We start from the raw sequence: 47,798 nt of genomic DNA, 5'->3' as shown, positions 1-47,798 counted from the left end.
GTGCCATCGAGGATCAGATAGCTATGACCTGCAGCTTTCGCGGTCCGCAGCGCTGACTTCAATCCTGGTGCTCGTGCCGCGAGCAGCGTGGTTGTTTCCTCGACGTAGCGCCACGCCGTGGTCGTCGAGATACCGAACCCGGCCCCGAGTTCGGTGAAGGGTTCACCTTTGCGCAGGTAGACCAGCACGAGCATCGCTTGTTGACCCGGATCCAGTGCCCGCCAGCGTGAACCGATTTCGCGGCGGTGCCGGCGGATCACGTCGGCGACGAAGTGTAGGGTCGAAGGTGACAGCGGCAGCGCAGCAGGGTAGAACAGCAAGTGAAGCCTCTGGTGGACGAGTGGATGTGGTAATCAGCTCTCTTACCAGGGGCTTCGCCAGTTCGCATCCGGAGCGGCAGATTAATCATGCTGCGGTGCAACATGGTTCAGCGGCAGGATGAAAAAGGCTCACCGAAGAAATTGCAGAACGAGTGGACCGTTGATCACATAAGCTATGTCCGCAAGCCGGTGCCGTCGATTCACGAAGGCCATTCCAATGGAATCTGGCTGACGGGCGCCGGTCTGGAACAACTGAGCAACTATTTCGAACTGTTCACCGCCTCCCCCGGCTCGAAGTCGGATCTCCGAGTCTTTTCGCAATGGCTCATGCGACGACAGCGGACAAGTGCGCAGGTCAGACAGGGTGAAGGCACGTCCAGCACTTCATGACCGCTGTCGACACGGCACCTGGACATGGCGCTGACAACCTGTCGTCGCATAGGCAATCGACACCCCACTTCGTCCACGCGAGAACTCCATGGCGACAGCCGGATAACGAAGCGGTCGACTCAGGGCGAGCTCACGCACTCGTTCCCGGGCGAGCAGATACGAGTTTTCCGACTCCTCATTTCGGGGGTGAAAAGAGTTGAACGTCGACCACTGCGGACAACGGCTCCAATGTCTGGTAGATGAGCGGTTTTACGGTTGTCCAGGCGAGGCCGCCGTGGCCGCAGCCGAGTGCGGGGATGGCTATGGACCGGATGTCGGTCGCTTCGATCATGGCCGCGAGGGCTGGGAGGCCTGCGGCCACGTCGGCCAGGCGGCTCGGGGAACGCCAGTGCCGTTTCGTCGGGTAGTTGATGATGAACCGTGCGTGGCGCCGGTTGCCCACACGTGCATCTCACCGATCCGGACCTCGCCTGCCTGGGCGGCGCGGGCGTAGTCCTGGAACATCTGCGGGTAGGTTCGCTTGAACTGCAACGCGATTCCCTTGCCCATCACCCCGACCGTGTTCACGGCGTTGACGAGTGCTTCGGCGTCGGCGCCGAGGAGGTCGCCGGTGTGCTCACGGATCACGTGATCACCGTAGGCTCCGAGCGGCTGGAAGACGAGCTCGAGCGGGTACGGCGGTCAGCATTCGCTGTGGGCCGGGAGGCCCTGTAGGCGTTCGTCGAGCCACAGCATGGCTTCGGGGTAGCCGGTGACCGCGCCGATGACGTGTTCGCCGAAGACGCTGCGGTAGACCGCGTTCGCGCCGAGGGAGCACTGTTCGTTGTAGAGATTGCGGGCGCCGGCGGCGGGGATCCAGAATTCCTGTTCGCCGTTGTAGATGTAGAGCGGTGTCGCCGAGCGCATGCCTGACATGCGGGTGATCTCGTAGATCTCGGTGGCCAGGTCCGAGCGCAGTGGGTCGGTGATGTTGGCGCCGATGTCGATGGGCAGGTGCAGGGCGCCGGGCAGGGCGAAGACGCTGATGCACTGGTCCTTCATCGGCGAGGTCGCCACCCAGCGGGCGAGATTGTTCATGGCGGCCAGGATCTGTGGGCGTTCGCGGCCGATGGCGAAGGTCGCGGCCATGAAGACCCCGGAGGCCAGGTTGGCGTTCATGCTGCGCGAGAGGATCTCGAAGTCGGCGGGCACTCCGCCCAGCGCCGCGCCGACGATCACCTCGGCCAGTTCGGGTGCGTAGGACTCGATGAGTTTGGCCGCGCCGTGGGTGGCGATGGCGCCACCGGAGTAGCCGGTCATCGCGACCGGGCTCGCGCCGTAGGCCGCCGGATCGTAGCCGCGCATCGCGCGGATGGAGTCCAGGACGGCGTGACCGGCCATGTACGGCTCGGCGTAGGCCATCCACGGGCCTTCGTGGTCGGGCACCAGCACCGCGTACCCGCGCAGCGCGGCCAGCTGGGTGGTCGGCGGGAAGAAGTCGGTCATGTTGGTATCGAGCGTGAGCCCGTGCGAGAGCGTGTATCCCGGCGTGCAGGCCCGGCCGAGCGCATCGATGGGCAGGTTGTTGACCAGTACCGGGCGGTCTCCCGGCCCGGTCCAGTCGGCGGCGGGCACGATCAGGGTGGCGGTGGTGAACGACGGCCTGCCCTGGGCGTCGGAGGTGCGGAATTTCAGCAGCGCGGCCGAGCGCAACGGGACCAGGGTGAGCAGGCCCGCGGTCGCGGTGATGTCGCGGACCTCGATCAGCTCACCGGGTGCCAGCTCGGCCAGCCCGTCGGGCCACTGATCGAACATCGCGTCGCCGACCGGTGACGGCAGCACCGCCGCGTGCAGGGCGGCCAGTTCGGCCTCGGAATCACCGGCCGCGGCATCGGTCTGGATCGGGGACGGCAGGATCTGGTCGATCCAGCGCTGGATATCGGGCAGGAAACCGGGCGAACCGGGTTGTGGCACCGGGAATTCCGGTGTCGGCGGCGGATCGGCCGCGGCGGTGCCGACGGTGACCGAGCACAGTAATACGAGCGAACCGAGGAGAACACGCACAGATCTCATAGCACACACGCCTTCGGGTGGCGACGGAATCGTCGACAGACGTGACGCGTTGCGGTGCTTCGATTTCCGCCGAATCTCCCCCAAGAACGCCCGCCGTCAGTGCACTCACGGTAGCCCGCGCGGGCGCGCGGCCAAGCCGTCGTGCCCGACTCGTGTGCGCACCGCCGCCCGATCGCAACCTCGGGCGCGCCCGATCAGCAGGTGCTGGGTGCGGGTTCTCCACGCAGGCGCGCGTCCAGCCAGCCCACCGCCCCGGGCAGACCGAGCACGGCCGCGGTGAGATGGTCCGGGGTCGGCGTGGATTGGGTGACCACCGGCGCGCCCGCCACACACCAGCGGCGCATGGTGTCGGTGATGGCGTCGACGGGGATCAGGCCGTCGATGGGCGAATGCCATTCGAAGACCGGCATGGTGGGCGCGCCGTCGTAGAGCGCGAGGCTGTTCTCCTCCACCACCGCGCGGGCCTGCGGGTCGTCGACCAGGGAGGTGGTCGCGGCGAAGTCGAGAATGCCGTGTCCCGCACCGGTACTGAGGATGTCGTTGGTGCAGGCGTTCGCGATGGCGGCGCGGGCGGCCAGGCCACGGGCGTTCATCTGGTCGCTGATCGGGAACCGTTCGGGATACTCGCGTTCCAGCCCGATCCCCGCGGCCAGCGCCAGCCCGAACACCGGGTGCGAGCCGAAACCGAGCCCTTCCAGCATCGAGACCAGGTTCATCGGCACCCCGCCCATGGCCGCACCGGCGATCTCGACCTCGGGCGCGTAGGTGGGTTGCAGGGCCGCCGCCCACGCGGTCGCCATGCCGCCGCCGGAGTAGCCCGCCATCGCGACCCGGCTGTGCTGCACGCGCAACTGCTCCACCTGACGGATGGCCCGGATGCCGTCGAGGGTGACCTGTCCGCCCAGCTTCGCCGCGCCGTAGGCGTAGTTCGGGCCGAGATGGTCGGGCAGGGCCATCGTCCAGCCGCGGCGCAGCGCCACGTTCCAGAACACCGCCTCGCGCACCATGAGATTCGGGTCGTCGGTGTAGAGCACCTTGGACACCGAGCACTGCACGCCGAGCCCGTTGATGATGTGCTGATACGACAGCACCGGCGCGTCGGGCTGCTGGTTGTTCGGCTGCAGCACGGTGGTGGTGGCCGCGATCGGCTCGCCCGCGGAGTTGGTGGAACGGAACTGGATGAGGGTGACCGTGGTGTCGGGGAACATCGCCAGCGGCGGCATCGACCGCACCGCGAGCACGTCACCGGGCCGGTGATCGGCCAGGCCGGCGGGCTGACCGTACATCGGGTCGGGATCGGCGCTCGGGTAGAGCGGGGTGCCGTGGCTCGCGGCAGGGGTCACCGCGAGCAGCGCCGCCACCATCGTCGCGAGCAGTGTCCGGCGCGGCCGACTACGTCGCGCCGCGGCAATCCAGGTCATCCGGCTGTCCCTCCCGTGTCGCTGCCGTCACCGCCGATCCTGACCGGTACCGTGGCCCGTCGGAACCCCATCCCGGCAAGATCGGCGCGGCTCACAATCGCCGCCCGGCGATGCTGTGGCCGGAAGCAAGCCCTGTACCGCGCCCGCTGGGGTCGACGCACGCGACCGGCCGGGCGAACTGTGAGATCTCCAGGCGAAGACCAGAACATGTTCCACTCGATGGCCGGGGTCCTACCGTCGAGTAGGAAGGCGCCCACCAGCGCCGGGGCAGAAGGAGCACGCCATGATTCGCACCGACGAGAACATTGCCGCGACCTCCCAGCCGGTCGACCGGAGCGAAATACCCACGCGGCGGATCACGGTCTACTTCGATGGCCCCACCCCCGCGGACGTGCTGGTGCTGCGTTACGCCGCCACCCAGGCCGAAGCCTGGGAGTTCACCTCCGCGGCGGTCGCGGCCGGGCTGCTGGTCACCGTGGACGGCCAGGTCGGCCCCGGTTTACGCCGCCTGCCCTGCCGCTCACTCTGGCACTGAGCCCGCGCGAGCACCGGCACGGCCCCGGCCGCCGCACTAGGCTGGCCGGGCGGCCCGTACCGGTGCCGCGGGAACAGGAGGCGTTCGTGATCCGGTGGTACCACCCCGCGCTGGCCGTCTGCGTGGCCGCCGCGCTCGCCGGCTGCGGTCCCGCCGACGAGCCCACCGCGTCCGCCTCGACGACGACCACGACCACCACGCCGCCGCGCACCACCCCGCGCGTCCCCGCCACCATCGCACCGCCGACCACCACGGTCGACCCCTATGCCGGGCAGCCGCTCATCGATCACGTGAGCTGGACCGAGAACGTCGACGGCCCCCGCCTGCAGATCTTCCCGACCGTCGCGGGCCGCAAGACCGCGGCGCCGGGGGCCGATCAGCTCGCCTGGGGCGAGGTCCTGGCGGCGGACGCCACCGCGGATTCCCCCGGCATGTTCGACCAGTTCCGCTGCCACTGGGTCTGGGCCAGGATGGTGGCACCGGACAAGCCGAGCTGGAATCTCGAACCCTGGCGACCCGATGTCGGCTACCCGGCCACGGTGTCGGCCAACTGCAATCCCGGCGGCCCGGAACGCTGACCGCCCCGAAAGGAGCACCTCGCATGCGCATCGTCATCGCCGGTGGACACGGCAAGATCGCTCTGTTGCTCGCCCAGCGGCTCACCCGCCGCGGCGACCGGGTCCATGCCCTGATCCGCGACCCCGCCCAGGCCGCCGACGTCGCCGCCACCGGTGGCGTCCCGGTGATCTACGACCTCGAACGCGACACCACCGACGACCTGGCCGCCGCCCTCGACGGCTCCGACGCGGTGGTCTACGCCGCGGGCGCAGGCCCGGGCAGCGGCGTCGAGCGCAAGTACACCGTGGACCTGGGCGGCTCGGTGGCGCTGGCCGACGCCGCCGAGCGCACCGGCGTGCGGCGGTTCGTGCAGATCTCCACCATGGGCGCGGGTCAGCCGCCCGCGCCCGGCACCGACGAGGTGTGGGCGGCCTATCTCGACGCTAAGACCCGCGCCGAGGACGATCTGCGGGCCCGCACCCTGGACTGGACGATCGTGCGGCCCGGCCGGCTGACCGACGCCGAAGGCAACGGTCTGGTCACGCTCGGTCCGCCGCCGATTCCGCGCGCCGACATCCCGCGCGCCGACGTGGCCGCCGCGCTCGCGTCGATCTTGGTCGCGGACAACACCTTTCGGCACACCCTCGAGCTGGTCTCCGGCACGCAGCCGATCGACACGGCGGTCGCCGCGATTTCGATAGCCGAAAATTAACTATCGCAACAGTATTCGCCGGTCGGAGTCATTCCAGATTCCACCGGTGGGCATTCCGGCGACCAAGGAATACCTATGAACCGCCGGTCACGCCATCGCCCGGGAGATCCGCCCGGCCCGCACCGCGGGGCCGCCACGGATTCGCCGCTCAGAAGCCGGGAAATGCAGCGCATCGAGACGGAATCGATCGTGCAGATGTGCTTGCATCTGAAAGTGTCCCCGTCCTAAACTCAGGGCCGCAACACAATTCAGGGGATAGTCAGGGGAGGCCGCGAGCGGCTCACCCGGGGTATTAGTTGCCCTGGGTTTGCCACTGCCTAAACACAGGGGCGCTCAAAATGAACAACACCACAGGCCGTTTCGGTCTCGCCGATCGCGCGGGGACCACCTTCCCGATCACCTCCGGGTGTTCCAGGGAGACCGCGGTCGCCTTCGTCATCGACGCCGTGGAATCCACCGGCGCGGCGACTCGCAACGACTTCGACATCGACCGGATCGTGACCACCGCGCACGAGATGGCCGACGACTGGGACCTGCAGACGCTGGCCCCCGACACCTTCTGGCGCATCGCCGCAGGCTGTATCCGCTACTGACGACAACGCCGACCGGCTCCGTGCCGGTCGGCGTCAGCGCTTCCCTGTTCGTTCAGTCGCGCTCGGCGTACTCCAGCAGGATCTCGCGCGAGCGGTCCGGCCGGGCGGCCTGCACGCTGAGCTGGTCCATGACCGACAGGTACAGCGCCAGGTCCTGCCTGCGCTCGAGGTACAGCGCGCTGGTGAGCTGCTCGAGGTAGACGATGTCGGGCAGCTCGGGTTCGGCGAAGCGCAGGATCGAGAAAGAGCTGCCCGCCGCCGCGTGCCCGCCCGCCGCGTACGGCAGGACCTGCACGGTGACATTGGGCAGCTCGGAGAGCTCGGCCAGGTAGCGCAGCTGCGCGCGGTGCACCTCGCGACCGCCGACCGGGCGGTGCAGCACGGCCTCGTCGATCACCGCCCACACCACGGGCGGGTCGACCCGGCGCAGGATGTCCTGACGCAACTGACGGACCTGGACCCGGCGTTCGGTCTCGGCGTCGTCGAACCCGAGGGTGACCATCGCCCTGGTGTACTCCGGGGTCTGCAGCAGACCCGGCACCAGTTGCGCCTCGTAGGTCCGGATCTGGCTGGCGGCCTGTTCGAGCCCGAGGTAGGTGCTGAACCACGACGGCAGCAGGTCGCTGTAGCGATGCCACCAGCCGGGTTCGCTTGCCTGCCGGGCGAGTTCGAAGAACGATTCCCGCTCGGCGACATCGTGCACCCCATAGAGGGTGAGCAGGTCGCGGATGTCGCGTTCCTTGAATCCGGTGCGGCCCAACTCGAGCCGGCTGATCTTCGCGTGGGAACCACGGATCGCGTCGCCCGCGGCCTCACGGGTGATGCCCTTGCCTTCGCGGAGCTTGCGCAACTGGCCGCCGAGTGCGATACGCAGCACGGTGGGGCCACGGTCGACAACCGGTTGTACGCGACCGATCTCGTCGGGTTCAGCCGTCATGGACGCCGATATTACCGATCACTGCGTCAGATAGTCGAACTCTCCGGCCTTCGCGCCGCGGATGAACGCGTCGATCTCGGGCCGGGTATAGAAGATCACCGAGCCCTTCGGGTCGCGCGAGTTGCGCACGGCCACCGAACCGTCGGTCGCCTCGGCGAGCTCGACGCAGTTGCCGCTGGGGTTGCTGAACGTGCTCTTGCGCCACGCGCCGACGCCCGGGCGTTCGCGCTGATCATGCTGGATTCCGGACACGCCACACTCCTCGTTCTCGAATGATGCCCATCGGTACGAAATTTGCAGATGCACGCTCAAACGTTCTTGCATCTGCATGATTCGACGCGGACACTAACACGCGGCGGCACCCGGCGCACCGGTCGGTACTTACCCGACGTCAGGACCAGCCAGGCCCCGCCCACAGGGTTGTCCAGCCCCCTGAATTCGCAAGCGCCACAAGCCGATCGGCCGCGCGACACGCCGCGAACGGGTGTGCAGATGTTCTTGCATCTGCAAACGAAGCGACCGTAGACTCAGCCCTCGAGATCACCGGAAGGTCGACGGCACACCGGCCGGACCGACCCACCGGCGCCGGATGTGAGGGGCCTCGGATGAGCAGTCCGTTTCGTACACCCCGCCGGATCTCGGCCGCCACCACGGTGGGCCTCGAGATCCCGCGACACCTCGGCGCGGCGGTAGCCCCGCCCACCGCCTGCGGCGACGAGCCGCACAGCCTCACCTATCGCCAGGCGCGCGAGATGCTGCGCCAGCACGATGTGCACGGCCCCCAGTGCAGGCAGTGGCTGGCCGCGGCGGCCTATCTCTCGGCCGGCCTCGACGACGAATAGTCCGTAACTTCTCCGTGCTGGTCAGCGCCGCGTTCGCGGGGCATGCTGGTAGTCGTACGGCCCGTGCGACCCGAGTGAGTGGCCCATGCGGATAGCGGAGATCCTGCGGAACAAGGGAGCGGCGGTGGCGACCGTGCCACCGCAGACCACGGTGCGCGCCCTGCTCGGCGTCCTGGCCGGGCACAATATCGGCGCGGTGGTGGTCTCCCCCGACGGCGCGACGATCAGCGGAATCGTCTCCGAACGCGATGTGGTGCGCCGCCTCGACCGTGACGGCGCGGCCCTGCTCGACCGCCCGGTCGCCGAGATCATGACCGTGCGGGTGCGCACCTGCGGGCCCGACGACCACGTCTCCTCACTGCGCCACATCATGACCGACCACCGGATCCGGCACATGCCGGTGGTGCGCGAGGACCGCCTGGTCGGCATCGTGAGCATCGGCGACGTGGTCAAGAGCGAGATCACCGAACTCGCCGAGGAACGCGGGCACCTGGTCGACTATCTGCAGGGCAGATACTGACCGCCTCGACCGTTGTCGAGGCCGAAATGTGTTGTCCGCGCGTATCGTTGAACGCGTGCACCCCCTCCGGCCCGAGCTCGCCGCCGTTCCGGCGACCCGGCACTCGCCGGTGCCCGCCACGGTCCGGGCGCGCTTCCCCGCGCTGGGCGAGACGGGCGTGGTCTATCTCGACAGTGCCGCCACCACGCAGAAGCCGGAGTCCGTCATCGCCGCGGTCACCGGCTACCACCGCGCGCGAACGGCCAACGCGGGCCGGGGCACCTACGGCTGGGCGACGACGCTGGCCGCCCGGGTCGAGGCGATCCGGGCGCGGGCGGCCGGTTTCCTCGGGGCACGCCATCCCGACGAGATCGTGTTCACCAGCGGGGCCACCGCGGCACTGGGCACGGTCGCGCACAGCTGGGGCCTGACCGGGCTCGCCGACGGCGACGAGATCCTCTACAACCCCGCCGACCACGCCGCCAATGTGCTGCCCTGGCATCACCTGCGCGACACCCTCGCGCATTTCGGCCGCCGGATCGTACTGCGGCCGTATCGCAGCACCCGCTCCGGCGAGGCCGATATCGACGACATCCTCGCCCAGGTGGGTCCGCGCACACGGTTGATCACCACGACGCACCTGCATCACGTGTACGGCGGGCTGACCACACTCGAGGAGCTGCGCGGCCGGATCGATCCGGAGATCCTGCTGTGCTTCGACTGCTCGCAGAGCGGCGGTCACCTGCCGGTCGACCTCACCGCGCTCGGTGCCGATTTCGCCGTGTTCGCCGGGCACAAGATGTTCGGCGCGCCCGGGGTCGGGCTGCTGTACTGCCATCGGCGCGTGCACGAGCGGTTGCGCCCGTTCCTGCCCGGGGGTGGGTCGGGCGTGCGGGTCACCGAGACGGGGCTGCGGGGGTCCGGGATGCCCGCGCTGCTGGAGGGCGGGACGCTGAACCTGCCCGGAATACTCTCGCTCGCACCGGCTTTCGACCTGCTCGACGAGATCGGCCTGCCCGCGATCGCCGCGCACAACCAGGAACTGACGCTGCGTCTGGTCGAGGGCCTGCGCCCGCTGCCCGGGCTGGAGTTCCTGCCCGGACCCGCCCACGCGGACTGTGCCGTCGGCTACGGCATCGTCTCGTTCACCCTCGACGGGATCAGCGCGGCCGATCTCGGATTCGTGCTGGCCGAGGACGGTTTCCTGGTCCGCACGGGTGCGCACTGTGTGCCCGCGGCCGAGGACGGGGCCGGTTCGGTGCGGGTGAGCACCCATCTCTACACGACCCTCGCCGAGATCGACCGTTTCCTCGACTGTGTGGCCGGTATCGCCGGTCACCGGCGCTGAGCCACGACCTGTCCCCGAGCCGAGGAGCACTGATGGGTACGCCTCCCGCGCAGAACTACGATCGCCGCGCCACGGCCCGGATCCTGGCCCGGCTGGCCGAGCCCGGACTGTTCGCCGCCACCGAGGCCGCCGTGCCGGTGCGGATCACGGTGCGCGCCAGTGCCTTACGGCCGAAACCCGGGCGGGCGCTGACCGAATCCCAGCGGCTGTATCTGGAACGGTTCATGCGGCCGTGCCTGCCGGAACAGGTCACCAGCGCCACCCACCGGCTCACCTGGACCGACTCGGCGGGTATCCCGAACACCGGCTACGTCCACGACGCGGGTGCCGGGCCCGAACTCGCCGTCGTCGCCAGGGAGACCGTGCTGGCGCTGTGGCGCGCGGTGGCCGGATCGGGACTGGCCGAGCGGGCCGCCGCGCTCCCGGCGCCGGACCGGGCGGTGCTGCTGGGCACCACGACCGATCACGAGCCGGTCGAGATCGTCCGCGTCGGGATCGAGGCGGCGGGGCGCGCGCTGGTGCAGCACGGGCTCATCGCCGGGGACACCCCCTATCGCGGCATCGTCGAATTCGCCACCGGCCTGCGGGATTCGGGGATCTTCGCCGCGGTCGCGACGAGGTGGTTCTGGGAACTGCAAGCCTCCACGTTCCGGCGCGGGATGATTCCGGTGCGGTTGGAGACCCTGCCCGGCGGCCGGGTGCGCTACACCGCCGAGTCGCTCGCGCTGCTGCGTGCGATGAAGGACGCCACCGTCGCGGACGCCCACGCGGTGATGCGCCGCGCCACGACCGAGGAGGGACTCGATACCGAGGCCGCCGTCGCGAAGTATCACGACGACCTCGATCTGATCTCGCGCCAGTACGCGCTGCTGGCGCCCGGCACCGTCCCCGCGTGCCCGGCGGCGGCCGACACCGGCGGGTCATCGGTGCTCGTGGCGGTCGTGGACCGCTTCGTCGAGACCTTCACCGACCTGGCGGGCACGGTCGAACTCGTCACCGACACCTCCCCGGCCCCACCGGCCACCTCGCACGGCGACGACGGCGTCTTCTTCGTGCCCGACATGAGCTGCAAGCACTGCGTGCGTACCATCACCGCGCTGCTGGAGTCGATGCAGATCCCGGTGCTGGCGATCGATCTGGAGTCCAAGCGGGTGGCGGCGCGCATCCGCAGCCCACGGCACCGGTTCCGGGTCTTCGAGGCACTGCGCGACGGCGGCTACAACCCTGTCGACGAGGCGCCCGCGCCGCTGCCCGGCGCGTCGGTGGGATGACCCCGCCCGCCGTTCCCGCCGCTCTCGCCCCGCTGGTCGCCGCGTTCGTCGACGACCGGGCCGCGGCGCGTGAGGCGCTGCGGCGGTTCGGGTCACCGCTGCACCTGGTGTTCCCGCAGGTGTTCGCCGCCAATCTGGCCGCCCTGCGCGGCGTGCTCGACGCCGCCGGGCTCGGGTACCGGATCTGCTACGCGCACAAGGTGAATCGCTCCGCGGCCTTCGCCCGGACTGCGGCGCAGGCGGGCATCGGCATCGATGTCGCGTCGGTGCCGGAGCTGCGGTCGGCGCGGGCGGCGGGGTTCGCGGCCGAGCGGATCGAGGTCACCGGACCCAAGGGCATCACGCTGCTCACGGCGGCCTGCGCGGCGGGGGTGACGGTCAATGTCGACAATCTCTGGGAGCTCGAGACCCTCGCCGGGCTCGGTCCGGCCGCGGTGCTGGTACGGGTGTCGGGATTCGCGGGCAGCGCGCCGAGCCGGTTCGGGGTCGACCTCGCCGAGATCGACAGCGCCCTGGATCTGCTCGTGCGGCATCGGGACCGGCTGCGCCTGCGCGGGTTCGCCTTCCATCTCGACACCGCCTCGACCGCGGAGCGGGTGCGCGCGGTCGCGGACTGCCTGGAACTGGTCGAGCGCGCCTACGCGCGCGGCCTGGCACCGACGGTGCTCGACATCGGCGGCGGCCTGCGCCAGGTCTTCACCGGCGACCCCACCGGGTACGACGCCTACGACACCGCCCTGCGCGCGGGCCTGCTCGGTCAGGGGCCCGCGCTGCACTGGGGCGGCAACACCTTCGGCTATCACGTGAGCGACGGCACGGTGCACGGGCGCGCCGTGTTCCACAAGTACGCCAATATCGACCCGGCCCCGGCCCTGCTCGCCGAGCTGCTCGCGGCACCGCTGCCGGGGCACGGCGGCCGCGCGTTGAGCCGGGTGCTCGCCGACAATCTGCTCGAACTCTGGCTCGAGCCGGGCAAGGCGCTCGTGGATCGGGCCGGGATCACAGTGGCCCAGGTCGAATTCGTCAAACGGACCGGTGCCGGCGCGACGCTGGTGCATCTGAATCTGAGTCGCGACACCGTCACCGCCGCCGATCAGGAGGTGCTCATCGACCCGATCGTGCTCACCGACGCGACCGGAACCGGTCCCGCCGGGGTGTATTTCGCCGGACACCTGTGCCTGGAACGGGACCTGGTGACCCAGCGACAGGTCCGTGTCGAGCAGCTGCCCGTGCCGGGCGACGCGGTGGTGTTCGCCAATACCGCCGCCTATCTCACGGACCTGTCGGCGGCGAGCGCCGCGATGCATCCGATCCCGGTGAAGGTGGCGGTGACGCGCGCGGACGCCGGGTACGTGCTGTGCCCCGATGCCGGATACCGGCCCGGGGAGCGGTGATGATCTATTCCCACATCACCGAGCTGATCGGTGACACTCCCCTGCTCCGGCTCGATCCGGCGGTGCACGGCCTCGCCGAGGTCGAGCTGTACGCGAAGCTGGAGTCGCACAACCCGTTCGGTTCGGTGAAGGATCGGGTCGCCTGGGCGATGATCCGCGACGACCTCGCCGGGATCACCGCCGAGAACCGGTCGCTCATCGAGGCGTCCAGCGGTAATACCGCCAAGGCGTTGCGGGTGCTCGGCGCCCTGCACGGGGTGCCGCTGCGCGCGGTGACCAATCGCATCCGGGTCACCGAGGTCCGTCAGCTGTTGCAGCTGCTCGGTACCGAGATCGTGGAGCTGCCCGGGCTGTCGGAATGCCCCGATCCACAAGCGGCCGACGATGTCTCGGCGGTGATCGAGCAGACGATCGGTCAGGCGCCGGGGCGCTGGTTCCATCCCTCGCAGTACACCAGCGAGCGCAATGTGGCGGCCCATCACGACGGCACCGGCGCCGAGATCGCCGCCGACCTCGCCGCGGCCGGTATCGCCACCCTGGACTATCTCGTGGGCGGCCTGGGCACCACCGGCTCGACCCGCGGCACCGCGACCGCGTTGCGCGTCCACCATCGCGCGCTGCGCACCGTCGGGGTGGTCTCCGACCGGTTCGACTTCATTCCCGGCATCCGGTCCGAGCGCGAGATGTGGGAGGTCGGGCTGTTCCAGCCGGGGTTCTACGACGAGATCGTCACCGTCGACTCCGCGACCGCGATCGAGGCCACCCTCACCCTGGCCCGCGGCTTCGGGGTCCTCGCCGGACCGACCAGCGGCGCGGCCTACGCGGCGGCCCTGCGCGCGCTCGCGGCCGCGCCCCGCCCCGCGGACAGGCCGCTGGTGGCCGTGCTCATCGTCTGCGACCGGCTCGAACCGTATCTGTCCTATCTCGCCCAGCGCAGGCCCGACCTGTTCGGCAAGCCCGCCGCGCCCGCGGCGCCGGGTCCCGGCGACGCCGCCCCGGCGCTGTCCCCCGCCGAACTGGCCGAGCTCGACCGCACCGGCCGGCCCACCGTCGTCGACACCCGCGGCGCGATGGCCTATCGGGTCGGGCACGTCCCCGGCGCCGTGAACATTCGCGACGACCAGCTCGACGACCTGCTCACCCAGGGCATCCCGTTCCCCCGGTCGCGGCCGGTGGTGTTCGTGTGCCCGGTGGGCGAGACCTCCCAGCGCTTCGCCGCCGTGACACGGCGGGCCGGATTCGACGCGTTCAGCCTCGACGGGGGCATCGTCGCCTGGCGTGACGCGGGGCTGCCGCTGGAACGTGGCTGATCAGAGCAGTATTCGGGCTGTCCGGCGGGCGGTGCCCACCGATCGGCGGCCGGTGGTGGCCAGCAGCGCGGTCAGCGGGCCGCGGTAGCCGTCGGCCAGCAGGGTGACCACGCCGCGGAAGCGGTCGACGAACCGCGCGGCGGTCTCCTCGTCGAAGCGTGCGAGCGGATAGCAGAACGAGCCGTCGATCCCGGCGGGCGCGCCGAGCGGGTCGTAGTGGTCGGTCAAGCCGAACTCGAGATCGTGTTTGGCCCGCACCACGCCCGTGGGGATCTCGGTGATCGACAGCACCTGTGCGGCAGCGGGTTCGGCGGAGGCGACAGCGGGCGTCGCGGCACGCTGCAGGATCAGTGTCGCCTGGAACAGCGGGAGGGCGGCGTCCTGGAGCAGACAGCGCTTGAGTCGCGGGGTGGGGGTGTCGGGGTGGGCGTAGGCCGCCAGCGCGACCCGCCGGACCTGTTCGAGCAGGTCCTCGACATCGGCGGCGCGGTCAAGGCGCACGCGCATCAGCACGTCGTCGGAGAAGTTGCCGACCAGCTCGTCGAGCAACCGGTGTTCGCGCCCGGACACCGCGGTCGCCACCGTCACGTCGGCGCTGCCCGCGAAGGCGCCGACGGTCACCGCGAAGGCCGCCTGCAGCACCATGAACAGGCTGGCCCGACCGTCCTGGGCCAGTTGCAGCAGCCCCGCGTGGGTGCGCGCGTCGAAGGACAGCGGGAGCAGCGCGCCCGCCGCCGGGTCCGCCGGTGGCGAGAGCTGTTCGCGCGCGGGCAACCTCAGCTGCGCGGGCCTGCCCGCCAGCGCATTCGCCCAGTAGCGCAGCTGATGGGTGGCCCGGCTCCACTCGTCGGTGAAGTCGCCGAGCCGGTCGTGCTTCCACAGGGTGTAGTCGGTGTAACTGAGCGGCAGCGGCGCCCAGGCGGGAGCAGCGCCCGCACGGCACGCCAGGTAGGCGGTGACCAGATCGCGGATCAGCGGCCCCATCGACCGGCCGTCGACCGAGATGTGGTGCACGACCAGCACGAGCACCACCTCGTCGGGGCCGAGGACGAGCACCCGTGCCCGCACCGGCAGGTCGCGGGTGAGGTCGAAGGCCCGGCGCGCGAGGTCCGCGATCGTGGCGGCGAGTTCGGCTTCGGAGACGGCGCGTTCGGCCACGTCGATGCCGGTGCCGCGCAATCGCATGGCGCGCGCGACATTCCAGTCCGCCGAGCGGCCCAGGCGGGCGGCGTGCCACATCCGCTCCTGGGCCGGTGCCAGCGGCACGTGCGCCGGGCGCGGTCGCGGCACGGGTGCACCGGGGTCGAACACTCGCCTGCAACCTCCACGCCACCGAACAGATTCGGAACGCTAACGAGTGGAGATCAACGCAAAGTTACCTGATTGTGACCACCGTCTGTCGGCTGACCACTTTCCGGGTAAAACGCCCAAATGCCACGTTAGAGTAGGCGTCGGGAAGCGGAGCTGAGGAGCTGGTTGGTGTCCATCGGGAAATTGGTGTCGTTCGACGGGTCACGGGGATTCGGGTTCATCCGGCCCGACGACGGCGGGCCCGACGTGTTCGTCCATGTCAACGACATCGGCCTCGACGAGGACGAGCTGCGCCAGGGCCGGATCTTCGAATTCGATGTCACCGAGGGTGACCGCGGGCCCAAGGCGATCAATCTGACCGCGGTCGGTCAGGCGCCGTCGGCGGCCAAGGGCCGCAAGGCCGGTGGCCAGCGGCTCGGGTCCGAGGACATGCGCAGGCAGATCACCGAGCTGCTGCTGGAGGCCTCCCCGGCGCTCACCGCCGCCGAGATCATCACCATCCGCGACCGGTTCACCACCTTCGCCGACGAACACGGCTGGCTCGACAGCTGAGCTCCCGGTTCCTGTCGGTCCTCGGCCCTACGATCGGATCCACACCGATGAATCGGGCGTGCTCGCATCGTCGACACGGGTGAACCCCACCCGCGAGGAGGATCGATGGATCTACCGGTGCTGCCGCCAGTGCGCCCCATGCTGGCCAAGTCCACGCCGTCGCTGCCCCGCGAGCCCGGCCTGAGCTACGAGCCCAAATGGGACGGGTTCCGCTGCATCGTGTTCCGCGACGGCGAGGAGATCGAACTCGGCTCACGCAACGACCGCCCGCTCACCCGGTACTTCCCGGAGCTGGCCGAGTTGCTGAAGGCCGCGCTGCCGCCGCGCTGTGTCGTCGACGGGGAGATCGTCGTCGTCACCGACCAGGGCCTGGACTTCGACACCCTGCAGCAGCGCCTGCATCCGGCGGCGTCGCGGGTGCGGAAACTGGCCGCGGAGACACCGGCCAGTTTCGTCGCCTTCGACCTGCTCGCCCTCGACGACCGCGACCTCACCACCGCTCCGTTCACCGAGCGCCGACGCGCCCTGGAATCGCTGCTCGACGCCGCGCCGGGGCGCATCCACCTCACCCCGATCACTCACGACCCCGATGTCGCGCAGGACTGGTTCACCCGGTTCGAGGGCGCCGGTTTCGACGGGGTGATGGCCAAGGCCGACGACCTGCCGTATCTGCAGGACAAGCGGGTGATGCTCAAGGTCAAGCACGAGCGCACCGCCGACTGTGTGGTCGCCGGGTACCGGATGCACAAGGACGGCGAGGGCGTGGGCTCGCTGCTGCTGGGGCTCTTCGACGACGAGGGCAACCTGCACCACGTGGGCGTCGCCTCGAGTTTCACCGCCGCGCGCCGCCGCGAACTGCTCGGTGAACTCGCGCCGCTGCGGGACAACGCGCTGGAGAATCATCCGTGGCGCGACTGGGCCGACGCGGTCGCCCAGGCCGAGGCCGGTGGCAAGATGCCCGGCGGGCTGAGTCGCTGGTCCGGCGGCAAGGATCTGTCGTGGGTGGCGTTGCGCCCGGAGCTGGTCGCCGAGGTGCGCTACGAGCACGTCCAGTCGGGGCGGTTCCGTCACGGGGGCAGGCTGGTCCGCTTCCGCGCCGACCGCACTCCCGAGTCGTGTACCTACGCCCAGCTCGACGAGGTCGCCCCGGCCGAACTCGACGCGATCTTCGGAGCGCACCGGTGAGCGCCGCAGTGGAGCTCGAGGTCGACGGCCGCATGTTGTCGATCAGCCATCCGGACAAGGTGTACTTCAGCAAGCGCGGGGAGACCAAGCTCGACCTGGTCCGCTACTACCAGGCCGTGGCCGGGCCGTTGCTCGCGGTGATCGGGAACCGCCCGCTGCTGCTCGAGCGCTATCCCGACGGCGCCTCGGGCAAGTCGTGGTTCCAGAAGCGGGTGCCCAAATCCGCGCCCGACTGGCTGCGGACGGTGGAGGTGTCCACCCCCAACGGCACCACCAGCGACGCCCTGGTCGCCCACGACCTCGCGCACGTGCTCTGGGCGGTGAACCAGGGCTGCCTGGGCTTCCACGTGTGGCCCAACCACGTGCCCGACCTGCGGATCGCCGACGAACTGCGGATCGACCTCGATCCCTCCCCCGGCATCGGCTTCGACGATCTGCGCGTCGCCGCGGTGCGCACCCGCGAGCTGCTGGCCGAACTCGGCATCGACAGCCGGGTGAAGACCTCCGGCTCACGCGGTCTGCACATCTACGCAGCGCTCGAACCCCGCTGGGACGGCTACGAGGTGCGCGCCGCGGCGGTGGCCTTGGCGCGCGAACTCGAGCGCCGCTATCCCGAGGAGATCACCGCACAGTGGTGGAAGGAGGAACGCGGGTCGCGGGTGTTCGTGGACTTCAACCAGAACGCCCCGCACAAGACGGTGTTCGGCGCGTGGTCGGTGCGGCCGAAGGTCGGCGGGCAGGTCTCTACGCCGATCGACTGGGCCGAACTCGACACCGTGGTCCCCGACGAACTCACCCTCGCGACGGTGCCCGCGCGCCTGGCCGAACGCGGCGACCCGTGGGCCGACCGGGCACCGCAGTCGATCGCCCCACTGCTGGAGATGTCCGAACGCGACCTGGCCGGTGGCCTGATGGACGCGCCGTGGCCGCCGCAGTATCCGAAGATGCCCAACGAACCCCCGCGGGTGCAACCCAGCCGGGCCAAGAAGTCCGACTGAGCTATTCGGTCGTCCAGGGCACCCAGCTGCCGCTGCCCGCCTTGCCCTCGCACACCAGCGCGTGGTCGTCGGCGGTGCGACCGGACTTGTCCACCGACGGATCGCAGCGCGCGCCCGCCTCGTAGTACGCGCCGGAGACCCGGAACGGGCCCGACCAGCTGTGGGTGTCACCCGAGCGCAGGCACAGCAGCGTCGCGCCGTCGGCGGAAACCCCGAGCAGGCCCGCCTGCTCCGCCGCGCACGGCGTGCCCTTCAGGACCACGCTGTTGGCCGCCGGGCTCGGGACCACCGCGGGGACCGCGCCGGTCGCCGCGGGCGTGCCGTGTGCCGAGACCACCGGTGTCGGTGCCGTCGTCGTCGCGGTGGACTGGGCGAGGCTGGGCAGCGAGACCTCGAAGCCCCCGTACACGGCCAGCCCCACCGTCGCCACCGCGGCGACCTCGGCGATGCCGAGCAGCAACGCCAGCACGGCGATCCCGCGTCCGCGCGGATGCCCGAACGACAGCAGCCCGAACACGATCGCGATCGGGAACAGCAGCACCAGCGCGGCTGCCAGCGCCACCATGGCGTACGGGTTCACCCGGGGCTGGTCGGCCGCTCGTCCCCCGTGGCCGTCGTCGGTGCTCGCGTGCGGCCAGCGCTGGCCGTTCCACCGGCGATCGTCCACGTCCTCCTCGGGGTCGTCGTCCCATTGCTCGTACCGTGCCATCAACCCCGGGTCCCTCTGTCGAAATCTGTCCCCGGCCACGCGAACGAGCCCGCTCGCGACGCCGGGTTACGCGAAGAGGATAAGGACTGGTGATCGGTGAGTTGAGCACAACCGGCAAATGTGTCAGCGCACGCACACCACCGGCTCGACAGGCATCGACCCGGGTAACGAACCGGCAAACCCCTTTGCCCAGCCGGCGGGTCCGGGTCCATGCTGGTCATCAGGGGGACCGGCGAGCAGCCCGAGATCGCGAGGAGGACCCCATGTCCGGCAGCACCCCTTCGGCAGACCAGCGGGCCTGGCACGCGCAGGCGGGCGATCTGCTCGCCGACGACTACAACGTGCCGGGCATCATCGCGTGCGCGATCGGCGTCGTGGGCCTGGCGTGCACGCTCGTCGCCGCGGGTTCCGGCAATATCGGCTGGGCCGTGGTCGGCGCGATCGGGACCGCGGTGTTCCTGCTCGGCGGCGCCGGGGCACTGCTGTTCGAGCATCGGCGCGAACAGCACATCGAAGTGGCCTACGGGCGCAGCGGGCACGCTCCCGGTCATCGCGGACCGCAGCGCTACAGCGTCCGCGACATCGAGATGCCGCCGCCGCGCGGGCACGACGGCTAGCCGCGCACCACCGGCATCGTCTCGGTCATCACGGTGAGCAGGGTGTCGGCCAGCAGCCGGTGCACCTGCTCCCTGGTCAGCGTGCCGCGGGTGATCCACTCACGACCGGCGACCTTCACCATGCCCGCGTAGGCCAGGATCAGTGCGCGCAAACGTGCATCGTCTGCCATATCGGCACGGCCGATCATCATCAGCATGCGTTCGGCGGCGGCGTCGTCGGCCTGGTCGAGGATCTGCTGGACCTCCGGGTCGTCACCGACGCCTTCGTGGCTGGTGACCTTCACCCAGGTGGTGCCGTGCTCGGCGATGGTGTCGAGCAGCCAGCCCACGATCGAGTCGACCCGTTCGCGCGGGGTGCCCTGCGGGATCGAGACCTTCTCCGCGCGCGGCAGGGTCACCATGCGGCGCACCACGGCCAGATACAGGTCGCGCTTGTTGCCGAAATAGTGGTTGATCAGGCCGCGCGCGACACCGGCGCGCTGCGCGAGTTCCGCGGTCGACACCGCCGCGTAGGGGCGTTCGCCGAACATGTCGATGGCACAGGCCAGGATCTGCGCGCGGCGCTCGTCGGGTTCGAGCCTGCGCCTGCGTGGCGCGTCTGCGGTGTCGGTATCCAGCGGGGAAATCGGGCTGCTCCGTCGCGTTCGTCGGGGTGCCGCGCGGTTGCGGCAGCGGCAGACCACGATACCCAGCGGGTACGGCACGCGGCCAATGCGACAATAGAGGGCGCCCACGCCCCCGCACGAAGGAATGCCGCAGTCCCCGATGACCGAGAAGACGATCGATCCGGACGAGTTGGCGACCTGTTTACGGGTGCTGGAACAGGCCGGACACCTGGAGAAGGAACACCCTGACTCGATCGCGGTGCAGCGCGCCGTCGGGCACATGTTCAAAAAGCTCAAGCAGCGGCGCCGCATCGAGGCGCGCGAGCAGGTCGCCAGCGCCGATCGCGCCGTGATCGCCGCCACCGCGACCGGCTCACCGCAGCGCATCGACGACGAGACCGCGGGCATCCCGATCAGCTCGGCAACCACCGGCGCGAGCGCGGGCACACTGCTCAAGCCGCGCCCCTGCTACATCTGCAAGCAGCGCTACACCCAGGTCGACGCCTTCTACCACCAGCTGTGCCCCGAATGCGCGGCATCGAGCCACGCCAAGCGCGACGCGCGCACCGACCTCACCGGCAAACGCGCCCTGCTCACCGGCGGCCGCGCCAAGATCGGCATGTACATCGCGTTGCGCCTGCTGCGCGACGGCGCGCACACCACCATCACCACCCGCTTCCCCAACGACGCCATCCGCCGCTTCGCCGCCATGGAGGACAGCGCCGACTGGCTGCACCGGCTGCGGATCGTCGGCATCGATCTGCGTGATCCCGCGCAGGTGGTCGCCCTGGCCGACGATGTGGCCGCCCAGGGTCCCCTGGACATCCTGATCAACAACGCCGCCCAGACCGTGCGCCGCTCGGCGGGCGCCTACAGCGCCCTGGTCGACGCCGAGACCGCGCCGCTGCCCGCGGGCACGCTGCCCGAGATGGTCACCTTCGGCAAGACGATGCAGGCGCATCCGACCGCGCTCACCGCCTCGCTGACGCCGTCGCTGTCGGCCGGTGACGTGGCCGAACTAGCTCTGGTCGCGGGTTCGGCGACGCCGGAGCGCATCGCGCGCGGCGTGGCGATCGACGCGGGTGGGCTGGTCCCCGACCTGGCGCACACCAACAGCTGGGTGCAGACTGTCGGCGAGGTGGAGGCCACCGAACTGCTCGAGGTGCAGCTGTGCAACTCGGTCGCGCCGTTCATCCTGGTCTCGCGGCTGCGGTCGGCGATGGCCGCGGCGGCGGGCAAGCGCAAGTACGTGGTGAACGTCTCGGCGATGGAGGGCCAGTTCGGCCGCGGTTACAAGGGTCCGGGCCACCCGCACACCAATATGGCCAAGGCCGCGCTGAACATGCTCACCCGCACCAGCGCGCTGGAGATGTTCGAGGCCGATTCGATCCTGATGACCGCCGTCGACACCGGCTGGATCACCGACGAGCGCCCGCACTACACCAAGATGCGCCTGGCCGAGGAGGGCTTCCACGCCCCGCTCGATCTCGTCGACGGCGCGGCCCGCGTCTACGACCCGATCGTGCAGGGCGAGAACGGTGTCGACCTGTACGGCTGTTTCCTGAAGGATTACCGGCCCTCGCCCTGGTGAGCCGCGATCCAAGCGATGCCGAACCGGAATGTCGATCATGATTCCGGTCGGTGACGGCACACATATCCTGAACAGGTGCCGTACCGGGTGTTGGCCGATCTGATCGCCGTCACCCACGTCGCGTTCATCGCGTACGTGGTCGCCGGTGGTTTCCTGGCGTGGCGGTGGCCGCGCACGATCGGCGCGCACGCGATCGCCGTGGCCTGGGGGTTCGGCACCATTCTGATCGGCTTCGACTGCCCGCTGACCCACGCCGAGAACTGGGCGCGCAGGCAGGCCGCGGTGTCGGAACTGCCCGCGGCGGGGTTCATCGACCACTACCTGACCGGGGTGATCTATCCCGACAGCGCGCTCGGTCTGGTCCGGCTGCTCGCCGCGACGGCGGTGCTGGCGTCGTGGATCGGGTACGCGCGCCTGCACCACCGGCAGCGCCGGATCAGCTCAGGTGCGGTGTGATCGCCTCGGCCACCGCACCGGGCTGGTCGTCGAGGTAGAAGTGCCCGCCGGGGAAGGTCCGCAGGGTGAAGCCGCCGTCGGTCACCTGGGCCCACTGTTCGGCCTGGGCCACCGTGGTGGTCGGGTCCGCGGTGGAGATCAGGGTGAGGACCGGGCAGCGCAGGGCCGGTGCCGGACGTTGCCGGTAGGTTTCCACCGCCTGATAGTCGGCGCGCAGCGCGGGCAGTACCAGTTCGGCGAGGCCCGGTTCGGCGCGCAGGACGGCCACCGACGCCGGATCGGTGGCGAGGCGTTCCAGATCGTCGATGAGCGCGGCGTCATCGGCCCGGTGCAGGGTGCCGGTTTCTTCGTAGGCGGGCGCGGGTCGCCCGGAGACGATCAGCGCGTGCGGCGGTTGTCCGGCGGCGTCGAGGCGCACGGCCGCCTCGTAGGCCACCGTGGCACCCATGCTGTGGCCGAACAGCACCCGCGCCGGACCCGGCTGGGCGAGCAGGGCCGCGGCGATGTGGTCGGCCAGTTCGTGCAGGTCGGTGACGAGCGGGTCGCCGAGCCGGTCCTGGCGGCCGGGATACTGCACCGCGCTCACCTCGGCGCCGGGCCCGATCCGCGCGCTCAGTGTCCGGTAGTACGGGGCCGATCCGCCGCCCGGCGGGAAACACACCAGTCGCCGGTGCGGCGCGGGCTCCGGTCGCAGCACCCGAACCCATTCCCCGGCAGCGGTATTCACGCCCACCTCACACTCCTCACCCGTCGTCGCGGTCGCTAGGCTGGTCGGGGTGACCGCCGCGCGAGACCTTCTGCACGCCTACGAGGCCGGGCTGGGCGTGCCCGCGTCGGACCTGCCCGACGGGCCCGGTCCCGGAGCCCGGCTCGCCGCCACGCTACCGGTCTGGGCGCTGGCCGCGGGCTCGGTCGGCGCGGTACAGGCGGCGGCGAACCGTTTGCGCGCGACGCGAGGTCAGGCGAGTGTGCCGATCCGGCTCGATCCCGACCGGATCGCCGCGGCGTTCTCGAGCGAGCGGCTGTTCCGCCACCGCGACACCGCACCCCAGGTCTTCGCCCCGCTCTCCGGGTTCTTCCCCACCGCCGACGGCTGGGTCCGCACCCACGCCAACTATCCCCACCACCGCGACCGGCTGGCCGCGATACTCGAGCTACCCGCCGACGCGACCGCCGAGCAGGCTCGCGCGCGGCTGCGCACCTCGGCGGCGGCGGAGGTCGAGGCGGCCGCGGCGGAAGCCGGTGCCATCGCCGTGCGGCTGCGGAGCGAGGAGGAGTGGGCCGAGAGCCCGATGGGCCGGGCGGCCGCGGGTGGCGCGCTCGTCGCGATCGAACGCCGCGACCCGGCAGTCGGGCCGCCACGCGGCTCCTGGACCGAACGCCACACTCCGGAATCCTCGCTGCCGCTGCGCGGACTGCGGGTGCTCGACCTGACGCGGGTTCTCGCGGGCCCGGTCGCCACCCGCACCCTGGCCCTGCTCGGCGCCGATGTCCTGCGCGTCGACCCGCCCCGGCTACCCGAGATCGACTGGCAGTTCCTCGACACCGGCCAGGGCAAGCGGTCGACGCTGCTGGATCTGCGCACCGATCTCGCGGGATTCGAGACCCTGCTCGACGCCGCGGACGTGCTGGTCACCGGATACCGGCCGGGTGCGCTCGCCCGGGCCGGCGTCCGCGCGGCCGGGCGCCCCGGCCTGATCGAGGCTTCGGTGTCGGCCTGGGGTGTCGCCGGGCCGTGGGGTGAGCGGCGCGGGTTCGACAGCATCGTCCAAGCGGCAGCGGGGATCTCGCTCATCGAGGGCGACGCGGATCGTCCCGGCGCGCTGCCCGCACAGGCGCTCGACCACGGCTCCGGCTATCTGCTCGCCGCGGGCATGATCGACGCGCTGGCCGCGCGTTCCGGCGACGGGCTCGGCCGCACCGTCCGCGTCTCGCTCGCGCGCACCGCGTCCTGGCTGCTGGGTGCCGGTGGACGCGAGCCCGTCCACCCCGCACCGGCCGCGCCGCCCGTCTCGGCCACCGTCACCCATGCGATGACCACGACAGCGGCACCCGCACTGGTCGGCTACGACGATTACCGCTGGCCCGCACCGCCATACGGGTCCGCGCAGCCGTACTGGATCGACGCCGCGGACCACCGCCACTGACCAGCCGATGCGGCGATGCCGCCACAGCCCGTACTCACTCAGGCGCTCAGTTCCCCGCGAGCGCCCGCACTGCCGTAGCCAGCTGATCGCCGTCGGGCCCCTCCCCCGGCGTCAGCAGCCAGAGCACGCCCAGCCCCTGGACCAGCGCGAAATACAGCTGACCGAGGGCGGTGGCCTGGTGCTCGTCGAGTTCGGGATGCGCGGCCCGGACCGAGGCGGCGATATCGGCGACCGCGCCGCCGAGCTGATCGCCCAGCTGGGCACGTGCCTCCTCCGAGCGCACGATCCGCACGATGTTCTCCAGACTGGCCAGCATCGCCTCGTGGTTGCCTGCGAAGACCGCGGGCATCCCGTTCCACAGCGTGGTGAATCCGGCCAGCGGTGAGGTCCCGGCGCCCGCGGCGATCAGCGCGTCCATACCGTCGCCCATGGCGGTACCGAGCGCGTCGGCGAGCGCCTCGGTGACGAGCCGGTCCTTCGACCCGAAGTGGTAGCCGATGGCGGCCAGGCTCACGCCCGCCGCCGCGGCGATGTCGCGCGCGGTCGCCTTGGCCACGCCGCGCTCCAGGATCACTTTGCGCGCGCCCGCCAGGAGATCTTCTCGATTACCCATGGTCACCACCCTACCCGAGCGTCTTAGACATTTGTTCTAGACATTCGTGCCAACCATGTGTTAGACATATGTCTAAGACATTCGTTCATCAGATGGGAACACATCATGACCACCACCTCCCTGCACGTCCTGGTCTCCGGCGGCGGGATCGCGGGCAACGCGGTCGCACTCCAGTTGCTGCGCAGCGGTATCCGCACCACGGTGGTCGAGCGGGCCACAGCCCCCCGCCCGGGCGGCCAGGCGGTGGACCTGCGCGGGCCCAGCAAGGACGCGGCCGAGCGGATGGGCCTGCTCGACGCCATCGCGAAGCACCAGCTCGACGAGCGCGGGATGTCCTACATCGGCGATGACGGCGAGCCGTACGCGCGGATGGCGATGGAGGACTTCGACGGCGCGGGCATCGTCGCCGACATCGAGATCACCCGCGGCGATCTCAACCAGGTGCTCCTCGACGCGGTGGCCGCCGCCGACACCGGCCTGCTCGACTACCGCTACGGCGACTGGATCGAGCACATCGACCAGGACGGCACCGGCGCCACGGTCACCTTCGCCGGCGGCGGCACCGAACGCTTCGACCTGGTGATCGGCGCCGACGGCGTGCACTCGGCCACCCGCAGGCTCGCCTTCGGCCCCGAGGAGCAGTTCAGCACCAATCTCGGCGGCTACGGCGCGTTCTTCACCATGCCCAGCCCCGACGGCATCGAACCGGGCTGGTTCCAGATGCGGATGCTGCCCGGCACCATGATCGGCATCCGGCCCGACGGCGACCCGGCCACCAGCAAGGCCATCATGACCTTCCGCACCGAGGTCGATCCGGCCCTGCGCCGCGACACCGGCGCGCAGAAGGCGCTCATCCGCGCGAAGCTGGCCGACGCGGGCTGGCGCGCCCCGGAGATCCTGGCGGCCATGGAGACGGCCACCGACTTCTACTTCGACGAGGTCGCCCGCGTGGACGTGCCGGAACTGTCGGCGGGCCGGGTCACCCTCATCGGTGACGCGGGCTACTGCGGCTCCCCGCTGACCGGCATGGGCACGGCCATGGCCATCGTCGGCGCCTACGTCCTGGCCGCCGAGATCGCCGCCACCCCCGAGGATCTGGCCGGTGCGCAGCAGCGCTACCAGGCCGCGATCACCCCGTTCCTGGACAAGGCCAAGCAGATCCCCGGCGGCAGCATCAAGACGATGCTGCCCAACACCCGGCTCATGGCCGCGCTCGCGAAGGTGAACGTGCGGGTCATGATGTCGCGGCCGATGCGTCCGCTGACCAAGAAGATCTTCTTCGGCCACACCGAGGACTTCGCCCTGCCCACCTACTGATCACCGCGGGCCGGTGGCCGGGTCCGCCCGGCTACCCTCGGTGCGTGCCCCAGAAGATCTTCCTCGACGTCGACACCGGCATCGACGACTCCCTGGCCCTGCTCTACCTGCTGGCCTCGCCCGAGGCGCGCATCGTCGGCATCGCGGCGACGGCGGGCAATGTGCCCACGGCGCAGGTCGCGGCGAACACCCTCGCCATCCTGGATCTGGGACGGGCACCGCAGATCGAGGTGGCTCTCGGCGCGGCCGGACCGCTGGAGATCCCGCTGCGCACCACCGAGGACACGCACGGCCCGCAGGGTCTGGGCTATGCCGAACTGCCCGCGTCCGCGCGCCCGCTCTCGGCACACACGGCGGCGGAACTCTGGGTGGCGACGGTGCGCGAGTCGCCCGGTGAGGTGATCGGCCTGTGCACCGGCCCGCTGACCAATCTCGCGCTGGCCCTGCGCCTGGAACCCGAACTCCCCCGCCTGCTGCGCCGCCTGGTCGTCATGGGCGGCGCGTTCAACCATCCGGGCAATACGACCCCGACCAACGAGTGGAACATCCACGTCGACCCGGAAGCCGCCAAGGAGGTGTTCGACGCCTTCTCGGCGGCACCGGCCGACCGGCGGCCGCTGGTGTGCGCGCTCGACATCACCGAGACCATCGAGATGCGGCCCGAGCACCTGGTGGCGCTGGCGCAGGCCGCGGGCAGCCTGCCGCTCGAGCCGGTGGGGCACACCCATCCGCCCGAATGGCGTTCGGCGGCCACCGATCCGGTGCTGCGCTATCTCACCGACGCGGTCCGCTTCTATTTCGATTTCCACCATCTCTACGACCTGGGCTACCTGGCGCACATGCACGATCCGTTCGCCGCCGCCGTCGCGCTGGACCCCGGGCTGGCTGTCACCCGCCCCGCGACCGTCGACGTCGAGCTCACCGGCACGCTCACCCGGGCCACCACCGTGGCCGACTGGGCGGGCATGTGGGGCCGGGAACCCAATGCCGACATCGTGATCGGCACCGACCCGGCCGTCTTCTTCGACCGTCTCGTCACCCGCGTGGGCGCTCTGGCCCGCCGCCTGAGCCAGGAGCCCGCATGACCGTCGACACCGCCACCTATCTCGCGGGATTCCGCGAGCGTCTGGACCTGCCCGCGATCGTCGACGTGCACACCCATTTCATGCCCGATCAGGTGATGCGCAAGGTGTGGGCCTACTTCGACGCGGCGGGCCCGCTCACCGGCCGGCCGTGGCCGATCACCTACCGCGACGACGAGCAGGTCCGGCTGAAGACCTTGCGCGAGTTCGGTGTTCGCGCCTTCACGTCACTGGTCTACCCGCACAAGCCCGACATGGGTGCCTGGCTCAACGAGTGGACGGCCGAGTTCGCCGCCCGCACCCCCGACTGCCTGCACACGGCCACGTTCTATCCCGAACCGTCGGCGCCGGGCTATGTGCGCGAGGCGCTGGACCGGGGTGCGCGGGTCTTCAAGGTGCACATCCAGGTCGGCGCGTTCTCCCCGCTCGATCCGCTGCTCGACCCGGTGTGGGCGATCCTGGCCGAGTCGCGCACACCGATCGTCATCCATTGCGGGTCCGGGCCCGCCTCCGGCGAATTCACCGGCCCCGCCCCGATCGCCGAGCTGCTGCGCCGCCATCCGTCGCTGCGGCTGATCATCGCGCACATGGGCACCCCCGAGTACACCGAATTCCTCGACCTGGCCGAGCGGTACCCGGATCTGTTCCTCGACACCACCATGGTCTGGACCGACTTCAGCGAGGGCGGTGCCCCGTTCCCGCCCGCCGAACGCGAGCGCCTGGTGCGCTTCGGCGACCGCATCCTGTTCGGCAGCGACTTCCCCAACATCCCCTACCCGTACGCCGAGGCGATCACCGCGCTGGAACGGCTCGACCTCGGACCGGACTGGCTGCGCAAGGTGTGCCACGACAATGCGGCACGGCTGTTCGAGCTGGACTGATCAGGCGGGCATCTCCATGCCCTCGGCCAGCAGCGGCCAGGAGTTCTTGAACGCCTTCTGCCAGTAGCCCCACGAATGGGTGCCCTGGGTGGACAGGTCGAAGGTGGCCGGGATGTCGAGTTCGGCGAGACGGTCCTGCAGGTTCTGCGTGCACCAGTTGGTGGCCGCCTCGATCACCCCGCCCACCACGATCTGATTGGCCAGGCCGACCGGACCCCAGGTGATCAGGTGCGGGTCGCCGAGCTTGTCGTACTCGCCGGGCAGGCCGTTGCCGTTGGAGATGTAGAGCTTGGTGCCGCGCAGGCCCTCGGCATTGACCACGGGATCGTTGGCGGCCCAGGCGGGATCGCCGGGCGGGCCGTACATGTTCGAGGCGTCACCGCCGCCGGTCCCGACGACCACGTTCACGAACTGCCTGCCCACCGGATCGCTGATCTGCGCGCACCCGCTGTAGGCGGCGACCGAGCGGAACAGGCCGGGCTTGGCGATGGCCAGCTGCAACACGGAGGTGACCGTCATCGAATTGGCGGCGATGGCATTGCGGCCGGTGGTGTGGAACATGGCGTCGATCAAAGTGGGCAGTTCGTCGAGGAAGAAGGTGCGCCACTTGTTCACGCCCAGAGTGGGATCGGGTTCGCGCCAGTCGGTGTAGTAGCTCCAGGCGCCGCCGATCGGCATCACGACATTGACGTTCTTGGTCGCCAGGAAGTCCACCACATCGGTGTTGTGTTCCCAGGTGGCGGTGTCCTCGCCGCCGCCGGCGCCGTTGACCAGATACAGCGCGGGCCGCGGCACCGAGGCGTCGGCGGGGCGCTGCACCTTCACCGAGACATCGCGGCCCATGGCAGCGGAGTGGATCCGTACCGTCACCTGCCGCCCGGCGACCGAGACGACCTCGGCGCGGGACCCGTCGATGGCGATGGCCCGATTCGACACGGTGACACCCGGCCCCTCGGCGTGCGCCGCACCGGCCACCGCCGGACCCATCGCGACGACCATCGCCGCCACCACCGACACCGCGCTACGGCACCTCATCGATCGAACCTCCACACGCCACACTGAAAACAGACCGCTCAGTGCGGCCGGTCACAATATCGGGGCGGATCACACTGCCGTTACCTGTTTCACACCGATTCGTCACCATCGAGGCGAGCTCTGTGGTGGATCACAAAGCAGCGGCCCGATTTTCAGCCGTCGGTGAGTTTGGAGGCGTACACCGCCAGGCGGACGCGATTGCCGGTGCCGGTCTTGTCGAGCAGGTTGGCGACGTGGGTCTTGACCGTGCTCACCCCGAGGTGCAGGCGCTCGGCGATCTCCTGGTTGCCGTACCCCTCCCCGACCAGCCGGAGCACGTCGCGTTCGCGGGCGGTCAGATCCGGTGGCGCCGGGGTGGATTCGGCGGTGGGTGCCTCGATCGCGCGGGTGATCAGGCGGCGCAGCAGGGCCGGGGAGAACATCAGGTCACCGTCGACGGTGCGCCGGATGGCGTCGAGCAGGACCGCGGGCTCGGTGTCCTTGACGAAATAGCCCGCGGCACCGGCGGCGAGGGCGGGGAACAGGTGCTCGTCGTCGTCGAAAGTGGTGAGTACCAGGACTTTCGCGCGCGGTGCCGTCGCGAGGATCTGCCGGATGGCCGCGACGCCGTCGAGTCCGGGCATGCGCAGATCCATGACGACGAGATCCGGCGTGAGTTCGGCGTACTGCCGGACCGCGTCGGCTCCGTCGGCCGCCTCGCCGACGACGGACAGGTCGGTGGTGTCCTCGATGAGCATGCGCAACCCGGCGCGCACCAGGCGCTGGTCGTCGGCGAGCAGGATCGTGATCATGCGAGCTCCTCGTCTCGTGCGGTGCCGGGCAGCCAGGCGTGGACCGCCCAGCCCCGCCCGTCGGGCCCGGCCGACACCGTGCCCCGGCCAGGGCGGTGCGTTCGCGCATCCCGACGATCCCGTGCCCGGCGGCGGCCGCGGGTCCGTGGCCGCCGCTGACGATGTCGACCGCGAGTCCGCCCTCCCGCGCGCCGATCGAGAACCGCACCGGCACCGTGGGATCAGCGTGTTTCATGACATTGGTCAGCGACTCCTGGACCAGCCGTAGCAGGGTGAGCCGGGTGATCGCGTCGAGCCCGCCGAGTTCGGCCGCGAGCGTGGCCTCGACGGTGAACCCGGCGGCGCGGGTGCGGGTGAGCGCGGCGGCGATCTCGGTGCCGACGGCGTCGGCGTCGACGAGGGCGACGGTGCCGAAAGCCGGGTCACGCAGGGCCGCGAGCAGGCGGCGGATGTCGGCGAGCGCGGCCGCGGCGGTGGTGCGCACATCGTCGAGGACGGCGACCACCCGCGGGTCGGCGGTGCGGACGACATGTCCGGCCACCGAGATCCGCAGGATGATCGAGGCGATGTGATGGGCGACCACATCGTGCAGTTCCCTGGCGAGCGCGGCGCGTTCGTCGACGCGGGTGCGGGCCTCGGCGTCGGCCGCGCGCATCCGCAGGGTCGCCGCCAGATCACGCTGTCCGCGCAGGTACAGCCCGAGCAGCAGCGGCAGGCCCACATAGGCCGCGGCCTCGACCACCGTGGACGCGCGGCCGATGGAGGTGTCGTGCAGCCCCACCCGGCCCAGCACCACCGCGGCGGTCCAGCCCGCCGTGGCCACCCAGACCGTCGAGCTCCGGTGGGTGCGCGCGATGACGTCGACCAGCGCGACGGCCCCCAGATACGGCACCAGGCCGGACACGCCCCACGCGGGCGTCCGCAGCATCGGCACGGCCAGCGCCGACAGCGTCAGCGAGGTGAGCAGCGGCCATCGCGCCCCGGCGAGGAACACCACACCCGCCGTCAGCGCCAGCGCCCAATAGTGCGCGGGCACTCGGTACTGGCCCGGATACGTGCTGGCCAGCAGCAGGATCGGGATCAGCACCAGCGGCAGCACACGCAGCAGCCGGGCGGCACGGGTCGGGGTCTCGATCACGCCCCCACGGTAGGTGACCTGGTGACCTGATCTCGGCGCTAGCACGCTGTCGGCGCGTCCGCAAGGGCCGCGCGGGCGGAATCGGAGCGGCGAGGCGGGCCGCACGGCGGAGTCGCCGGTGCCGTCACTGGTCGAGGCTGGAGTTCCCACCCCGGATCGTCCACCCCCGAAGGAGTACGCGTGGTCTCGCGACGAGGATTTCTCACCGGCATGGCTCTCGCACCGGTGATCGCCGCGGCGGGCTGCGCGAACCGCACCACGGCACCCGGCACCGGTACGCGCCCGCTGCCCGTCCCGCCACTCGCCGTGCCGGTCACCGGCGCCGACGGGGTGCGCCGGTTCACCCTGCGCGCCCAGCCGGGCCGGACCGAGATGGTGCGCGGGAAGTACACCCCAACCTGGGGTTACAGCGGTGACGTCCTAGGCCCGACAGTGCGTGCCCGACGCGGGGAGCGAGTGGCGGTCACCGTCACGAACGCGCTTCCCGAAGCCACCTCCGTGCACTGGCACGGCATGCACGTTCCGGCCCGGTTCGACGGCGGTCCGCATCAGATGATCGCGCCCGGGGCGACCTGGTCACCGGAGTGGACGGTCCAGCAGCCCGCCGCCACGCTCTGGTATCACCCGCATCCGCACGGCGCCACCGAAAAGCACGTCCAGCGGGGGCTTTCCGGGTTCTTCCTGATCGACGACGAGGACGCCGACGCGCTGGACCTCCCGCACGACTACGGCGTGGACGACATTCCGCTGGTCGTCCAGGACCGCCGGTTCACCGCCGGTGGCGCGCTGGACGAATCCGATCCCACCGATGTCGGCCTGCTAGGCGACACCATCGTCACCAACGGCATCGCCGGTGCCCACTTCACCGTCACCACGCAGCGGGTCCGGCTCCGGGTGCTCAACGGGTCGTCGGGACGGCTCTACCGGCTCGCGCTCGCCGACGGACGGGGGTTCGACCTGATCGGCACCGACGGCGGGTTGCTCCCGGAACCCGTGCGGCTCACCGATATCCAGCTGAGCCCCGGTGAACGGGCGGAGATCGTGGTGACGATGTCGCCCGGTGAGAACGTCACGGTACGGTCCCTGCCGATCACCGAGCGCGCGCATATCGACCGGGCGCGCGAGTTCGGCTTCGACGACACTTTCGACCTCCTAGTACTCCGCGCCGCCGAAACCCTGCGCCCCACACCGGCGCTCCCCACGAACCTGATCCCCCTACTCCCCCTCGTCGCCCCGGACAGCGCGCCGAACCGTTCCTTCGACCTGCAGTGGTTCATGATCAACAACCACCGCATGGACATGAACCGCATCGACATGACCATCCCGCTCGGCGCGACCGAGGTCTGGACCGTCCGCAACAAGGACAACTGGCCGCACAACTTCCACGTCCACGATGTGCGATTCCAGATCGTGGCCGTCGACGGGAACCCGCCACCCCCGGCCCTGTCGGGCTGGAAGGACACCGTCTACACCGAGCCCCACCGCACCTACACCCTGGCCATGCGCTTCACCGACCACGCCGACCCGACGTTCCCGTACATGCACCACTGCCACCTGCTGCACCACGAGGACCAGGGCATGATGGGCCAGTTCCTCGTCCTGGCCCCCGGTCAGCAGCCCGCACCCATGGACATGAGCGCCATGGGCCACGGCTGACCCGCGACCGCGAAGGGTACCGCCGGGTCCGGGCATTCAGGCTCGGGCGGCGGGCGTGAGACGCAGGCGGGTCAGCACGAGGGCGCACAGGGCCAGGGCGGTGAAGGTGCGCTTCCACAGGCGGATGACGGCCTGTTCGAGGATGATGCCGATGCGGTCGGCGCAGCTCGTGGCCTCGGCGATGGCCATGCGGTCGTTGACGAGGGCGGGGTCGCTGATGATCTCGTCCAGGCGCAGGCCCGCGATGGCCTGTTCGCGGGTGAGGGGGCGCTCGGGGAGCCAGGTGAGCCGCCAGCGGCCGTCGTCACCTCGCGTGGCGTACTCGGGGGTGCGATCGCTGCCGATCGTGCGGTCCCGGTGGAAGATCGCCATCGGTGCCTCCTAGAGCGCAGGCTGTCACTTCCACCTTCCACGGTCCACGAATTTCACCGCAGGCAACAGATGGCAAATCCGGAGATCGCGGTCTATCATGCCGCGCCAACTGGCCTGATGTCCGATCACCGGTCCACGAACAGGCGGTGATCGGACGATTCAGCAAACCGGATCAGGAGTCGAAGGCTTCGAGAATCCGCTGCGCGGCGAGGGCGGGCGTGAGGGTGCCCTCGCGGACGGCGGATTCGATCCCGGAGCGCACCGCGGCGACCTCCGGGTTGTCGGCCAGGCGGCGCAGGATCTGGTCGTGGACCATGGTCCAGGTCCAGTCGACCTGTTGCCTGCGGCGCTTCTCGGCGAACTCGCCCGCGTCGGTGAGGACGCGGCGGTGTTCCAGGACGGTGTCCCAGAACTTGTCCAGCCCTTGGCCTTCCAGGCCGCTCATGGTGAGAACCGGTGGGCGCCAGAGGGCGTCGTGCGGGTGGATCAGGCGCAGCGCGCCCTGGAGTTCGCGCGCGGCGCTCTTGGCTTCCATCTCGTGCTTGCCGTCGGCCTTGTTCACCGCGACCAGCTCGGCCAGCTCGAGGACACCCTTCTTGATGCCCTGCAACTGATCTCCGGTACGGGCCAAGGTGAGGAAGCAGAACACGTCGACCATATTGGCGACGGTCACCTCGGACTGGCCGACGCCGACGGTCTCCACCAGGATCACGTCGTACCCGGCGGCCTCGAGCAGCACGATGGTCTCGCGGGTGGCCTTGGCGACACCGCCCAGCGTGCCCGCGGTCGGCGAGGGCCGGATGAAGGCGTCGGCCTCGAGCGACAGCCGCGCCATGCGGGTCTTGTCGCCGAGGATGGACCCGCCGGTCCGGGTGGAGGACGGGTCGACCGCGAGCACGGCCACCCGATGTCCCTTGCCCAGCAGGTACATGCCGAGCGCGTCGATGAAGGTCGATTTGCCGACGCCGGGCACCCCGGTGATGCCGACCCGGTTCGACACGACCGTGCCCGCCTCGGTGCCCAGCGCGAGCAGCAACTGCTGGGCCAGCTCCCGATGGTCGGCGCGGGTCGACTCGACCAGGGTGATGGCCCGGGCCAGCGCCGCGCGCTGCCCGTCCCGGATGCCCTGGGCGAGCTCTCCGACATCGATGGTCCGAACGGCCCTGGTCACGGCGCGTCCTTCGTTGCGCGGGGCGCCGACGCCCGCCGTCGTGCCGAGCCGGGGATGCGCGTCCCCGGTCGCGTGTGCGGCTTCACTCATACCGTGCCCCTCCGCCCCGCTCGGGCGCCGTCGATGCCGGCCGCCGCGCGCTCAGCGCTCATTCCGGGTTTCCGCCGCCGATCTCGTGGCCGAGCGAGGCACCCAGCTTGCGCAGCAGATCGATGGCCGCGTCGGCGATGACGGTGCCGGGCGGGAAGATCGCCGCGGCGCCCGCCTCGTACAGCTCGTCGAAGTCACCGGGCGGGATGACACCACCGACGATGACCATGATGTCGGGGCGGCCGACATCGGCCAGCGCCTGCCGCAGGGCGGGCACCAGCGTGAGGTGACCCGCAGCCAGCGAGGACACACCGACGATGTGCACGTCGTTGTCGGCCGCCTGGCGCGCCACCTCTTCGGGGGTCTGGAACAGCGGGCCCACATCGACGTCCATGCCGAGGTCGGCGAAGGCGGTGGCGATCACTTTCTGGCCGCGGTCGTGGCCGTCCTGGCCCATCTTGGCGACCAGGATGCGCGGGCGACGGCCCTCGGCGGCGGCGAACTCCTCGACCAGCTCGATGGCGGCGCCGATGTTGGACGCCTTGCCTGCTTCGTCACGGTACACACCGGAGAGCGTACGGATCTCGGCCTGATGGCGGCCGTAGACCTTCTCCAGGGCGTCGGAGATCTCGCCGACGGTGGCCTTGGCGCGGGCGGCCTCGATGGCCAGGGCGAGCAGGTTGTTCTCCATGCCGCCCTCGGACGAGGCGGCGGCGCGGGTCAGGTTGGCCAGCGCCTGTTCGACCGCGACCGAATCCCGTTCGGCGCGCAGGCGTTCCAGCTTCTCGATCTGCTCGGCGCGCACGCGCGAGTTCTCGACCTTGAGGACCTCGACCTGCTGGTCTTCTTCCACCTGGTACTTGTTGACGCCGATCACCGGCTGCTGGCCGGTGTCGATGCGCGCCTGGGTGCGCGCGGCCGCCTCTTCGATGCGCAGCTTCGGGATGCCCTCCGAGATCGCTTGGGCCATACCGCCGTGCGCCTCCACCTCGGCGATGTGCGCGCGGGCGCGTTCGGCGAGCTGGTGGGTGAGCCACTCCACGTAGTACGAGCCGCCCCACGGGTCGATCGGGCGGGTGGTGTTGGACTCCTGCTGGATCAGCAGCTGGGTGTTGCGGGCGATGCGGGCGGAGAAGTCCGTCGGCAGCGCCAGGGCCTCGTCGAGGGCGTTGGTGTGCAGCGACTGGGTGTGGCCCTGGGTCGCGGCCATCGCCTCGATGCAGGTGCGCGCCACATTGTTGTAGGCGTCCTGCGCGGTGAGCGACCAGCCGGAGGTCTGCGAATGGGTGCGCAGCGACAGCGATTTCGCGCTCTTGGGCTCGAACTTCGAGACCAGTTCGCTCCACAGCAGCCGGCCCGCGCGCAGCTTGGCGACCTCCATGAAGAAGTTCATGCCGATGGCCCAGAAGAACGACAGGCGCGGCGCGAACTTGTCGACGTCCATGCCCGCGGCGATACCGGCCCGGATGTACTCCACGCCGTCGGCGAGGGTGTAGGCCAGTTCCAGATCGGCCGTGGCTCCGGCTTCCTGGATGTGGTAGCCGGAGATGGAGATCGAGTTGAACTTCGGCATCTTGGCGCTGGTGAAGGCGAAGATGTCGGAGATGATCCGCATCGAGGGCTTGGGCGGGTAGATGTAGGTGTTGCGGACCATGAACTCCTTCAGAATGTCGTTCTGAATGGTTCCGGCCAGCTGCTCGGAGGTGACGCCCTGCTCCTCGGCGGCGACGACGTAGAGCGCCAGGATGGGCAGCACCGCGCCGTTCATGGTCATCGAGACCGACACCTGATCCAGGGGGATCTGGTCGAAGAGCTGGCGCATGTCCAGGATCGAGTCGATCGCGACACCGGCCATACCGACGTCGCCCTGCACGCGCGGATGATCGGAGTCGTAGCCGCGGTGGGTAGCCAGGTCGAAGGCGACCGAGAGGCCCTTCTGGCCCGCCTGCAGGTTGCGGCGGTAGAAGGCGTTGGAGTCGGCGGCGGTGGAGAAGCCCGCGTACTGGCGGATGGTCCACGGCTGGTTGACGTACATGGTCGGGTAGGGACCACGCAGGAACGGCGCCACGCCGGGCACGGTGTCGAGCGGATAGCCCTGCGCGACAACGGCGTCCCGGTCGGCCTTGGTGAACACCGGCGGCACGTCGATGCCCTCGGGAGTCGACCAGACCAGCTGTTCGGGGGTGGTGTGGTTGGCCGTGGCGGCCCCGGCCACGAACTCGCGCACCTGCTCGGCGCCGACCTCGGCCGCGGTGCGCGCGTGCTCGGTGAGCGGGACCTCGGCGAAACTGCCGACGATGTGCTCGATATCGGACGTGGTCATCAGGCTCCCACCTTCTCCAGCAGCTGCGACAGGACCGCGACCGCGTCGATGCGCAGGGTCAGGTACCCGTCGGGCAGCTGCGCGCCACTGAACTGCGCGACCGACTTCTCCGGTCCGGCCAGCAGCACGGTCTCGACTCCGGCACCGCGCAGGGCGTCCACGGCGGCACCGGCCTGCTCGCCGTAGCGCTTGTCGGCACCGCACAGCACGGCGATGCGCGCGCCGGATTCCGTGGCGGCGGCCGCGATCGCGTCGACGGCCAGCGGGCCGGGATTGACCGACTCGATGCCGCCGGAGGCGAGCACGTTCGCGGTGAAGATGGTGCGCGCGTTGTGTTCGGCGACCGCGCCCAGCGGCACGATCAGCGCCTTCGGGCGGGCGCCGGTGGCGGCCAGGTAGGCATCGGACCGGTTGCGCAGATCCTCGAAGGCCGCGCCGTAGCGGGCATTCGGGCCCGGCTCGCGCGCCTGCTCCGACAGCGGCGCCTCGGCCAGGTTGGGGAACTCGTTGACGCCGGTGACCGCGGCGCGCCGGTGGGCGACATCGGCGGCGCGGGTGGCGGCGGTCTCGGCGATGCGCGCCGCGAGGACCCCGGACTCCAGCGCGGCGAGATAGCCGCCCGCGGCCTCGAGTTCCTGCATGAATTCCCAGGCCTTGGCGGCGAGTTCGTCGGTGAGCGCGTCGACGTACCAGGAACCGGCGGCCGGGTCCTGGACGTGTCCGAGATGGGATTCCTCGAGCAGCAGCAGCTGGGTGTTGCGGGCCATGCGCTGGGAGAACGTCGTCGAGACGCCCAGTTCGCCCGGGGGCAGCGCCGAATCGAAGGGCAGCACGGTGACCGAGTCGGCACCGCCGACACCGGCACCGAAGGCGGCGAGGGTGGTGCGCAGCAGGTTCACCCACGGGTCGCGCTGGGTCATCATGGCGGCCGAGGTGATCGCGTGCTGGGGTGCGGCACCGAAGGCGGGGGCGCCGCACACCTGGGCCACGCGCGCCCAGAGGCGCCGGGCCGCACGGAATTTCACGATGGTGGCGAACTGGTCGTCGGTGGCGGCGAAGCGGAACTCGAGCTGACCGAACGCGTCGGCGATGTCGACCCCGGCGCCGGTGAGCAGCCGCAGATAGGCCAGGCCCGCGGCGACGGCCGCGCCCACCTCCTGCGCGTCGGCGGCACCCGCGTTGTGGAAGGCGATGCCGTCGACCGTGATCGCGCGCACCGTCTCGGGCCGGGCGGCGGCCTGCACGGCCAGGGCGAGGGTCTCGGCCTGGTCCAGGTCGTCGGCGCCGGTGAACGCGCTGGTCAGCGGGGCGGCGCCGAGGCCGACCCGGATCTGCGCGCGATCGGCGATCGAGTAGCCGTCGAGGATCTCGAACACCTTCGCGGCGGCGGCGGCCGTGGCGGGCCCGGCGACGAGAGTCAGCGGGGCCAGCTCGTACAGCAGTCCGCGCAGCGCGACGGGGATGCCGTCCACGGCCACGCCGTAGGGACCGACGCCCAGCGCGACCGCGCTGACACCGTTCTCCAGCCCGGTCAGGATCGCCCGGTTGGTGGCCTCGGCGTCGTCCTCCCCGGCGAACGCGCCGACGAACCAGCCGCGCTGCGGGTCGCGGGTGGCGTCGCCACCACGCACATAGGGGAAGGCGCCGGGCAGCGGCTGCTCGGGCAGCTCGTCGCGGCGGGTGTAGAGCGGGGCGATGGTGAGCCCGTCGTAGGTGGTCTCGTCGAGCAGGTGCTCGGGCTCGGCGGGAAGCTCGGACGCCTCGACCCGCCGCGCCTTGGCCAGGACTCCGGCCACACCTTTGCGCCATGCGGGGTACTCGGGCACCGGATCCGGTGCGAGTCCCGCCCCGGACTCTGAACCAATCGGCATAGCTGCTGCTCTCTCCTCCATCGACGAACCGGGATGAGGCCGGTTCGTCCTCGATGCTAACTGTGACACTGTGTCCGCTCGCTCGGGCCATCCCCTACCGGCCGGTACGCTTACCCGGGTGTCCCGACTGATCCGCTCCCCGCGCCTGCTCCTGGCCCTGGCCGGGGTGGCCGCGCTGTTCGTGGTGGCGATGCTGGTCCCGCTGCCCGGCCCGCAGCAGATCAGGGACTGGGCCGGGGGCGCGGGTCCGCTGCTGCCGGTGCTGTTCTTCCTCTTCTATTCCCTCGTCGCCGTCGCGCCGGTACCGCGCACCGTCCTCACCGTGACCAGCGGCGTGCTGTTCGGCCCGGTACTCGGTTCGCTGCTCGCGCTGTCGGCCACCGCGGTGAGCGCCACGATCGCGCTGCTCGGTGTGCGAGCGCTCGGGCGCGACCGGGTCGCGGCACATCTGACCCATCCGGCGGTCCGCGCGATCGACGCGCGGCTGGCCCGGCGCGGCTGGCTGGCGGTGGCGGCGTTGCGGATGATCGCGCTGGCCCCCTTCTCGGTGGTCAACTACTGCTGCGGACTGTCCTCGGTGCGGGTGCTGCCGTACCTGCTCGCCACGGTGGCCGGCTCGGCGCCCGGCACCATCGCGACGGTGGTGCTGGCCGGATCGCTGGCGGGTGACACCCATCCGATGGCCGTCACCATCTCCGCGGTGTGCCTGTCGATCGGGGTGATCGGCCTGTTCGTCGACGCACGCATGCCGCTCGACGACGACCCCCTCGCGCCCACAGCGCAGCCGGTGGCCATTACCCGCTGACCCGGCGCGCCTGCCCCCACCCGCCGCCGCCCGGCCGGATAATCCCCGGTCATGGCCATCATCGTGGGGCGCCGATCGGTTCTCACCCTGCTCGCCGGACTGCCGCTGCTGGCGGCCGCCCCGGTGCGCGCACAGTCCTCGCTCGGCCCCGGCGTCGGCCCCGACCAGGACCGCGCGCCGGTGCGCTACACGATGACCGGTTTCCGCGCCGACGACGACACCGTCCTGGCGGTGTACGAGTCCTTCGACGGCACCACGTTCACGCCGGTCAGCGAGCACGCGTTCACCCCGCCGGTCGGCCTGGTCCGCGATCCCAGCATCCTGCTGCACACCGACGGCTGGTACTACCTCACCTACACCGTGGCCGGGGACGCCACCGCGATCGGCGTGGCCCGCAGCCGCGACCGGATCACCTGGACCTTCGTGGCGAACGTGCCGATGCTGGTCGCGGGCAGGCTGGAGGGTGCCTGGGCACCGGAGTGGTATGCCGACGCCGCGGGCCGCGTCGGCATCATCGTCTCGCTGACCTGGGGTCACGGGTTCACCCCCCACCTGCTGATCCCGCTCGACGCCGGGCTCACCCAGTGGGCACCCCCGCTGCCGATGCTGGGACTGGGCCCCAGCGGGCCGGGCTCGCTGGGCTACATCGACACCACCCTCGTCCGCCGGGACGGACGCGTGTTCGCCTTCGTGAAGAACGAGGACACCAAGCTCGTCGAACTGGCCGTCGCCGATCGCCCGCTCGGCCCGTACACCGTCATCGCCCGCGGCGACTGGGCGGGCTGGGGCGGCCCGCGCGAGGGACAGTCGGTGGTCCGGCTGGCCGACGGCGGCTATCGCCTCTACCTCGACGCCTACACCGAAGGCCGCTACCTGTACAGCGACAGCTACGACGGCTTCCGCACCTGGACCCCGCCGCGCGAGGTTCCCGGCCTGTCCGGCGTGGTCCGCCACGGCACGGTGCTCGCCGAGTACGGCGGCTCCGCACCGGCCTGAACAAAAAGCCCCATACGCCAGGGGCCCCGGGTTAGTGTGGCATTCCGAAGCAATCAGAAGGTGAGTTACTTCACATCTCTAAATTCTGACTAAGACACGTTTCAGAAAACTCTCAGAGTTATAGACTCCGAGGTAGCCCAGGGTTCGCCGGCGATAACCGGCGCGGGATCCAGAGCAACATTCCCGGTGACGCAACCGCGTCCACCGCATCTCCGTGCGCGCCGTTCGCGGCTCGCAGTGCGTCATGAGGTCAGTCCGCATGGAATACACCCATCTCTCCGAATTCCAGATCCGCTCCGGCGACCTGTCGCTCTGGACTCCCGAAGTCACCGCCCCCGACGCCTGGTGCGACGACGATCGGCCGCTGGCCAGCGTGCACGAGCAGTACCTCGGCTTCCTCGATCCCGAGGACGCGCGCCCGGGACGTGGCCGCTGGATCGGCACGATCTTCGAGATGGACGCCCCGCTCGACGCCGCGGCCTGGGCCCGCACCCTCGAGCTGTGGCACGACCGCCACGAAGGCTTCCGCACCACCGTGGCCCCCACCGGCGACGGCGGCTACCACCGGATCACCACCGACCCGGGGACCGTGCGGGTCACCGCCACCGCCGTCCCCGATCTCACCGACGGTGATCTGATCAACGAATTCCTGTGCGACACACTGGAACTGCGCCTCTCGCCGCTGATCTGGCCGCACCTGCTGGTGGCCACGGTCGCCCACGACACCGACGACTTCACCGTCCTCGTCGGCGCCGACCACTCCGTCCTGGACGCCTACTCCCAGGCCGTGCTCATCCTCGAACTGCGCACCCTCTACACCGCGGTCACCACCGGCGGCGAGATCCGCGACTCGGCCACCTTCGGCAGCGCCGCCGACTACGCGGTCTTCGAGCGCGCCGCCGCCGAGGAACTCGCCCCCGACTCCCCCGCCGTCGGGGTGTGGCGCGAATTCCTGGGCACCCCGGGCTCGCCCATGCCGCGTTTCGCCGCGGGCCAGGTCGCCGAGCTCGACGGCGAGCACGCCCAGCCCAGCGTCTCGCGCACGCTGCTGGACCTGGCGCAGCTCGAGGAGGTCGAGGGCGCGCTGGACCGGATCCGGCACCGGCTGTCGGTCGCGGTGTTCGCCGCGCTGGCCACGGCGAGCCGGGAGGTGTTCGGCGAGGACCGTTTCCGGACCGTCATGCCGATCGCCACCCGGCCGGATCTGAGCTGGCTGGAGTCGATGGGCTGGTTCGTCAATGTCGTCCCGGTCGACGTCACCCTGCCGCCGGGCGCCGACATGGGTGTCGCGCTGGAGGCCACCCGCGGCGCGCTCAAGCGCGCGCACCTGTGCAACGACGCCTCCTGGGGGCGTTCGCTGGCGATGGTCGGCGCGGTGGAGGGCCCGGTCTACGGCGCCTCCTTCCTCGACATCCGCATGCTGCCGGACTACGAACTGGTCGCCGACCTGCGCGGACGGACCCTGCGCGCGGTGTCCTACTCCACCGACGAGGTCTACTTCTGGGTGGTGCGCGGCCCGGCGGGGCTGTATCTGTCCACCCGCTACCCGGCGGGTCTGCCCGCCGAGGTGATGGACCGTTTCCTCACCGAATTCGCCCGCGCGCTCTACGCGGTGACCACGATCGCGGCACCCGTCGCCGACGCCACCTCCGCCGGGACCGCGACCGCGGCGGCGATCGCGGGCTGATGCGCGCACTGCTGGCCTTCACCGGGAGCCGGGGCGACGCCCAGCCCGGCATCCTGCTGGCCCGCGAGCTGCGTGCTCGCGGGCACGCGGTGACCCTGGCCCTGTCTCCCAATCTCGTCGGTTTCGCCACCGCGCACGGCATTCCCGCGGTCGGCTTCGGCCGCGACAGCGCCGAGTTGCTGCGCACCCAGCACGAGGACCGCCGCTTCCGCAGCATGTCACCGCGTCAGCGGATGCGCGCGGTGCTGGACCTGCAGCGGCGCGGTGTGGCCGAGGCGGTGCGCGATCTGCTCGCGCTGGCCCCAGGACACGATGTGCTGGTGACCGGGATGGCCGGGGAGGAAGCGGCCGAGAAGGTGGCGCGCCGCGTCGGATTGCCGTTGGCCGCAGTGCATTTCTTCCCGATCCACCCGAGCCGTTCGGTGCCGGTGATCCCCACCGGTTGGGGCGCCCGCATGCCGCGGGGGCTCAATCGCCGGATCTGGTCCGGGTTGCGGTGGGCTCGTGACGCCGCGCTGGCCGAGCCGCTGGCCGAGTTCGGGATCGTCGAACATCCGCTGCCGGACCGCGTCTCCATCCAGGCCTACGACATCGATCTGTTCCCCGGCCTGGCCGCCGAACTGCCCGGCCGTCATCCGGTCACCGGGTTCGCCGTGGACGGCGACGGATTCCTCGCCGGGCCCGCCGACCCCGCGCTCACCGCCTGGCTCGACGCGGGGACCGCGCCGATCTATGTCGGCTTCGGGTCGATGGCCGTCGACGATCCCGCCGCCCTGGTGGCCATGCTGCGCGCGGTGTGCGCGCGGCGCGGGCGCAGGCTGCTGCTCGCGGCGGGCTGGGCCGGGATCGCCCCGGAGGTGTCGCCGGAGGTGGCCGTCGTCGCGCAGGTCGACCACGCGGCGGTCTTCCCGCGCTGCCTGGCCGCGGTGCACCACGGTGGCGCCGGAACCACCGCCGCCGCGTTGCGAGCCGGTGTGCCGCAGGTGATCTGCTCGGTGCAGGCCGATCAGCCGTACTGGGGTCGCGCGCTCACCCGGCTCGGCCTGGCCGTCACCCGGCCCGCCGCCGCGCTCGACGCGGACGCGCTCTCGGCGCTGCTGGACCAGGTCGCCGAACCCGCCGTCCTCGCGCGGGCCGCCGCCTACGCGCGCCACTTCCCCGCCGACGGCACCGCGCGCGCCGCCGACGCGGTGGAATCGCTGCTGCCACTGCGTGTTCCGACACCCGAATTCCACCACGCGGGGAGGCCGCAATGAGCACCGACATCGCCGTCCGCACCCGCGGACTGGGCAAGTCCTACGGTGATTTCACCGCCGTCGGCAGCGTCGACCTCACCATCGAGGCCGGGACCGTCTTCGCCGTGCTCGGCCCCAACGGCGCGGGCAAGACCACCACCGTGCGCATGCTGGCCACCCTGCTGCGCCCCGATCGGGGCAGCGCGGAAGTGTTCGGCTACGACGTGGTGCGCGACGCGACCGCCGTACGGTCGATGATCGGGCTCACCGGCCAGTACGCCTCCGTCGACGAAACCCTCTCCGCCGGAGAGAATCTGCGGCTGTTCGGCCGGTTGCTCGGCCTGTCCCGGCGAGCGGCCGCCCGGCGCAGCGACGAACTGCTCGAGGAGTTCGAGCTCACCGCGGTCGCCCGGCGCAGCGTCAGCGCGTTCTCCGGTGGCATGCGCCGACGCCTCGACCTGGCCGCCACGCTCATCACCGTGCCGCCGCTGATCTTTCTCGACGAGCCGACCACCGGCCTGGACCCGCACACCCGCGATCGCATGTGGGGCATCGTGCGCGGCCTGATCGAGCGGGGCGCCACCGTCCTGCTCACCACGCAGTACCTGGAGGAGGCCGACGCCCTGGCCGACCGGATCGCGGTCATCGACCGGGGCGCGCTGGTCGCCGAGGGCACCGCCGCCGAACTCAAGTCCTCGATCGGGGACCAGGTGCTGCGCCTGGACGTCCCCGAGACCGCCGACCAGCGCCGGGCCGAGGCACTGGTGCAGGAACTGACCGGCCGGATTCCCGACGGGTCCTCCACCGGCACCCTCACCGTCGCCCTCACCGATGTGGCCGTCGCGGCCGATATCGTCGCGGCCTGCCGGGCGGCGAACATCGGCCTGCGCGGTTTCGCGGTGGACCGGCCCGATCTCAACGAGGTGTTCCTCGCCCTGACCGGCCACGCGCACACCGCCGACGCGGCCTGAGGAGAACCATGACCGTCACCACCGAGACCGCTCCCGCGCCCACCCGGGTCGTGCGCGCCCCGCGCGTCACCCGCATCGGACCCGTTGCCGCCGTGACCCATTCGCTGATGATGGCCTGGCGCGGGCTGCTCACCTTCCGGCACAGCCCACAGCTGCTCTACGACGCGCTGCTGCTGCCCATCGTCGGGCCGGTCCTGTTCGGCAGCATCTTCGGCACCGCCATCGCGGGCAGCATGCAGGCGTACCTGCCGATCATGATCCCGGGCGTGCTGGTGCAGATCGTGCTCACCTCCTCGGTCGCCACCGGCGTGCAATTGTCCGAGGACATCCACTCGGGGGTCTTCGACCGCTTCGTGGCCATGCCGATCGCCCGCTCCGCGCCCGTCGCCGGTGCGCTGCTGGCCGGGATGGTCCGGTACCTGATCGCAGCCACCACGGTGGTGATCGTGGGCCTGTGCATGGGCTATCGCCCCGAACACACCGCGGGCTTCCTGGCCGGGGCGGTGCTGGTGGTGCTGGCCACCACCGCGATCAGCTGGCTGTTCGCCTTCATCGGCGCCACCATCGCCCGGCCCGCGGCCGTGCAGGGCATGTGCATGCTGGTGCTGACCTTCCTCGGCTTCGCCTCCAACGCGCTGGTCCCCGAGGAATCCATGCCCACCTGGATGCAGCACGTCTCGGACGTGAACCCGGTGTCCTATCTGGTCTCGGCGGTGCGCACCCTCGCCGCCGACGGCGCGGTGGGCAGCGATGCCTGCTGGTCGCTGGTGGCCTCGGTGGTCGTGGTCGCCGTCTTCGCGCCGCTGACCGTGCGCACTCTCCGTTCCCGCTGAGGAGTTCTCCATGACCGTCACCTCCCCCGCCGCCGCGGTGGCCGCCGGGCCCGCCGGCCTCAACCGGATCACCGCCGACGACGACCTGTTCTTCAAGCTGCACAGCCTCTACCCGAACGCCCTGGTCAACCAGCTCGCCTACCGCTTCGACGAGCCCCTGGACCGCGCGCTGCTGCAACGCTGGCACGCGCACCTGGCCACCGGGTTCATCGCCCGCCGGGTGCGAACCACGCGCTTCCCGTTCGCGCGGGCGCACTGGGAACCGGCGACCGAAGCGCTGCCGCTGGTCTGGGCGGACGCCCCGATTCCCGACGAGCGGGTGCTGGACTGGTTCCTCGAGCAGGCCGCGGTGGAGTTCGATCCCGAACGCGGCCTGGTCTGGCAGCTCGCGGGCGCGCACACCGCCTCCGGTGGCACGGTCGTCACCCTGGTGGCCTCGCACGTCGCCTGTGACGGCGGCGGGATGATGCACGCCATCGTCGATTCCCTCGACCGGCTCGCCCGCGGCGAGGAGCCGGATCGAGCGAGCAGCGCCGGACGGCTCGTCGGTCCGGTGGCGGGTGCGGGCCGGTGGGCCGCCGATCTGGCCGACGCCCGCGGTCAGTTGCGCGCCGTCGCCCGCGGGGTGCGGGCCGCGCGGCGGGCGCGCGGCGTCAGCGAGCCCGCGCGCAATCCGCGCCCCGCCGAGCCGCGGCTGCCCCATGCCGAGACCTGGCAGGCCGCCGAGACCATCGTCCAGCTCGATCTGGACGCCTGGGACGCCGTCGCCGCGGCCCACGGCGGCACCACCAACGGCCTGCTCATCGGGGTGGCGGTGGGACTGCTCGGGCGCAGCGGCCGGGTCGCCGACGGCGCGCGGGTACGCGTGGACATCCCGCATTCGATGCGCGAGGCCGACGACCCGCGCGCCAATGCCACCACCGGCCTGCCGATCAGCGTCACCCACCGCGCCGGGCAGCGCGCCGACCTGCCCGCCGTCCGCTCCGCGCTCAAGGCCGCGGGCCTGGCCTATCGCGACCCGGCGACGATTCCGCCGATCCAGCACCTGCAGCCGGTGCAGATGCTGTTGCCGAAGGTGGTGCTGCACAAGTTCGCCCGCACCGCCAAGGCGCCCGAATGCCTGTGCACCAACATGGGCCGCACCGCCCAGAACATCGCGCGACTCGGGCCGCACCGGGCACGCGATGTCATCATGCGGCCGGTGGTGAATCCCGGTCCGGTGGAGTTGTTCCGGCAGGTGGAGGTCGGGGTGAACCTGGCCTTCTCCTGCGACGACGACACCGTCACCCTCGTGGTCACCGGTGCCGACCCCGACCGGTTCCCGACCCGCGCGGCCCTGCAGGAGCTGCTGTCCGCCGAGTTCACCGACTGGGGGCTCACGCCGCGATTCTGGTAGCCACACCGGGTACCCACCGCAAGCTTAGGCTAACCTTCATTCTGCATGTTTCGTCTGAAGGGCAGTGGCACCATGAGTTCGTTCGGCCCCGCGCAGGAAGTCCGGCCGCTCAGCGCGGCACAGCGGGAGGTCTGGTTCGCCCAGCAGTTGCTGGGTGAGGTGCCGCTCACCATCGCCCAGTACGTCGACCTCACCGGGCCGCTGGATCTGGTCGCCCACCAGGAGGCGGCGCGGCGTACCGGCCGGGATCTGGGCATGCATCAGCGCTTCGTGGTCGTCGACGGCGAACCCGGGCAGATCCACGATCCGGCGGTCCGCGACGAGATCGAGGTGATCGACCTGCGCGAGCAGGCCGACCCCGAGGCCGCCGCGCTGGCGTGGATGCGCGCCGACCAGCAGACGCCCCTCGATGTCACGGTCGATCCGCCGATGTACACCACGATTCTGCTCGTCGGTGACGACCGTCGTTTCCTCTACACCCGCGCCCATCACATCGCCCTCGACGGTTTCGGCGGCCTGCGCGTGCACGAACGCCTGGCCCTGCACTACGCCGCCCTGGTCGAGGGCATCGAGCCGCCGCGCGACACTGTCGACTCGCCGTCGCTGCTGGCCGCCGCCGACCTGGACTATCGCGCCTCGCGCCGGTTCGGGACCGACCGCGAGTACTGGCGCGCCCAGCTCGCCGAGCTGCCCGAACCGGTCACCCTGGCCGCCCGCGCCGGCGATCCCGACCCGCTGCCGCGACTGACCGGCGCGGACCTGCCCGCCACCCTGGTGACCGCGCTGCGCGAACGCGCCGACGGTCCGGGCAACGCCCCGATCATCGTGGCCGCCTTCGCCGCCTACCTGGCCAGGATGACCGGCACCGGCGCCGTCTCGCTGAGCCTGCCGATGACCGCGCGCACCACCGCCGCGCTGCGCGGATGCGCGGGCATGACCTCCACCATCGTGCCGCTGCACTGCCCGGTCGACGGCACCGTCGGCAACGCCGTGACCGCGGCGCGCGCGAGGCTGACCGGCGCACTGCGTCATCAGCGCTATCGCGGCGCGGACATGTGGCGCGACGCGGGCCGCTCGATGCGCTCGCTGGGCTTCGGCCCGGCCGTCAACATCATGAACTTCCAGCCCGAGGTGAGCTTCGGCGCCGCGCACGGCACCCTGCACGTGCTGTCCACCGGCCCG

General features: G+C 70.8%; 46 protein-coding genes and 2 pseudogenes (1 of these 48 only partly in view). 30 read left to right on the top strand and 18 right to left on the bottom strand.

Annotated elements, in window-relative coordinates:
* Positions 1-320, bottom strand: a 320-nt coding sequence (locus ACWEMY_RS10845; RefSeq protein WP_452389819.1) for a helix-turn-helix domain-containing protein, incomplete at its 3' end; no start/stop codon positions are given.
* A gap of 102 nt (positions 321-422) precedes the next feature.
* Here ACWEMY_RS10845 and ACWEMY_RS10840 point away from each other — a divergent pair.
* A complete protein-coding gene (locus tag ACWEMY_RS10840; RefSeq protein ID WP_452389818.1) occupies positions 423-710 on the top strand; it encodes a hypothetical protein in 288 nt (95 codons plus the stop codon).
* A 175-nt stretch (positions 711-885) separates the two neighbouring features.
* Here ACWEMY_RS10840 and ACWEMY_RS10835 read toward each other — a convergent pair.
* The 3 genes and pseudogenes from ACWEMY_RS10835 to ACWEMY_RS10825 form a co-directional block, all read right to left on the bottom strand.
* Positions 886-1,259: pseudogene (locus ACWEMY_RS10835) on the bottom strand (macro domain-containing protein).
* Positions 1,260-1,391: 132 nt separating this feature from the next.
* The gene (locus ACWEMY_RS10830) at positions 1,392-2,762 is read right to left on the bottom strand and encodes a lipase family protein (protein WP_452389817.1); all 1,371 of its coding nucleotides are present in this window, start codon (positions 2,760-2,762) and stop codon (positions 1,392-1,394) included.
* Between the two features lie 194 nt (positions 2,763-2,956).
* Positions 2,957-4,183: a lipase family protein gene (locus ACWEMY_RS10825; RefSeq protein WP_452389816.1), complete on the bottom strand. Its 1,227-nt coding sequence runs from the start codon at positions 4,181-4,183 to the stop codon at positions 2,957-2,959.
* Positions 4,184-4,466: 283 nt separating this feature from the next.
* On the opposite strand from ACWEMY_RS10825, the gene ACWEMY_RS10820 reads away from it, so the two are divergent.
* The 4 genes from ACWEMY_RS10820 (at position 4,467) to ACWEMY_RS10805 (ending at position 6,581) form a co-directional block, all read left to right on the top strand.
* Positions 4,467-4,718, top strand: a complete 252-nt coding sequence (locus ACWEMY_RS10820) for a hypothetical protein (protein ID WP_375927269.1) — start codon at positions 4,467-4,469, stop codon at positions 4,716-4,718.
* Between the two features lie 86 nt (positions 4,719-4,804).
* Positions 4,805-5,296, top strand: a complete 492-nt coding sequence (locus ACWEMY_RS10815; protein WP_452389815.1) for a DUF2599 domain-containing protein — start codon at positions 4,805-4,807, stop codon at positions 5,294-5,296.
* Positions 5,297-5,319: 23 nt separating this feature from the next.
* Positions 5,320-5,988, top strand: coding sequence for an SDR family oxidoreductase (locus tag ACWEMY_RS10810; RefSeq protein ID WP_452389814.1), 669 nt, complete (start codon positions 5,320-5,322; stop codon positions 5,986-5,988).
* Between the two features lie 338 nt (positions 5,989-6,326).
* Positions 6,327-6,581, top strand: a complete 255-nt coding sequence (locus ACWEMY_RS10805; protein WP_452389813.1) for a hypothetical protein — start codon at positions 6,327-6,329, stop codon at positions 6,579-6,581.
* A 52-nt stretch (positions 6,582-6,633) separates the two neighbouring features.
* Here the strand turns inward: ACWEMY_RS10805 and ACWEMY_RS10800 are convergent, their stop codons facing one another.
* On the bottom strand, positions 6,634-7,518 hold the full coding sequence (locus ACWEMY_RS10800) for a helix-turn-helix domain-containing protein (protein WP_375927261.1): 885 nt from the start codon (positions 7,516-7,518) through the stop codon (positions 6,634-6,636).
* Between the two features lie 18 nt (positions 7,519-7,536).
* The gene (locus tag ACWEMY_RS10795; protein WP_452389812.1) at positions 7,537-7,842 is read right to left on the bottom strand and encodes a DUF397 domain-containing protein; all 306 of its coding nucleotides are present in this window, start codon (positions 7,840-7,842) and stop codon (positions 7,537-7,539) included.
* Between the two features lie 281 nt (positions 7,843-8,123).
* On the opposite strand from ACWEMY_RS10795, the gene ACWEMY_RS10790 reads away from it, so the two are divergent.
* From ACWEMY_RS10790 to ACWEMY_RS10765, 6 genes are all read left to right on the top strand, one after another.
* Positions 8,124-8,360 carry a hypothetical protein gene (locus ACWEMY_RS10790; RefSeq protein ID WP_375927257.1) on the top strand — a complete coding sequence of 79 codons (237 nt, stop codon included), beginning with the start codon at positions 8,124-8,126 and terminating at the stop codon, positions 8,358-8,360.
* An 85-nt stretch (positions 8,361-8,445) separates the two neighbouring features.
* Positions 8,446-8,880 carry a CBS domain-containing protein gene (locus tag ACWEMY_RS10785; RefSeq protein WP_452389811.1) on the top strand — a complete coding sequence of 145 codons (435 nt, stop codon included), beginning with the start codon at positions 8,446-8,448 and terminating at the stop codon, positions 8,878-8,880.
* A 55-nt stretch (positions 8,881-8,935) separates the two neighbouring features.
* Complete coding sequence (locus ACWEMY_RS10780; protein WP_452389810.1) at positions 8,936-10,207, top strand: aminotransferase class V-fold PLP-dependent enzyme; 1,272 nt, start codon at positions 8,936-8,938, stop codon at positions 10,205-10,207.
* Between the two features lie 32 nt (positions 10,208-10,239).
* Positions 10,240-11,478 (top strand): heavy-metal-associated domain-containing protein, encoded by a 1,239-nt coding sequence (locus ACWEMY_RS10775; RefSeq protein ID WP_452389809.1) that lies wholly within the window; start codon positions 10,240-10,242, stop codon positions 11,476-11,478.
* Complete coding sequence (locus ACWEMY_RS10770; protein ID WP_452389808.1) at positions 11,475-12,872, top strand: decarboxylase; 1,398 nt, start codon at positions 11,475-11,477, stop codon at positions 12,870-12,872. The genes ACWEMY_RS10775 and ACWEMY_RS10770 overlap by 4 nt, the downstream gene beginning before the upstream one ends.
* Positions 12,872-14,182 (top strand): pyridoxal-phosphate dependent enzyme, encoded by a 1,311-nt coding sequence (locus ACWEMY_RS10765; RefSeq protein WP_452389807.1) that lies wholly within the window; start codon positions 12,872-12,874, stop codon positions 14,180-14,182. Before ACWEMY_RS10770 ends, ACWEMY_RS10765 begins: the two co-directional genes overlap by 1 nt.
* Here the strand turns inward: ACWEMY_RS10765 and ACWEMY_RS10760 are convergent, their stop codons facing one another.
* Positions 14,183-15,493 carry a condensation domain-containing protein gene (locus ACWEMY_RS10760; protein WP_452389806.1) on the bottom strand — a complete coding sequence of 437 codons (1,311 nt, stop codon included), beginning with the start codon at positions 15,491-15,493 and terminating at the stop codon, positions 14,183-14,185.
* A gap of 165 nt (positions 15,494-15,658) precedes the next feature.
* Between ACWEMY_RS10760 and ACWEMY_RS10755 the strand changes: the two genes are divergently transcribed.
* The 3 genes from ACWEMY_RS10755 to ligD all read left to right on the top strand — a co-directional run bounded on the left by ACWEMY_RS10755 (position 15,659) and on the right by ligD (position 18,228).
* A complete protein-coding gene (locus ACWEMY_RS10755; RefSeq protein ID WP_452389805.1) occupies positions 15,659-16,045 on the top strand; it encodes a cold shock domain-containing protein in 387 nt (128 codons plus the stop codon).
* Between the two features lie 105 nt (positions 16,046-16,150).
* Positions 16,151-17,230, top strand: a complete 1,080-nt coding sequence (locus tag ACWEMY_RS10750; protein ID WP_452389804.1) for an ATP-dependent DNA ligase — start codon at positions 16,151-16,153, stop codon at positions 17,228-17,230.
* Positions 17,231-17,262: 32 nt separating this feature from the next.
* Positions 17,263-18,228 (top strand): non-homologous end-joining DNA ligase, encoded by a 966-nt coding sequence (ligD, locus tag ACWEMY_RS10745; protein WP_452389820.1) that lies wholly within the window; start codon positions 17,263-17,265, stop codon positions 18,226-18,228.
* A 1-nt stretch (position 18,229) separates the two neighbouring features.
* Here the strand turns inward: ligD and ACWEMY_RS10740 are convergent, their stop codons facing one another.
* Positions 18,230-18,937: a hypothetical protein gene (locus ACWEMY_RS10740; protein ID WP_452389803.1), complete on the bottom strand. Its 708-nt coding sequence runs from the start codon at positions 18,935-18,937 to the stop codon at positions 18,230-18,232.
* 263 nt (positions 18,938-19,200) lie between these two features.
* On the opposite strand from ACWEMY_RS10740, the gene ACWEMY_RS10735 reads away from it, so the two are divergent.
* Complete coding sequence (locus tag ACWEMY_RS10735) at positions 19,201-19,554, top strand: hypothetical protein (protein ID WP_452389802.1); 354 nt, start codon at positions 19,201-19,203, stop codon at positions 19,552-19,554.
* Here ACWEMY_RS10735 and ACWEMY_RS10730 read toward each other — a convergent pair.
* Positions 19,551-20,180: a TetR/AcrR family transcriptional regulator gene (locus ACWEMY_RS10730; protein ID WP_375935165.1), complete on the bottom strand. Its 630-nt coding sequence runs from the start codon at positions 20,178-20,180 to the stop codon at positions 19,551-19,553. The two genes, ACWEMY_RS10735 and ACWEMY_RS10730, sit on opposite strands and share 4 nt — an antisense overlap.
* 139 nt (positions 20,181-20,319) lie before the next feature.
* Between ACWEMY_RS10730 and ACWEMY_RS10725 the strand changes: the two genes are divergently transcribed.
* Positions 20,320-21,750: an SDR family NAD(P)-dependent oxidoreductase gene (locus ACWEMY_RS10725; protein ID WP_452389801.1), complete on the top strand. Its 1,431-nt coding sequence runs from the start codon at positions 20,320-20,322 to the stop codon at positions 21,748-21,750.
* A 75-nt stretch (positions 21,751-21,825) separates the two neighbouring features.
* Positions 21,826-22,206 carry a DUF2784 domain-containing protein gene (locus ACWEMY_RS10720; protein WP_375927232.1) on the top strand — a complete coding sequence of 127 codons (381 nt, stop codon included), beginning with the start codon at positions 21,826-21,828 and terminating at the stop codon, positions 22,204-22,206.
* Here the strand turns inward: ACWEMY_RS10720 and ACWEMY_RS10715 are convergent.
* The gene (locus ACWEMY_RS10715; protein WP_452389800.1) at positions 22,187-22,939 is read right to left on the bottom strand and encodes a thioesterase II family protein; all 753 of its coding nucleotides are present in this window, start codon (positions 22,937-22,939) and stop codon (positions 22,187-22,189) included. The genes ACWEMY_RS10720 and ACWEMY_RS10715 overlap by 20 nt on opposite strands.
* Before the next feature lie 43 nt (positions 22,940-22,982).
* Here ACWEMY_RS10715 and ACWEMY_RS10710 point away from each other — a divergent pair, with 43 nt between their 5' ends.
* The gene (locus ACWEMY_RS10710; protein ID WP_452389799.1) at positions 22,983-24,353 is read left to right on the top strand and encodes a CoA transferase; all 1,371 of its coding nucleotides are present in this window, start codon (positions 22,983-22,985) and stop codon (positions 24,351-24,353) included.
* A gap of 46 nt (positions 24,354-24,399) precedes the next feature.
* Here the strand turns inward: ACWEMY_RS10710 and ACWEMY_RS10705 are convergent, their stop codons facing one another.
* On the bottom strand, positions 24,400-24,966 hold the full coding sequence (locus ACWEMY_RS10705; protein ID WP_452389798.1) for a TetR family transcriptional regulator: 567 nt from the start codon (positions 24,964-24,966) through the stop codon (positions 24,400-24,402).
* Between the two features lie 105 nt (positions 24,967-25,071).
* Between ACWEMY_RS10705 and ACWEMY_RS10700 the strand changes: the two genes are divergently transcribed.
* Genes ACWEMY_RS10700 through ACWEMY_RS10690 form a run of 3 tightly spaced genes read left to right on the top strand, consistent with a single transcriptional unit; the run spans position 25,072 to position 28,246 of the window.
* The gene (locus ACWEMY_RS10700; RefSeq protein ID WP_452389797.1) at positions 25,072-26,283 is read left to right on the top strand and encodes an FAD-dependent monooxygenase; all 1,212 of its coding nucleotides are present in this window, start codon (positions 25,072-25,074) and stop codon (positions 26,281-26,283) included.
* Between the two features lie 44 nt (positions 26,284-26,327).
* Positions 26,328-27,368 (top strand): nucleoside hydrolase, encoded by a 1,041-nt coding sequence (locus ACWEMY_RS10695; RefSeq protein WP_452389796.1) that lies wholly within the window; start codon positions 26,328-26,330, stop codon positions 27,366-27,368.
* The gene (locus tag ACWEMY_RS10690) at positions 27,365-28,246 is read left to right on the top strand and encodes an amidohydrolase family protein (protein ID WP_452389795.1); all 882 of its coding nucleotides are present in this window, start codon (positions 27,365-27,367) and stop codon (positions 28,244-28,246) included. The genes ACWEMY_RS10695 and ACWEMY_RS10690 overlap by 4 nt, the downstream gene beginning before the upstream one ends.
* Here ACWEMY_RS10690 and ACWEMY_RS10685 read toward each other — a convergent pair whose 3' ends face one another.
* From ACWEMY_RS10685 to ACWEMY_RS10675, 3 genes and pseudogenes are all read right to left on the bottom strand, one after another.
* A complete protein-coding gene (locus tag ACWEMY_RS10685; protein WP_375927218.1) occupies positions 28,247-29,281 on the bottom strand; it encodes an alpha/beta hydrolase in 1,035 nt (344 codons plus the stop codon).
* Between the two features lie 152 nt (positions 29,282-29,433).
* Positions 29,434-30,072, bottom strand: a complete 639-nt coding sequence (locus tag ACWEMY_RS10680; RefSeq protein ID WP_452389794.1) for a response regulator — start codon at positions 30,070-30,072, stop codon at positions 29,434-29,436.
* 478 nt (positions 30,073-30,550) lie between these two features.
* A pseudogene (locus ACWEMY_RS10675) lies at positions 30,551-30,727 on the bottom strand (histidine kinase); the annotation flags it as partial.
* A 693-nt stretch (positions 30,728-31,420) separates the two neighbouring features.
* On the opposite strand from ACWEMY_RS10675, the gene ACWEMY_RS10670 reads away from it, so the two are divergent.
* Positions 31,421-32,866: a multicopper oxidase family protein gene (locus ACWEMY_RS10670; protein WP_452389793.1), complete on the top strand. Its 1,446-nt coding sequence runs from the start codon at positions 31,421-31,423 to the stop codon at positions 32,864-32,866.
* 36 nt (positions 32,867-32,902) lie between these two features.
* On the opposite strand, the gene ACWEMY_RS10665 is transcribed toward ACWEMY_RS10670, so the two are convergent.
* The 4 genes from ACWEMY_RS10665 to ACWEMY_RS10650 all read right to left on the bottom strand — a co-directional run bounded on the left by ACWEMY_RS10665 (position 32,903) and on the right by ACWEMY_RS10650 (position 38,693).
* A complete protein-coding gene (locus ACWEMY_RS10665) occupies positions 32,903-33,238 on the bottom strand; it encodes a hypothetical protein (RefSeq protein WP_452389792.1) in 336 nt (111 codons plus the stop codon).
* A 172-nt stretch (positions 33,239-33,410) separates the two neighbouring features.
* Positions 33,411-34,499, bottom strand: a complete 1,089-nt coding sequence (gene meaB / locus ACWEMY_RS10660) for a methylmalonyl Co-A mutase-associated GTPase MeaB (RefSeq protein WP_452389791.1) — start codon at positions 34,497-34,499, stop codon at positions 33,411-33,413.
* 58 nt (positions 34,500-34,557) lie between these two features.
* Entirely contained in the window at positions 34,558-36,822 is a 2,265-nt protein-coding gene (gene scpA, locus ACWEMY_RS10655; RefSeq protein ID WP_452389790.1) for a methylmalonyl-CoA mutase, read from the bottom strand.
* Positions 36,822-38,693, bottom strand: a complete 1,872-nt coding sequence (locus ACWEMY_RS10650) for a methylmalonyl-CoA mutase family protein (RefSeq protein WP_375927205.1) — start codon at positions 38,691-38,693, stop codon at positions 36,822-36,824. Before ACWEMY_RS10650 ends, scpA begins: the two co-directional genes overlap by 1 nt.
* Before the next feature lie 118 nt (positions 38,694-38,811).
* On the opposite strand from ACWEMY_RS10650, the gene ACWEMY_RS10645 reads away from it, so the two are divergent.
* From ACWEMY_RS10645 to ACWEMY_RS10610, 8 genes are all read left to right on the top strand, one after another.
* Positions 38,812-39,498: a TVP38/TMEM64 family protein gene (locus ACWEMY_RS10645; protein ID WP_452389789.1), complete on the top strand. Its 687-nt coding sequence runs from the start codon at positions 38,812-38,814 to the stop codon at positions 39,496-39,498.
* A gap of 51 nt (positions 39,499-39,549) precedes the next feature.
* Positions 39,550-40,494, top strand: a complete 945-nt coding sequence (locus ACWEMY_RS10640; RefSeq protein WP_452389788.1) for a hypothetical protein — start codon at positions 39,550-39,552, stop codon at positions 40,492-40,494.
* 259 nt (positions 40,495-40,753) lie between these two features.
* Positions 40,754-42,181 (top strand): condensation domain-containing protein, encoded by a 1,428-nt coding sequence (locus tag ACWEMY_RS10635; protein WP_452389787.1) that lies wholly within the window; start codon positions 40,754-40,756, stop codon positions 42,179-42,181.
* Positions 42,181-43,437, top strand: a complete 1,257-nt coding sequence (locus tag ACWEMY_RS10630; protein WP_452389786.1) for a glycosyltransferase — start codon at positions 42,181-42,183, stop codon at positions 43,435-43,437. Before ACWEMY_RS10635 ends, ACWEMY_RS10630 begins: the two co-directional genes overlap by 1 nt.
* On the top strand, positions 43,434-44,387 hold the full coding sequence (locus tag ACWEMY_RS10625; RefSeq protein ID WP_452389785.1) for an ATP-binding cassette domain-containing protein: 954 nt from the start codon (positions 43,434-43,436) through the stop codon (positions 44,385-44,387). Before ACWEMY_RS10630 ends, ACWEMY_RS10625 begins: the two co-directional genes overlap by 4 nt.
* A gap of 8 nt (positions 44,388-44,395) precedes the next feature.
* On the top strand, positions 44,396-45,220 hold the full coding sequence (locus ACWEMY_RS10620) for an ABC transporter permease (RefSeq protein WP_452389784.1): 825 nt from the start codon (positions 44,396-44,398) through the stop codon (positions 45,218-45,220).
* Positions 45,221-45,230: 10 nt separating this feature from the next.
* Positions 45,231-46,616: a hypothetical protein gene (locus ACWEMY_RS10615; RefSeq protein WP_452389783.1), complete on the top strand. Its 1,386-nt coding sequence runs from the start codon at positions 45,231-45,233 to the stop codon at positions 46,614-46,616.
* 45 nt (positions 46,617-46,661) lie between these two features.
* Positions 46,662-47,798 carry the start of an amino acid adenylation domain-containing protein gene (locus ACWEMY_RS10610; RefSeq protein WP_452389782.1) on the top strand. It continues 4,782 nt past the right edge of the window, so the window shows 1,137 of its 5,919 coding nt (coding positions 1-1,137); it begins with the start codon at positions 46,662-46,664; the stop codon falls past the right edge of the window.

This window comes from Nocardia sp. NPDC004415, assembly GCF_053602435.1.
The sequence above is the reverse complement of the archived record's forward strand: the minus strand, read 5'-3'. Positions and strand labels throughout refer to the sequence as shown.

Excerpts from the sequence above, each read along its gene's own strand:
- ACWEMY_RS10620 (WP_452389784.1), top strand. The coding sequence starts at position 44,396 with ATGACCGTCACCACCGAGACCGCTCCCGCGCCCACCCGGGTCGTGCGC.
- ACWEMY_RS10625 (WP_452389785.1), top strand. The coding sequence starts at position 43,434 with ATGAGCACCGACATCGCCGTCCGCACCCGCGGACTGGGCAAGTCCTAC.
- ACWEMY_RS10670 (WP_452389793.1), top strand. The coding sequence starts at position 31,421 with ATGGCTCTCGCACCGGTGATCGCCGCGGCGGGCTGCGCGAACCGCACC.
- ACWEMY_RS10735 (WP_452389802.1), top strand. The coding sequence starts at position 19,201 with ATGTCCGGCAGCACCCCTTCGGCAGACCAGCGGGCCTGGCACGCGCAG.
- ACWEMY_RS10705 (WP_452389798.1), bottom strand. The coding sequence starts at position 24,966 with ATGGGTAATCGAGAAGATCTCCTGGCGGGCGCGCGCAAAGTGATCCTG.
- ACWEMY_RS10615 (WP_452389783.1), top strand. The coding sequence starts at position 45,231 with ATGACCGTCACCTCCCCCGCCGCCGCGGTGGCCGCCGGGCCCGCCGGC.
- ACWEMY_RS10820 (WP_375927269.1), top strand. The coding sequence starts at position 4,467 with ATGATTCGCACCGACGAGAACATTGCCGCGACCTCCCAGCCGGTCGAC.
- ACWEMY_RS10680 (WP_452389794.1), bottom strand. The coding sequence starts at position 30,072 with ATGATCACGATCCTGCTCGCCGACGACCAGCGCCTGGTGCGCGCCGGG.
- ACWEMY_RS10640 (WP_452389788.1), top strand. The coding sequence starts at position 39,550 with ATGGCCATCATCGTGGGGCGCCGATCGGTTCTCACCCTGCTCGCCGGA.
- ACWEMY_RS10635 (WP_452389787.1), top strand. The coding sequence starts at position 40,754 with ATGGAATACACCCATCTCTCCGAATTCCAGATCCGCTCCGGCGACCTG.
- ACWEMY_RS10665 (WP_452389792.1), bottom strand. The coding sequence starts at position 33,238 with ATGGCGATCTTCCACCGGGACCGCACGATCGGCAGCGATCGCACCCCC.
- ACWEMY_RS10840 (WP_452389818.1), top strand. The coding sequence starts at position 423 with ATGGTTCAGCGGCAGGATGAAAAAGGCTCACCGAAGAAATTGCAGAAC.
- ACWEMY_RS10650 (WP_375927205.1), bottom strand. The coding sequence starts at position 38,693 with ATGCCGATTGGTTCAGAGTCCGGGGCGGGACTCGCACCGGATCCGGTG.
- ACWEMY_RS10795 (WP_452389812.1), bottom strand. The coding sequence starts at position 7,842 with ATGCAAGAACGTTTGAGCGTGCATCTGCAAATTTCGTACCGATGGGCA.
- ACWEMY_RS10750 (WP_452389804.1), top strand. The coding sequence starts at position 16,151 with ATGGATCTACCGGTGCTGCCGCCAGTGCGCCCCATGCTGGCCAAGTCC.
- ACWEMY_RS10805 (WP_452389813.1), top strand. The coding sequence starts at position 6,327 with ATGAACAACACCACAGGCCGTTTCGGTCTCGCCGATCGCGCGGGGACC.
- ACWEMY_RS10685 (WP_375927218.1), bottom strand. The coding sequence starts at position 29,281 with ATGAGGTGCCGTAGCGCGGTGTCGGTGGTGGCGGCGATGGTCGTCGCG.
- ACWEMY_RS10700 (WP_452389797.1), top strand. The coding sequence starts at position 25,072 with ATGACCACCACCTCCCTGCACGTCCTGGTCTCCGGCGGCGGGATCGCG.
- ACWEMY_RS10830 (WP_452389817.1), bottom strand. The coding sequence starts at position 2,762 with ATGAGATCTGTGCGTGTTCTCCTCGGTTCGCTCGTATTACTGTGCTCG.
- ligD (WP_452389820.1), top strand. The coding sequence starts at position 17,263 with ATGTTGTCGATCAGCCATCCGGACAAGGTGTACTTCAGCAAGCGCGGG.
- ACWEMY_RS10770 (WP_452389808.1), top strand. The coding sequence starts at position 11,475 with ATGACCCCGCCCGCCGTTCCCGCCGCTCTCGCCCCGCTGGTCGCCGCG.
- scpA (WP_452389790.1), bottom strand. The coding sequence starts at position 36,822 with ATGACCACGTCCGATATCGAGCACATCGTCGGCAGTTTCGCCGAGGTC.
- ACWEMY_RS10790 (WP_375927257.1), top strand. The coding sequence starts at position 8,124 with ATGAGCAGTCCGTTTCGTACACCCCGCCGGATCTCGGCCGCCACCACG.
- ACWEMY_RS10740 (WP_452389803.1), bottom strand. The coding sequence starts at position 18,937 with ATGGCACGGTACGAGCAATGGGACGACGACCCCGAGGAGGACGTGGAC.
- ACWEMY_RS10690 (WP_452389795.1), top strand. The coding sequence starts at position 27,365 with ATGACCGTCGACACCGCCACCTATCTCGCGGGATTCCGCGAGCGTCTG.
- meaB (WP_452389791.1), bottom strand. The coding sequence starts at position 34,499 with ATGAGTGAAGCCGCACACGCGACCGGGGACGCGCATCCCCGGCTCGGC.
- ACWEMY_RS10725 (WP_452389801.1), top strand. The coding sequence starts at position 20,320 with ATGACCGAGAAGACGATCGATCCGGACGAGTTGGCGACCTGTTTACGG.
- ACWEMY_RS10775 (WP_452389809.1), top strand. The coding sequence starts at position 10,240 with ATGGGTACGCCTCCCGCGCAGAACTACGATCGCCGCGCCACGGCCCGG.
- ACWEMY_RS10765 (WP_452389807.1), top strand. The coding sequence starts at position 12,872 with ATGATCTATTCCCACATCACCGAGCTGATCGGTGACACTCCCCTGCTC.
- ACWEMY_RS10785 (WP_452389811.1), top strand. The coding sequence starts at position 8,446 with ATGCGGATAGCGGAGATCCTGCGGAACAAGGGAGCGGCGGTGGCGACC.
- ACWEMY_RS10825 (WP_452389816.1), bottom strand. The coding sequence starts at position 4,183 with ATGACCTGGATTGCCGCGGCGCGACGTAGTCGGCCGCGCCGGACACTG.
- ACWEMY_RS10810 (WP_452389814.1), top strand. The coding sequence starts at position 5,320 with ATGCGCATCGTCATCGCCGGTGGACACGGCAAGATCGCTCTGTTGCTC.
- ACWEMY_RS10800 (WP_375927261.1), bottom strand. The coding sequence starts at position 7,518 with ATGACGGCTGAACCCGACGAGATCGGTCGCGTACAACCGGTTGTCGAC.
- ACWEMY_RS10630 (WP_452389786.1), top strand. The coding sequence starts at position 42,181 with ATGCGCGCACTGCTGGCCTTCACCGGGAGCCGGGGCGACGCCCAGCCC.